At 73.0% G+C, this 56,629-nt stretch carries 48 protein-coding genes (2 of these 48 running past the window's edge); 25 read left to right on the top strand and 23 right to left on the bottom strand.

Going from position 1 to position 56,629, the window contains the following annotated elements; translation table 11 throughout:
* Both BMW85_RS41770 and thpR read left to right on the top strand, forming a co-directional pair.
* Positions 1-1,193, top strand: partial view of an MFS transporter gene (locus BMW85_RS41770; protein WP_091092819.1) — the 3' portion only. It extends 31 nt beyond the left edge of the window; only the last 1,193 of its 1,224 coding nucleotides appear in the window; the start codon falls outside the window, past its left edge; it ends in the stop codon at positions 1,191-1,193.
* Positions 1,194-1,232: 39 nt separating this feature from the next.
* Positions 1,233-1,790 carry an RNA 2',3'-cyclic phosphodiesterase gene (gene thpR / locus BMW85_RS41765; RefSeq protein WP_091092817.1) on the top strand — a complete coding sequence of 186 codons (558 nt, stop codon included), beginning with the start codon at positions 1,233-1,235 and terminating at the stop codon, positions 1,788-1,790.
* Between the two features lie 97 nt (positions 1,791-1,887).
* Here thpR and BMW85_RS41760 read toward each other — a convergent pair whose 3' ends face one another.
* A complete protein-coding gene (locus tag BMW85_RS41760; RefSeq protein ID WP_091092816.1) occupies positions 1,888-2,856 on the bottom strand; it encodes an aldo/keto reductase in 969 nt (322 codons plus the stop codon).
* Positions 2,857-2,931: 75 nt separating this feature from the next.
* On the opposite strand from BMW85_RS41760, the gene BMW85_RS41755 reads away from it, so the two are divergent.
* Entirely contained in the window at positions 2,932-3,960 is a 1,029-nt protein-coding gene (locus BMW85_RS41755) for a hypothetical protein (protein WP_091092814.1), read from the top strand.
* A 7-nt stretch (positions 3,961-3,967) separates the two neighbouring features.
* On the opposite strand, the gene BMW85_RS41750 is transcribed toward BMW85_RS41755, so the two are convergent.
* Positions 3,968-4,342, bottom strand: a complete 375-nt coding sequence (locus tag BMW85_RS41750) for a hypothetical protein (RefSeq protein ID WP_091092812.1) — start codon at positions 4,340-4,342, stop codon at positions 3,968-3,970.
* A gap of 141 nt (positions 4,343-4,483) precedes the next feature.
* On the opposite strand from BMW85_RS41750, the gene BMW85_RS41745 reads away from it, so the two are divergent.
* The 7 genes from BMW85_RS41745 to BMW85_RS41715 all read left to right on the top strand — a co-directional run bounded on the left by BMW85_RS41745 (position 4,484) and on the right by BMW85_RS41715 (position 12,836).
* The gene (locus tag BMW85_RS41745) at positions 4,484-4,852 is read left to right on the top strand and encodes a hypothetical protein (protein ID WP_143082586.1); all 369 of its coding nucleotides are present in this window, start codon (positions 4,484-4,486) and stop codon (positions 4,850-4,852) included.
* Positions 4,853-5,055: 203 nt separating this feature from the next.
* Complete coding sequence (lhgO, locus tag BMW85_RS41740) at positions 5,056-6,246, top strand: L-2-hydroxyglutarate oxidase (protein ID WP_091092809.1); 1,191 nt, start codon at positions 5,056-5,058, stop codon at positions 6,244-6,246.
* Between the two features lie 13 nt (positions 6,247-6,259).
* Entirely contained in the window at positions 6,260-6,955 is a 696-nt protein-coding gene (locus BMW85_RS41735; protein WP_091092807.1) for a response regulator transcription factor, read from the top strand.
* A 29-nt stretch (positions 6,956-6,984) separates the two neighbouring features.
* Positions 6,985-8,367, top strand: a complete 1,383-nt coding sequence (locus tag BMW85_RS41730) for a sensor histidine kinase (protein ID WP_245775375.1) — start codon at positions 6,985-6,987, stop codon at positions 8,365-8,367.
* A gap of 65 nt (positions 8,368-8,432) precedes the next feature.
* Positions 8,433-9,092 (top strand): response regulator transcription factor, encoded by a 660-nt coding sequence (locus BMW85_RS41725; RefSeq protein WP_091092869.1) that lies wholly within the window; start codon positions 8,433-8,435, stop codon positions 9,090-9,092.
* A 214-nt stretch (positions 9,093-9,306) separates the two neighbouring features.
* Positions 9,307-11,196: an ABC transporter gene (locus BMW85_RS41720; protein WP_091092804.1), complete on the top strand. Its 1,890-nt coding sequence runs from the start codon at positions 9,307-9,309 to the stop codon at positions 11,194-11,196.
* Positions 11,193-12,836 carry a YfjP family GTPase gene (locus tag BMW85_RS41715; protein WP_091092802.1) on the top strand — a complete coding sequence of 548 codons (1,644 nt, stop codon included), beginning with the start codon at positions 11,193-11,195 and terminating at the stop codon, positions 12,834-12,836. The genes BMW85_RS41720 and BMW85_RS41715 overlap by 4 nt, the downstream gene beginning before the upstream one ends.
* A gap of 9 nt (positions 12,837-12,845) precedes the next feature.
* On the opposite strand, the gene BMW85_RS41710 is transcribed toward BMW85_RS41715, so the two are convergent.
* From BMW85_RS41710 to tdh, 4 genes are all read right to left on the bottom strand, one after another.
* Complete coding sequence (locus BMW85_RS41710; RefSeq protein WP_218156164.1) at positions 12,846-13,247, bottom strand: hypothetical protein; 402 nt, start codon at positions 13,245-13,247, stop codon at positions 12,846-12,848.
* Positions 13,248-13,316: 69 nt separating this feature from the next.
* Entirely contained in the window at positions 13,317-14,237 is a 921-nt protein-coding gene (locus BMW85_RS41705) for a LysR family transcriptional regulator (RefSeq protein ID WP_091092799.1), read from the bottom strand.
* A 56-nt stretch (positions 14,238-14,293) separates the two neighbouring features.
* Entirely contained in the window at positions 14,294-15,463 is a 1,170-nt protein-coding gene (locus BMW85_RS41700; RefSeq protein WP_091092797.1) for a glycine C-acetyltransferase, read from the bottom strand.
* A complete protein-coding gene (tdh, locus tag BMW85_RS41695) occupies positions 15,463-16,563 on the bottom strand; it encodes an L-threonine 3-dehydrogenase (RefSeq protein ID WP_218156163.1) in 1,101 nt (366 codons plus the stop codon). Before tdh ends, BMW85_RS41700 begins: the two co-directional genes overlap by 1 nt.
* 162 nt (positions 16,564-16,725) lie before the next feature.
* Between tdh and BMW85_RS41690 the strand changes: the two genes are divergently transcribed.
* Positions 16,726-17,859, top strand: coding sequence for an ROK family transcriptional regulator (locus tag BMW85_RS41690; RefSeq protein ID WP_091092795.1), 1,134 nt, complete (start codon positions 16,726-16,728; stop codon positions 17,857-17,859).
* 138 nt (positions 17,860-17,997) lie between these two features.
* A complete protein-coding gene (locus BMW85_RS41685) occupies positions 17,998-19,176 on the top strand; it encodes a Gfo/Idh/MocA family protein (RefSeq protein ID WP_091092793.1) in 1,179 nt (392 codons plus the stop codon).
* Between the two features lie 49 nt (positions 19,177-19,225).
* Here BMW85_RS41685 and BMW85_RS41680 read toward each other — a convergent pair whose 3' ends face one another.
* The 7 genes from BMW85_RS41680 to BMW85_RS41650 form a co-directional block, all read right to left on the bottom strand.
* Positions 19,226-20,302: an SPFH domain-containing protein gene (locus BMW85_RS41680; protein WP_091092791.1), complete on the bottom strand. Its 1,077-nt coding sequence runs from the start codon at positions 20,300-20,302 to the stop codon at positions 19,226-19,228.
* Positions 20,303-20,304: 2 nt separating this feature from the next.
* Positions 20,305-20,736 (bottom strand): NfeD family protein, encoded by a 432-nt coding sequence (locus BMW85_RS41675; RefSeq protein ID WP_091092790.1) that lies wholly within the window; start codon positions 20,734-20,736, stop codon positions 20,305-20,307.
* 74 nt (positions 20,737-20,810) lie between these two features.
* A complete protein-coding gene (locus BMW85_RS41670; RefSeq protein WP_091092788.1) occupies positions 20,811-22,007 on the bottom strand; it encodes a L,D-transpeptidase in 1,197 nt (398 codons plus the stop codon).
* Between the two features lie 60 nt (positions 22,008-22,067).
* Positions 22,068-23,198 carry a fumarylacetoacetase gene (gene fahA, locus BMW85_RS41665; RefSeq protein WP_091092787.1) on the bottom strand — a complete coding sequence of 377 codons (1,131 nt, stop codon included), beginning with the start codon at positions 23,196-23,198 and terminating at the stop codon, positions 22,068-22,070.
* Positions 23,195-23,971, bottom strand: a complete 777-nt coding sequence (locus BMW85_RS41660; protein ID WP_245775374.1) for a hypothetical protein — start codon at positions 23,969-23,971, stop codon at positions 23,195-23,197. The genes fahA and BMW85_RS41660 overlap by 4 nt, the downstream gene beginning before the upstream one ends.
* Positions 23,968-25,137, bottom strand: coding sequence for a homogentisate 1,2-dioxygenase (locus BMW85_RS41655; protein WP_091092784.1), 1,170 nt, complete (start codon positions 25,135-25,137; stop codon positions 23,968-23,970). The genes BMW85_RS41660 and BMW85_RS41655 overlap by 4 nt, the downstream gene beginning before the upstream one ends.
* Before the next feature lie 81 nt (positions 25,138-25,218).
* The gene (locus tag BMW85_RS41650) at positions 25,219-25,848 is read right to left on the bottom strand and encodes an IclR family transcriptional regulator (RefSeq protein ID WP_091092782.1); all 630 of its coding nucleotides are present in this window, start codon (positions 25,846-25,848) and stop codon (positions 25,219-25,221) included.
* A gap of 72 nt (positions 25,849-25,920) precedes the next feature.
* On the opposite strand from BMW85_RS41650, the gene BMW85_RS41645 reads away from it, so the two are divergent.
* Complete coding sequence (locus tag BMW85_RS41645; protein ID WP_091092781.1) at positions 25,921-26,556, top strand: hypothetical protein; 636 nt, start codon at positions 25,921-25,923, stop codon at positions 26,554-26,556.
* On the opposite strand, the gene BMW85_RS41640 is transcribed toward BMW85_RS41645, so the two are convergent.
* Positions 26,546-27,787 carry an MFS transporter gene (locus tag BMW85_RS41640; RefSeq protein WP_245775373.1) on the bottom strand — a complete coding sequence of 414 codons (1,242 nt, stop codon included), beginning with the start codon at positions 27,785-27,787 and terminating at the stop codon, positions 26,546-26,548. The two genes, BMW85_RS41645 and BMW85_RS41640, sit on opposite strands and share 11 nt — an antisense overlap.
* A 163-nt stretch (positions 27,788-27,950) precedes the next feature.
* Between BMW85_RS41640 and BMW85_RS41635 the strand changes: the two genes are divergently transcribed.
* The 6 genes from BMW85_RS41635 (at position 27,951) to BMW85_RS41610 (ending at position 36,269) form a co-directional block, all read left to right on the top strand.
* On the top strand, positions 27,951-29,603 hold the full coding sequence (locus BMW85_RS41635; protein WP_091092778.1) for a fatty acyl-AMP ligase: 1,653 nt from the start codon (positions 27,951-27,953) through the stop codon (positions 29,601-29,603).
* Positions 29,596-31,962, top strand: coding sequence for an MMPL family transporter (locus BMW85_RS41630; protein WP_091092776.1), 2,367 nt, complete (start codon positions 29,596-29,598; stop codon positions 31,960-31,962). The genes BMW85_RS41635 and BMW85_RS41630 overlap by 8 nt, the downstream gene beginning before the upstream one ends.
* On the top strand, positions 31,959-33,305 hold the full coding sequence (locus tag BMW85_RS41625) for an MFS transporter (RefSeq protein ID WP_091092774.1): 1,347 nt from the start codon (positions 31,959-31,961) through the stop codon (positions 33,303-33,305). The genes BMW85_RS41630 and BMW85_RS41625 overlap by 4 nt, the downstream gene beginning before the upstream one ends.
* Positions 33,302-34,504, top strand: coding sequence for a glycosyltransferase (locus BMW85_RS41620; protein WP_245775372.1), 1,203 nt, complete (start codon positions 33,302-33,304; stop codon positions 34,502-34,504). The genes BMW85_RS41625 and BMW85_RS41620 overlap by 4 nt, the downstream gene beginning before the upstream one ends.
* Before the next feature lie 52 nt (positions 34,505-34,556).
* Complete coding sequence (locus BMW85_RS41615; protein ID WP_091092771.1) at positions 34,557-35,840, top strand: hypothetical protein; 1,284 nt, start codon at positions 34,557-34,559, stop codon at positions 35,838-35,840.
* A gap of 96 nt (positions 35,841-35,936) precedes the next feature.
* Entirely contained in the window at positions 35,937-36,269 is a 333-nt protein-coding gene (locus BMW85_RS41610) for a hypothetical protein (RefSeq protein WP_091092770.1), read from the top strand.
* A gap of 42 nt (positions 36,270-36,311) precedes the next feature.
* On the opposite strand, the gene BMW85_RS41605 is transcribed toward BMW85_RS41610, so the two are convergent.
* Complete coding sequence (locus BMW85_RS41605; protein WP_091092769.1) at positions 36,312-37,361, bottom strand: alpha/beta hydrolase; 1,050 nt, start codon at positions 37,359-37,361, stop codon at positions 36,312-36,314.
* 236 nt (positions 37,362-37,597) lie between these two features.
* Here BMW85_RS41605 and BMW85_RS41600 point away from each other — a divergent pair, with 236 nt between their 5' ends.
* Positions 37,598-43,177, top strand: a complete 5,580-nt coding sequence (locus BMW85_RS41600; protein ID WP_091092767.1) for a type I polyketide synthase — start codon at positions 37,598-37,600, stop codon at positions 43,175-43,177.
* Complete coding sequence (ccrA, locus tag BMW85_RS41595) at positions 43,174-44,487, top strand: crotonyl-CoA carboxylase/reductase (protein ID WP_091092766.1); 1,314 nt, start codon at positions 43,174-43,176, stop codon at positions 44,485-44,487. The genes BMW85_RS41600 and ccrA overlap by 4 nt, the downstream gene beginning before the upstream one ends.
* On the opposite strand, the gene BMW85_RS41590 is transcribed toward ccrA, so the two are convergent.
* The 3 genes from BMW85_RS41590 to BMW85_RS41580 all read right to left on the bottom strand — a co-directional run bounded on the left by BMW85_RS41590 (position 44,462) and on the right by BMW85_RS41580 (position 47,220).
* A complete protein-coding gene (locus BMW85_RS41590) occupies positions 44,462-45,715 on the bottom strand; it encodes a PucR family transcriptional regulator (RefSeq protein ID WP_245775371.1) in 1,254 nt (417 codons plus the stop codon). The two genes, ccrA and BMW85_RS41590, sit on opposite strands and share 26 nt — an antisense overlap.
* A gap of 92 nt (positions 45,716-45,807) precedes the next feature.
* Complete coding sequence (locus BMW85_RS41585; RefSeq protein ID WP_091092764.1) at positions 45,808-46,008, bottom strand: EF-hand domain-containing protein; 201 nt, start codon at positions 46,006-46,008, stop codon at positions 45,808-45,810.
* Between the two features lie 93 nt (positions 46,009-46,101).
* Positions 46,102-47,220: an FAD-dependent oxidoreductase gene (locus BMW85_RS41580; protein WP_091092762.1), complete on the bottom strand. Its 1,119-nt coding sequence runs from the start codon at positions 47,218-47,220 to the stop codon at positions 46,102-46,104.
* 53 nt (positions 47,221-47,273) lie between these two features.
* Between BMW85_RS41580 and BMW85_RS41575 the strand changes: the two genes are divergently transcribed.
* A complete protein-coding gene (locus BMW85_RS41575) occupies positions 47,274-47,969 on the top strand; it encodes a TetR/AcrR family transcriptional regulator (RefSeq protein WP_091092761.1) in 696 nt (231 codons plus the stop codon).
* A 29-nt stretch (positions 47,970-47,998) separates the two neighbouring features.
* Positions 47,999-49,660, top strand: coding sequence for an alpha-amylase family protein (locus BMW85_RS41570; RefSeq protein WP_091092759.1), 1,662 nt, complete (start codon positions 47,999-48,001; stop codon positions 49,658-49,660).
* Here BMW85_RS41570 and BMW85_RS41565 read toward each other — a convergent pair.
* The gene (locus tag BMW85_RS41565) at positions 49,647-50,243 is read right to left on the bottom strand and encodes a TetR/AcrR family transcriptional regulator (protein ID WP_091092758.1); all 597 of its coding nucleotides are present in this window, start codon (positions 50,241-50,243) and stop codon (positions 49,647-49,649) included. The two genes, BMW85_RS41570 and BMW85_RS41565, sit on opposite strands and share 14 nt — an antisense overlap.
* Before the next feature lie 73 nt (positions 50,244-50,316).
* Between BMW85_RS41565 and BMW85_RS41560 the strand changes: the two genes are divergently transcribed.
* Together BMW85_RS41560 and BMW85_RS41555 are read left to right on the top strand one after the other, a co-directional pair.
* Positions 50,317-51,087, top strand: a complete 771-nt coding sequence (locus BMW85_RS41560) for an alpha/beta fold hydrolase (protein ID WP_091092756.1) — start codon at positions 50,317-50,319, stop codon at positions 51,085-51,087.
* Between the two features lie 36 nt (positions 51,088-51,123).
* A complete protein-coding gene (locus BMW85_RS41555; protein ID WP_091092754.1) occupies positions 51,124-52,890 on the top strand; it encodes a bifunctional metallophosphatase/5'-nucleotidase in 1,767 nt (588 codons plus the stop codon).
* Here BMW85_RS41555 and BMW85_RS41550 read toward each other — a convergent pair.
* The 4 genes from BMW85_RS41550 to BMW85_RS41535 form a co-directional block, all read right to left on the bottom strand.
* Positions 52,887-53,627: a cytochrome d ubiquinol oxidase subunit II gene (locus BMW85_RS41550; protein ID WP_091092753.1), complete on the bottom strand. Its 741-nt coding sequence runs from the start codon at positions 53,625-53,627 to the stop codon at positions 52,887-52,889. The two genes, BMW85_RS41555 and BMW85_RS41550, sit on opposite strands and share 4 nt — an antisense overlap.
* A 10-nt stretch (positions 53,628-53,637) precedes the next feature.
* On the bottom strand, positions 53,638-54,891 hold the full coding sequence (locus tag BMW85_RS41545) for a cytochrome ubiquinol oxidase subunit I (protein ID WP_091092751.1): 1,254 nt from the start codon (positions 54,889-54,891) through the stop codon (positions 53,638-53,640).
* Positions 54,892-54,989: 98 nt separating this feature from the next.
* Positions 54,990-55,658, bottom strand: coding sequence for a response regulator transcription factor (locus tag BMW85_RS41540; protein WP_091092750.1), 669 nt, complete (start codon positions 55,656-55,658; stop codon positions 54,990-54,992).
* Positions 55,655-56,629, bottom strand: partial view of a sensor histidine kinase gene (locus BMW85_RS41535; protein WP_245775370.1) — the 3' portion only. The gene runs 150 nt beyond the window's last position; only the last 975 of its 1,125 coding nucleotides appear in the window; its start codon lies beyond the right edge, outside the window; the stop codon is at positions 55,655-55,657. The genes BMW85_RS41540 and BMW85_RS41535 overlap by 4 nt, the downstream gene beginning before the upstream one ends.

Genomic DNA, 56,629 nt, shown 5'->3' with positions numbered 1-56,629 from the left:
GCATGTTCGCGGCCGGTGGCGCCGTCTCCAACGTCGGCACCTGGCTGCAGCGCACCGCCCAGGACTGGCTGGTGCTCGACCTGACCAACGGCAGCGCGGCGGCGCTCGGCACGGCGACCGCGCTGCAGTTCCTGCCGATGCTGCTGTTCGGCATGTTCGGCGGCGTGCTCGCCGACCGCTACCCGAAGCGCCCGATCCTCGTCGCGGCCCAGAGCCTCATGGCCATGCTGGCCCTCACCATCGGTGTGCTGACGATGACCGGCAGCGCCCAGGTGTGGCACGTGTACGTGATGGCGTTCCTGCTCGGCATGATCTCCTGTGTGGAGGTGCCGACCCGGCAGGCGTTCGTGGTCGAGATGGTCGGCCGCCGCGACCTGCCCAACGCGATCGCGCTCAACAGCTCCATCTTCAACCTGGCCCGCGTGGTCGGCCCGGCGCTGGCCGGCGTGCTGATCTACGTGCTCGGCGGCACCGGCCCCATCTTCCTGGTCAACGCGCTGACGTTCGGCGCGGTGATCTCCTCGCTGGTGTTCATGCGCGCCTCCGAGCTCAACCCGGCCGAGCCGGTGCCGAGGGCGAAGGGGCAGCTCCGCGAGGGCCTGCGCTACGTCGTGCGGCGCGAGGAGCTGCTGCTGCCGGTGCTGCTCATCGGGTTCGTGTCGATGTTCTCGCAGTCGTTCTCGATGTCGATAGCGCTGATGGCGCGCGAGGTGTTCAAGGCGGGCGCGTCGTCGTTCGGCCTCGCCTCCAGCATGTTCGCGGTGGGCGCGCTGGGCGGCGCGCTGCTCGCGGCGCGGCGGGCCAAGCTGACGAACAAGGTGCTGTTCGCCGGGGCGATCGGGTTCGGGGCGTTCCAGATCCTCACCGGGCTGGCCCCGTTCTACCCGGTCTACCTGCTGCTGCTGGTGCCCACCGGGGTCGCGCTGATCACCGTCAACACGGCCGCCAACGCCAGCGTGCAGCTCGCCACGTCGGCCGCGATGCGCGGCCGGGTGATGGGCATCTACATGCTGGTCTTCACCGGAGGGGCCCCGCTCGGCGCGCCGCTGGTCGGCTGGCTGTCGGAGCTCGGCGGGCCGCGCCTCGGCGTGATGCTGTCCGGCGTGCTGGTGCTGGTCGGCACCGGGCTCGCGGTCGTGGTGACGCGGCTGATCAGCCGCCGGGTCTCCGGTCCCGCCCTCGCGATGGCCTGACCCGCCCCCGCCCGCCCCGAGCGGGCACAATGTGTTGGCATGAGGCTCTTCGCGGCCCTGGTGCCGCCCGACGAGGTGCTGGACGAGATCGAACGCGCGATCGCGCCGCACGTCGGGCAGGTGCCGGGGCTGCGCTGGCCCGACCGGGCCACCTGGCACATCACGCTGGGCTTCTTCGGTGAGGTGCCCGAGCGGGCGCTGCCCGAGCTGGAGACCCGCCTGGCCCGCGCCGTGCACCGGCACCGGGTGCTCGACCTGGCCTTCGCCGGCTTCGGCGCCTTCTCCTCGGCCCGCCGCGCCCGCGTCTTCTGGATCGGCGTCACCGGCGACTCCATGACCAGGCTCGCCGACTCCGTACGCGCCGGCGCCCGCCGCGCCGGAGCCACCGGGACCGACGCCAAACCCCTCCACCCGCACCTCACGCTGGCACGCGCCAAGACCGAGACGGACCTCCGCCCGCTGGTCGAGTCGCTGTCCGGGTTCAGCGGCTCGCCGTGGCGGGCGGAGGTGGTGCGGCTGGTGCGCAGCCACACGGGACCGCAGGTGAGGTACGAGTCACTCGCCGAATGGGCGCTCGCACCGGCCGAGCCGGGCTAGGCTCCAGGGCGTGGACCGTCCTCGTTCTTGGCTGCTGCCCCTGGTGCTCGGCCTGCTCCTGCTGATCGTGGTGGTCGGCGCGCTGCTCACCTGAGCCCTACCAGGCGTAGTCCTCCGGCGCGGTCCGGTGACCGGGGAAGATCTCGTCCAGGCGGGTCAGCACGGCGTCGTCCAGCTCGATCTCCAGCGTGCGCATGCTGCCTTCGAGCTGCTCCAGGGTGCGCGGGCCGATGATCGGCGCGGTGACCGCCCGCTGCTTGAGCAGCCAGGCCAGGCCCACGTGCGCCGGGTCCTCGCCCAGCTCGTCGCAGAGCTTCTCGTACGCCTCGATCTTGTCGCGGTGCTTCTCCAGCTGCTTGACGATCTGCTCGCTCGCCGAGCGGCCCTTGTCGATCTTGCGGAGCACGCCGCCCAGCAGGCCGCCGGCCAGCGGGCTCCACGGGATCACGCCGAGCCCGTAGTCCTCGCAGGCGGGCAGCACCTCCAGCTCGACCGCGCGGGTGAGCAGGTTGTAGTGGGACTGCTCGCTGACCAGGCCGAGGAAGTTGCGCCGGGCGGCGGTTTCCTGGGCCTTGGCGATGTGCCAGCCGGCGAAGTTCGAGGAGCCGACGTACAGGATCTTGCCCTGCTGGCGCAGGACCTCCATCGCCTCCCAGAACTCCTCGAACGGGGTGTTCCGGTCGACGTGGTGCGCCTGGTAGATGTCGATGTAGTCGGTCTGCATGCGCTTCAGCGAGGCGTCGCAGGCCCGGCGGATGTTGAGCGCCGACAGCTTGCTGTCGTTCGGCCACTCGCTCATGCCGCCGTAGAGCTTGGTCGCGATGACGGTCTTCTCGCGCCGCCCGCCGCCCTGGGCGAACCACCTGCCGATGATGTTCTCGGTGATGCCCTCGCCCAGCTTCCAGCCGTAGACGTTGGCGGTGTCGAAGAAGTTGATGCCCAGCTCCAGGGCCCGATCCATGATCGCGAAGGAGTCTTCCTCCGAAGTCTGCGGGCCGAAGTTCATGGTGCCGAGGCAGAGGGGGCTGACCTGAAGGCCACTGCGTCCGAGGTTGACATAGTCCATAGTTCCAACCCTAAAGACCTGGAGCGCACTCCAGGCCAGACGCTTCCCGGCGCGCCGGTGGGGCATGATGGCGGCGTGGGGGATGTCATGATCCGGATGCTCGCGGCCGTGCTCGCGGCCTGCTTTTTGATCGTTGTGCCCGCTCCTGCGGCGGCGGCCGACGACGAGCGGATGGAGAAGCTCTTCACGTTCAAGGACCCGAGGATCACCGAGTCCAGCGGCCTGGCCGTCTCGCCCACCCACCCCGGCATCTACTACACGCACAACGACAGCGCCGCCGCCCCGACGTTCTACGCCGTGGACGGCGAGGGGCGCACACGGGCGACCTACCAGGTACGCGGCGCGGAGGCGCGCGACTGGGAGGCGATGGCCGCGAGCAAGGACCCGCGCACCGGGCGCGGCGTGCTCTGGTTCGCCGACATCGGCGACAACCTCGACGGCGCCTGGCCCGACGTGTCGATCTACAAGGTGATGGAGCCGCAGCGGATCGGCGACGCCACGCTGCCCGCCGTGCGCTACCGGTTCCGCTACGCCGACGGCGCGCGCAACGCCGAGGGCATCATGGTCAACCCGAGGACCGGGCGGCTCTACGTGGTGTCCAAGGAGTTCGCGGGCTCGGTCTACGCCGCGCCGAAGACGCTGCGCACCGACCGGACGAACGTGCTGCGCAAGGTGGCCGCCGCGCCCATCATGGCGACCGACGCCGCGTACGCGCCGGACGGCTCCTCGTACGTCGTGCGCACCTACTTCTCCGCCACCCTCTACAAGCCCTCCGGCGAGACGATCGCCAGGGTGGCGATGCCGCAGCTGGAGCAGGCGGAGTCGATCGCGTTCACGGCGGACGGCAAGGCCCTGCTCACCGGCAGCGAGGGGGTGCGCAGCCCGGTCTACCGGGTGCCGCTGCCCGCCCGCGCGCGGGCCGCCGCCTCGCCGAGCGCCACCCCCACGCCCACGCCCAGCCCCGCGAAGGCCGAGAGCAGCCTGGACGCCCGGGCGGACGGCCAGGCGGACGGCGGGCTGTCGCTGAAGGACGTGCTGATCTGGCTCGCGGCGGCGGCGACGGCCATCGGCGTGATCACCTTCATCGCCCGCAGGACCGCCTGACCGGGCGTCACCGGCCGCCGCGCATGGTCGCGGTGAACATGTCGCCGCGCAGCGCCCGCTCCACCACCTCGATCGAGCGTGACAGCCGGACCAGGCGCGGACCCTCCTGCCGGTAGGCGTCCAGCACCGCCTCGATCGCGTGCGGCGGCAGATGGCCCTTGAGATCGACGGCGGCGGCGCGGTAGCCGGCGCGGGCGGCCTCGACCGCCGAGCTCACGTGGTGCCTGGCCATGCTGGCCAGGGCCACCGGGTGGCGGCGGAGCACCTCGTAGGCGCGGTAATCGGGCGGGACCGCGTCGAGCAGCCAGGCCACGGCCGAGGTCTCCCAGTCGGGGACGCTGGGCGGACGGACCTCGGCGGGCCACTCGGGCGGGACGTACATACGCCAATCGTACTTAAGTTCGATTGGTGACCGGAGGCAGGCCGCACTCCGTGATGCCTTTCCGTTTACGATCATCAGAAGCCCCACCCGCGACGATCACCTGGAGGCGCGGTGTCGGACGGCGTTTCTCGCCGGGGAGCGTTGACGTTCTTCGGCGTCCTCGCCCTCGCGGGCGTCGTGACGGTGGCGTTCGTGGTCTTCCGCTGCAGTGACGACCAGTGGTTCCTCCGCGCATCCGCGGAGATCGAGGCGTCCGCCCGCACCATGCGGGACGGCGAGCGGCTCGGCCCCCGCACCGTCGGCGGGATGGCGTTCGAGGAGGTCCGCCGTGAGCATGGGGTGGTCGTCTTCCAGCAGGGCGACCATTTGCACAGCCTCTACGGCTACGCCTGGAGTCCGCAGGGCGAACCAGCGCGGCTTCTCGAGGACGTGGAGTGGTCGGAGGATCACGTCGATCACTCCTTCAAGCACCTGCGGGGCGCCTTCTACTCCTGGGTCGGGGGGCGCTGACGCCCGCGTCCGGTACGAGCCGCCGGGCGCCGCGGGTTTACGGTGGTGGTGGCCGGCGAGCCGGCGGTGGAACTGTCCGTCGCTCGGAGCGTGCCCCAAGAGTGGCTGAACGCCGTTGCCCGGTTCCTCCGCTGAGGTCCGCGCGTCGTACCAATGCGCCCCGATATGGCGGAGACGGGCGGTAAGCCGGGAAAATCGGTCATGTGACGGAGAGAATCGGGATCGTGGGCGCCGGGATCGTCGGGCTGGCGGTGGCGCGTGAGCTCGCCGCCACCCGGGGCGCCGAGGTGACGGTGCTGGAGAAGGAGGACGGCGTCGCCGCCCACCAGACCGGGCACAACAGCGGCGTCGTCCACGCGGGCATCTACTACCCGCCCGGCTCGCTCAAGGCCAGGCTGTGCCGGGAGGGCGTGGCGCTGCTCAAGGACTACTGCGCGGCGCACGGGCTGCCGTACGAGGAGGTGGGCAAGCTCGTCGTGGCGAGCACCCACGCCGAGCGGGCCGGCCTCGCCGCGCTGGCCGAGCGGGCCCGTGCGAACGGCGTCCCCGGCATCGCCGAGCTGGACGCGCTGGGGCTGCGCGAGGTCGAGCCGCACGCGGTCGGCGTCGGCGCGGTGCACTCCCCGCACACCGCGATCTGCGACTTCCCCGCCGTCGCCCGCCGGCTCGCCAGGGACGTCGAGGAGCTGGGCGGGTCCGTACGCCTCGCGCACGCCGTACGCGGCGTCCGCGAGCGCGCGGGCGGCGTGCAGGTGCTGGCCGCCGGCCGGATCTTCACCTTCGACCGCCTGGTGGTCTGCGGCGGGCTCGGCACGGACGCCTTGGCCGCGATGGCCGGGCGGCCGGGGGAGGTGCGGATCGTCCCGTTCCGTGGTGAGTACTACGCGCTTCAGGGCGCGGCGAAGGAGCTCGTACGCGGGCTGATCTATCCGGTGCCCGATCCGCGCTACCCGTTCCTGGGGGTGCATCTGACCCGTACGGTCGGCGGCGAGGTGCTGGTGGGGCCGAACGCGGTGCTGGCGCTCGCGTACGAGGGCTACAACTGGCGTAAGTTCGGAAATATCCGGCAAATTCTCGGGTGGCCCGGCACGCTGCGCCTGGCCCGGCAGCACTGGCGCACCGGGATCAAGGAGGTGCGCGGCAGCCTCGCCAAGGGGGCTTTCGTCCGGGCCGCCCGCCGCTACGTGCCCGAGCTGAACGCCGCCGACCTGGTGCGCGCGCCCGGTGGAGTCCGCGCCCAAGCCGTGGCCAGGGACGGCCGGCTGGTGGACGACTTCGTCGTGGACGTGCACGGCAACGTGGTGCTGGTGCGCAACGCCCCGTCGCCCGCGGCCACGTCGAGCCTGGCGATCGCCAAGCATGTTGCCGGAATTGTCCCAGCACTCGTCCGATAAGGGCATCCTTGTCATGATGGAATCACGCCTGTTGATCGTCGAGGATGACCCCAACATCCTCGAACTCCTCGCCGCGAGCCTCAGGTTCGCGGGTTTCGACGTGACCACGGCGAAGAGCGGCGTCGACGCCGTCGCCGCCGTGCAACGACACCGCCCCGACCTCGTCGTGCTCGACGTCATGCTGCCCGACCTGGACGGTTTCGAGATCGTCAGGCGGCTGCGCGGCGGCGGGCTGCACACGCCGGTGGTGTTCCTGACCGCCCGTGACGAGACCGAGGACAAGATCCGCGGCCTCACGATCGGCGGCGACGACTACGTGACCAAGCCGTTCAGCCTGGAGGAGGTGATCGCGCGCATCCACGCGGTGCTCCGCCGTACCAGCGGCGACCAGCCGGCCGCGCCGCCGCGGCTGACGTTCGCCGACATCGAGCTGGACGAGGAGAGCCACGAGGTGTGGCGCGGAGGCGCCGCCGTGCCGCTGTCGCCGACCGAGTTCAAGCTGCTGCGCTACTTCATGACGAACGCCGGCCGCGTCCTGTCCAAGCCGCAGATCCTCGACCACGTCTGGGACTACGACTTCCGCGGCGAGGTGGGCATCGTCGAGTCGTACGTGTCCGTGCTCCGCCGCAAGATCGACAACCGGAGCCCCCGCCTCATCCACACCCTGCGGGGCGTCGGATACGTGCTGCGCCTGCCCCCGAGCTCCTGATGACCCGGCTACCGCTGAGGATCAAGCTGATGGCGTCCATGCTGGCGCTGCTCGGCTTCGGCATGGTCTTCATCGGCCTGGTCAGCGTGTCGGTGCTGCACGGCTACCTCATCGACCGCGTGGACGGGCAGCTCACGCTGCTCAGCGAGCGCATGCACAAGAAGATCCTCAACGACCGGCGCAACGACAGGGAGACCCCCGAGCGGCCCATCCTCATCGAGTCGGACGCGATCGTCCTGGTCAAGGAGCCCGGCGGCGACTTCGTGCCGATGCTGACCGACCGCGACGTGGACGCCAAGCCCAAGCCCCTCCTCGCCGGCGCGCCCCGCCAGGACGCCTACACCGCACAAGCCGGCAGCGGCGACGGCGAATGGCGGGTGCTGGAGCGGGAGGTGCGGCGCACCACGCTCGTCGTCGCCGTGGACCTGGAGGAGGTCGACGCGATCACCAAGCGGCTCGTGCTCATCGAGCTGCTGGGCGGCGGCGGCAGCCTGCTCATCCTCGCCGTCGTGGGCGTCACCATCGTCCGGCGCAGCATGCGCCCGCTCGCCCAGATCGAGCGCACCGCCGAGGCCATCGCCGGCGGCGAGCTGGGCCGCCGGGTCCCCGACGCCGACCCCCGTACGGAGGTGGGCAGCCTGGCGAGGTCGCTCAACGGCATGCTCGCCCAGATCGAGGCCGCGTTCGCCGCCCGTTCGGCCTCCGAGGAGGCGGCCCGGCGCTCCGAGGACCGCATGCGCCAGTTCGTCGGCGACGCCTCCCACGAGCTGCGCACCCCCCTCACCTCCATCCGCGGCTTCGCCGAGTACGCCCGCCAGAACCCCTCCGCCGACCCCGTCGAGCTCATGCAGCGCGTGGAGAAGGCGGCCGGCCGGATGAGCCTGCTGGTGGACGACCTGCTCCTGCTGGCCAGGGTGGACCAGCAGCGTCCGCTGCGGATGCGCCCGGTGGACATGCTGGCGCTGGCCGCCGACGCCGTGCAGGACGCCCGGATCATCGCGCCCGACCGTACGATCAAGCTCGACGTCGTCGGCGGCGCGGCCCTGATCGTCTCCGGCGACGAGGTACGCCTGCGCCAGGTCGTCAGCAACCTCGTCACCAACGCCATCGTCCACACCGAGCCCGCCTCGCCGATCATCGTCAGGGTCGGCGCCGGCGGCGAGCAGGTCTTCCTGGAGGTCGCCGACCAGGGCCCCGGGCTCACCCCGGAGCAGGTCGAGCACGTCTTCGAGCGCTTCTACCGGGCCGACTCCGCCCGCGCCCGCCGCCGCTCGACCGAGGAACGGGGCAGCGGGCTCGGCCTCGCCATCGTCCAGGCGCTCGTACGGGCCCACGGCGGCGAGGTCACCGTGACCAGCACCGTCGAGGACGGCTCCACGTTCCGGGTCGAACTCCCACTAGCTTTGGAGTGACCGTTCAGCTAACCCTCAGGTCGTTTTGTCACTGTAAGTAGGTGACGAAACCCGAGGCGCTGATCATGGTGGTGGACGACGAACCCAGCATCAGGGACCTGCTCTCCGCCAGCCTGCGCTTCTCCGGGTTCGAGGTCCTGACCGCCGCCGACGGGCAGGAGGCCGTCGAGGTGGCCGAACGCGCCTCGCCCGACCTCGTGGTGCTCGACGTGATGCTCCCCGACCTCGACGGCCTGGAGGTCGCCAAGCGGATCGACGCGCCCGTGCTCTTCCTCACCGCCCGCGACGCCACCGAGGACAAGATCGCCGGCCTGCGGGTGGGCGACGACTACGTGACCAAGCCGTTCAGCCTGGAGGAGGTGCAGGCCCGCATCCGGGCGGTGCTCCGCCGCACCCGCGTCGAGGGCGCGCCCGCCACCCGGCTCAAGGTCGCCGACCTGGAGCTGGACGAGGACTCCCGCGAGGTCTGGCGCGGCGGCCGGCAGGTGCGGCTGTCGCCGACCGAGTTCAAGCTGCTGCACTACTTCATGGTCAACGCCGGGCGGGTGCTGTCGAAGGCGCAGATCCTCGACCACGTCTGGAACTACGACTTCGGCGGCGACGCAGGCGTGGTGGAGTCGTACGTGTCCTACCTGCGGCGCAAGGTGGACGACGTCGAGCCGCGGCTCATCCACACCCTGCGCAGCGTCGGCTACGTGCTTCGCGAGCCGCCGCCGGCCGGCTGACTCCGCCCTGACATGATCTCGGCTCGCAGCTCCGCCGCGATCTGCTGATGACGAGGACGTGGATCGGGCCGCCTTGCCGAGCTGTCAGGTCTCCTTGCCGATGGTCGTCTGTCACGGTACCGCTCCGCACAGCGACGCTCGCTCAGCGGCACGGAGGTGTGCCGGCCTCGGCTTCCCCCGCTGAACCGGCCCGCGCGTGGGTAGCGTGAGGCGTATGGATCTGCTGGGCGCGTTGGAGGCGTTGCGCCGGCCGCTGGAGCGCGAGCTGTTCCCGCTGGCGATCGGCGAGGCGGCGGCGGACCGGCGCGCGCTGCGCGAGCTGACCGGGCAGCTCGACGACTACCTGCTGCCGAGGTTGCGGGCGATCGACGCGCCGCTGCTGGCCGTCGTCGGCGGCTCCACCGGGGCGGGCAAGTCCACGCTGGTCAACTCGCTGGTCGGCGCGGACGTGGCCGAGCCGGGCGTGTTGCGGCCCACCACGCTGACGCCCACGCTCGTGGTCAACCCCGCCGACCGGTCCTGGTTCATGGGGCAGAACGTGCTTCCCGGGCTGTCCCGCGCCACCGGTGAGGGCCCCGGCGCGCTGCGCGTGGTGACCTCCGACGCGGTCGGGGCCGGGCTGGCGCTGCTCGACGCGCCCGACATCGACTCCGTCGTCACCGCCAACCGGGAGCTGGCCGCGCAGCTTCTCGCCGCCGCCGATCTGTGGTTGTTCGTCACGACCGCCGCCCGGTACGCCGACGAGGTGCCGTGGAGCTTCCTGCGTTCGGCCCGCGAACGGAGCACGGCGCTCGCCGTGGTGCTCGACCGGGTGTCGCGGGAGGCCGTCGAGCCGGTGGCCCGCGACCTCAACCGGCTGCTCGCCGAGAACGGGCTCGACGGCACCCGCCTGTTCACCGTCCCCGAGGCGCCCTTGCCGGACGAGCGGGCGCGCCTGCCCGAGGAGTACGTACGCCCCATCGCCGACTGGCTCAACGGCCTGGCCGAGGACGCCGCCGAGCGCGCCCGCGTCGTACGCCAGACGCTCTCCGGCGCGCTGGACAGCCTGGAGACCCGGGTGCCGGCCCTGGCCACGGCGGTCGCCCGGCAGCAGGCGGGGTTCGACGGGCTGCGCGCGATCGTCTCGAACGCGTACGCGGGCGGCCTCGCCGACTTCGACGGCGGCATGCGCGACGGCTCGCTGCTGCGCGGCGAGGTGCTGGCCCGCTGGCAGGACTTCATCGGCACCGGAGACCTCATGCGTACGCTGGAGAGCCGCGTCGGCCGGCTGCGCGACCGCGTCGTGGGCTTCTTCACCGGGCGAGTGCCGGAGACGCAGCTCAAGGAGGCGCTGGAGAGCGGAGTCGAGTCGCTGATCAGGGCCTCCGCCGACGGGTCCGCCGAGCGGGCGCTGGAAGGCTGGTCCGCCGCGCCCGGCGGCGCGGGGCTGCTCGAGCGGCTCGGGCCCGTCGAGTCGGCCCGGCTCGGGCGGGCCTCGCCCGACCTCGGCAGGCGGACGGAGGCGGCGGTGCGTGGCTGGCAGGAGTTCGTGCTCGACCTGGTGCGCGGCGAGGGCGCCGAGCGGCGTACGGCGGCCCGGGTGGCCTCGTTCGGGGTGAACGGGGCGGGGCTGCTGCTCATGCTGGGGGTGTTCGCGTCGACGGGCGGGCTGACCGGGATCGAGGTGGGGATCGCGGGCGGCACGAGCCTGCTGTCGCAGAAGGTGCTGGAGGCCGTCTTCGGCGACCAGGCGGTCCGTACGCTGACCGTCACGGCCCGCGAGGACCTGCGCGAACGGGTCCGCGCGCTGCTGGCGGAGGAGGCGGCCCGCTTCGACGTCCTCCTGGAGACCGCCGAGCCGCCGAAGGGCACGGCCGAGCAGCTCGACGAGGCTCTTGCCGAGATCCGTGCCCAGCGGGCGCGACGGGCGGACCTCCCGGCGCCGGCCGCACGACCGGCCGTGGAGAGCGCTACGCCACCGGCTGTGGAGGACGCCGAGCGGCCATCCGTGGAGAGCGTCGCGCGACCGGCCGTGGAGGCCGCGCCGCCGCCTCCGGGGGCGCGGCCGTCCGCCGCCACCGTGGAGCTGCCGGTCCAGCCCGGCGCCGAGGAGGAGGGCCGGTGAAGCTGCTGCGACGCAAGGAGGGGCCGTCCCTCGACACACGGGTGAGCGCGCTGCTGGAGGCGGCCACGCTCGGCGAGGGCCGGCTGCCCGAGGAGGCGGTGACCGCCGCGCGGGCCGTCGCCGAGCGGGCGGGAGCGCGCGCCGGGCTGTCCCTCGACCACACCGTGGCCGCGCTGGCCGGGGCCACCGGCAGCGGCAAGTCGTCCCTCTACAACGCGCTGGCGGGGCAGGAGCTGGCGGCGGTCGGCGTCACCCGGCCCACGACCTCGACCGCGCAGGCGGCGCTCTGGGACGGCGAGGGCGCGGGCCCGCTGCTCGACTGGCTGGACGTCCCGCACCGCCACTCCGCCGCGGACGCGGACGGGTCCGGGCTCGTCCTGCTGGACCTGCCCGACCACGACTCGATCCGGCTCTCCCACCGGCTGGAGGTGGACCGCCTGGTCGAGCTGGTCGATCTGCTGGTGTGGGTGGTGGACCCGCAGAAGTACGCCGACGCGGCCCTGCACGAACGCTACCTGCGCCCGCTGGCCGGGCACCGGGACGTGATGCTGGTGGTGCTCAACCAGGTCGACCGGCTGCCGCCGCAGGCCGTCGAACGCTGCGTCGGCGACCTGCGGCGGCTGCTGGAGGGTGATGGGCTGCCGAACGTACCGGTGCTGGCCGTCTCCGCCCGTACGGGTGAGGGGATGGCCGGGCTGCGGGAGGTGCTGGGCGAGCGGGTGGCGGCCCGCAGGTCGTGGGCGGCCCGCCTGGGCGCCGACGTCGCCGCTGCCGCCGCCCACCTGAGCGCTGCCGGGGGTGACGTACCGGCACCCGGGGAGCCGGAGAGAGGGCTCGACAAGGGGCTCAGGGCGGCGCTCGCGCGGGCCGCAGGGGTGCCGCTGGTGGTGGAGGCCGTGGCCAAGGGGCACCGGCATCGGGCGGTGGTGGCGACCGGGTGGCCGGTCACCCGCTGGCTGCGGCGTTTCCGCCCCGACCCGCTGCGCCGGCTCCGGCTGGGCATGACGGCGGTCCAGAACGCGCGCCCCGAGCTCCCTTCATCAGAGGAGGCGGAGATCGTCGGGCGGACGTCCGTGCCGGGCGCGTCCGCCGTTCAGCGGGCGCAGGTCGAGACCGCGCTCAGGGACGTCGGCGAGTCCGCCGCCGCCGGCCTGCCCGCCCCCTGGGCTTCGACGGTGCGCCACGCGGCCCGCTCCCGCTCCGCCGAGCTGATCGACGCGGTGGACCGGGCGATCGCCACGACCTCGCTCGACGCGACCCGCCGCCCCCGCTGGTGGGGTGCGGTGAACGCGCTGCAGTGGCTGGTGTTCGCGGCCATGCTGGCGGGCGCGCTCTGGCTGGGGGCGCTGTTCGGGATGGACTACCTGCGCCTGCCGCAGCCGCCGCTCCCCACCGCGGGGCCCATTCCGTGGCCGACGGTGCTGCTGGCGGGCGGGGCGCTGGCGGGCGTGCTGGTCGCGCTGCTGTCCCGGCTGCTGGCCTGGCTGGGTGGCCGCCGCCGCGCCCGCCGTACGGGGCGGGCGTTGCGGGCGGCCATCGCCGAGGTGAGCGACAAGCTCGTGCTGGAGCCCGTACGGGAGGAGCTGGACCGGCACGCCCGCTTCACCGAGGCGCTCCGCCTGGCCCGTGCCGAGGTGTGAGGGCCGGGGTCAGCCGCAGTGCTCCCAGCCGCTCTCCCACCACGAGCCGCCGTACGAGCCGCCCCACTTGACGCACTTGCCGGGGGCGTTGACCTTGACCGGTCCGGCGTAGTAGCGGTAGTAGTCCGCGTCCACCTTGCCCTCCCCGCCGTACGGCCAGATCACGGCGCGCACCCACGTGGTGTTGCCCGCCGCGCCCGTCTTCCACGTCACCACGCAGTTGGTGGTGCCGTTGTAGAGCAGGTAGGTGACGGCGCTGGAGCCGAAGGCGTGGCTGTCGATGACGTGGTAGCTGCCGCCGCCGCACGCGCCGATGGGCGTGGACGCGGCGGCGGCCGGGCCGCTCAGGGTCACTGACGCGGCGAGGGCGGCCGCGAGGCCGAGGGAGAGGGTGGCGCTCCGCTTGATCATGCGCACTCGGGATTCCTTCGATGTGATCCGATGTGAAGATCAACCATAGGGCACCAATGCACCTATAAATCAGGATGTTTCGGGCGCGGGGCCGCCGATCGAGGACGCCACCTCGCGCAACGCCCCCAGCACCGGCCGCACGACCGGATGCGAGTCGGCCCCCCGGCGCACGGCGGCGAAGACGCGCCGCTCGGCCGCCCCCTGCGTACGGCGTACGACCACGCCGTCCTTGGCCATGTCCCGCAGCGCCAGCCGGGGCACGAGCGCCACCCCGGCCCCCGCCCCGACCAGCGCCACCACGGCGCGGAAGTCGTCGGAGCAGTGGGCGACGTTGGGCGTGAAGCCCGCCTGCTGGCAGGCGAACGTGATCACGTCGTGCACCGGATTGCCCGGATAGGGGCCGATCCACCGCTCGGCGGACAGCGACACCAGCGTGGCCGAGTCCGCCAGCGGATGGTCGCGGGGCAGCACCAGGTCGAACGGCTCGGCGTACAGCGGCAGCCGGGACAGCCGCCCGTCGGCGGCGTCAGGAGCCCCGCGGTACTCGACCGCGACGGCGAGGTCGGCCGCCGAGTCGAGCAGCATGGCGAGCCCCTGGTCGCCCTCGGCGTCGAGCACCCGCACCTGGATGCCGGGCGTGCTCGCGCGCAGCGCCGCGATGGCGGGGGAGAGCACGGCGCTGATCGCCGTGGCGAAGCAGGCGACGGTGACCTCGCCGGCCTCGCCCGCGGCGTAGGCGGCCACGTCGGCGCGGGCCCGTTCGAGCTGGGCCAGCACCTCGTTGGCGTGCCCGAGCATGATCCGGCCGACCGCCGTGAGCCGCACGCCGCGCCCGTCGCGGGTGAACAGCCGGTGCCCCACCTCGTGCTCCAGCGCGACGAGCTGCTGCGACACGGCCGACGGCGTGAGGTGCAGCGCGGCCGCCGCGGCGGTGACCGTGCCGTGGTCGGCCACGGCACGGAGCGTGCGCAGCCGCCGCGTGTCTATCACGCAGGTGAGGATACTCAGCTGCGTGCGCGTACGAATCAGCTGCGTGCCCGCACGAATCAGCCGCGCGCCCGCACGAAGGCGTCCACCGCCCGGTCGACGTCCTCCTCGCGGTGCGCGGCCGAGAGCTGCACCCGGATCCGCGCCCGCCCGTGCGGCACCACCGGGTAGGAGAACCCGACGACGTAGATCCCGAGGTCGAGCAGGCGCTCGGCCATCGCGCCCGCCTCGGCCGCGTCGCCGATCATGACCGGCACGATCGGGTGGTCGCCGGGCAGGATGTCGAAGCCGGCCTCGGTCATCTTCGCGCGGAAGCGCGCGGTGTTGGCGCGCAGCCGCTCGCGGGCCTCGCTGGTGGTCTCCAGCAGGTCGAGGATGCGCAGCGAGGCGGCGGCGATGACCGGCGCGAGGGAGTTGGAGAACAGGTAGGGGCGCGAGCGCTGGCGCAGCAGCGCGCAGATCTCCGCGCGGGCCGCGACGTAGCCGCCGCTGGCCCCGCCGAGCGCCTTGCCGAGCGTGCCGGTGATGATGTCCACGCGGTCGGTGACGCCGTGCAGCTCCGGCGTGCCGCGGCCGGTGGGGCCGACGAAGCCGACGGCGTGCGAGTCGTCCACCATGACCATGGCGTCGTAGCGGTCGGCGAGGTCACAGATCTCGCGCAGCGGGGCGACGTAGCCGTCCATGGAGAAGACGCCGTCGGTGACGATGAGCCGCCGCCGCGCCTCCGACGACTCCTTCAGCCGGGCCTCCAGCTCGGCCATGTCGCGGTTGGCGTAGCGCAGGCGCTGGGCCTTCGACAGGCGGATGCCGTCGATGATGCTGGCGTGGTTGAGCGCGTCGGAGATGACCGCGTCCTGGGCGTCGAGCAGCGTCTCGAAGACGCCGCCGTTGGCGTCGAAGCACGAGCTGTAGAGGACGGTGTCCTCCATGCCGAGGAAGTCCGACAGCCGGGACTCCAGCTCCTTGTGCACCTCTTGGGTGCCGCAGATGAAGCGTACGGAGGCCATGCCGAACCCCCACCGGTCCAGCGCCTCCTTGGCCGCCGCGACCACCTCGGGGTGGTCGGCGAGGCCCAGGTAGTTGTTGGCGCAGAAGTTGAGCACCTCGCGCCCGGCCACGCCGACCTCGGCGCTCTGCGGGGTGGTGATCACCCGCTCGGGCTTGAGCAGCCCGGCCTCGGCGATCTCGTCGAGGGTCGCCCGCAGCTGCCCGCGCACGTTGCTGAACATCAAGCGCTCCTGTTCATGGTCGCGGCCGCTTCGGCCTCCGTTGGCTCGTGCCTCGCTCTCTCCGGCCGAGCTCCTCCGCTCCAGTCCAGAATGACCTTGCCGGTGCGGCCGCCCGCCGCCGTGTCGAAGGCCGCGTCGAAGTCGCGGTAGTCGAACCTGTGGGTGATGACGGGGGAGAGGTCGAGCCCCTTCTCCAGCAGGACGGACATGTTGTACCAGGTCTCGAACATCTCCCTGCCGTAGATCCCCTTGATGGTGATCATGGAGGTGACGACCGTGGCCCAGTCGATCGCGAACTCCTCGGCGGGCAGCCCGAGCATGGCGATCCTGCCGCCGTGCGTCATGTGCGCGATCATGTCGCGCACCGCCGCCGGGTTGCCGGACATCTCCAGCCCGACGTCGAAGCCCTCGCGCATCTGGAGCCGGCGCATGCCCTCCTCGATGGAGGAGCGGGAGACGTTGAGCGCGAGCGAGACCCCGAGCTTGGCGGCCAGGTCGAGCCGCTCGTCGCTGACGTCGGTGATCATCACGTTGCGCGCGCCGACGTGGGTGGCGACGGCCGCCGCCATCAGGCCGATCGGGCCGGCGCCGGTGATCAGGACGTCCTCGCCGACCAGGGGGAAGGACAGCGCGGTGTGCACGGCGTTGCCGAACGGGTCGAAGATGGCCGCGATGTCGGGGTGGACCGGGGTGCGGTGCACCCACACGTTGGTGGCGGGGAGGGTGACGTACTCGGCGAACGCGCCGTCCCTGTTGACCCCGAGGCCGATCGTGTTGCGGCACAGGTGGCGGCGGCCGGCCATGCAGTTGCGGCACTTGCCGCAGACCAGGTGGCCCTCGCCGCTGACGAGGTCGCCGAGGGCGACGTCCTCGACGCCGGGCGCCACCTCGACCACGTGACCGCTGAACTCGTGCCCGGCGACGAGGGGCAGCTTCAGTGTGTTCCTGGCCCAGTCGTCGTACTTGCGGATGTGCAGGTCGGTGCCGCAGATGCCGGTGCGCAGCACCCGGATCTTCACCTCGCCGGGCCCCACCTCCGGCTCCGGGACGTCCAGCAGCCACAGACCGGGCTCGGCCTTCTCCTTGACCAGCGCTTTCATGGCCCTCTCTCCCCCTAGGTCGAACCTAACGCACTGTGCCCGGTCCACTCGTGAGGTGTCCATCGAGGACTTCTTAAGTGCCCCCACAGCTCAGCTTCACGCGGGCCCACGAGCAGGCACAATTACGCAATAGGCTTGAAGATGACTCGATGTGGAGGTCACGTGCGACAGCAGAGCGGCGACGCCTCCCTCCTGCGCAGGCTCAACTCGGCGGCGATCCTGCGCGTGCTGCGCGAGGTGGACGTCGCCACGCTGTCGGAGCTGGCCAGGGCCGTCCGGGTGTCGCGGCCGACGGCCGAGGCCATCGTGGACGACCTGATCGCCGAGGGCTGGGCCGAGGAGTGGACGGAGGACGACGGCGACCGGCAGCGCGGGCGGCCGGCCCGGCGGTTCAGGTTCCGGTCGGGGGCCGGGCACGTGCTCGGCGTCTCCATCGGCGGCTCCAGCGTGCGGGCCATGGTGGCCGACCTCGCGGGCACGGTGACGGCCTCCGGCTGCGTGCCCACCCACCGGCACCTGAGCGCGGCCGAGCGGCTGGACGCGGCGACCGCGCTGGCCGCCGAGACGGCCGGCCGGGCGGGCCTGGCGCTGGAGGGCCTGGCCGCCGCCGGCGTCGGCACCACCGGCACCGTGGACGCGGCGGGCCGGGTGGTCAAGAGCGTCGCGCTGGACGACTGGACGGGGCTCGACCTGCGCGGCGAGCTGGCCCGCAGGCTGCCCGTCCCCGTGCTGGTGGACAACGACATGCGCCTCGCGGTGCTGGCCGAGCACTGGCGCGGCGCGGCGCGGGGCCGCTCCGACGTGGTCTACCTGTTCACCGGCGACCGCATCGGCATGGGCCTGCTGGTCGGCGGCCGGCCGCACCGGGGCGCGCACGCGGCCGGGGGCGAGATCGGCTCCCAGCCCAACGACAACTGGACGGCGTTCCGGCACGTCATGGACTACGCGATGGCGGCCGAGCCGGGTGAGCTGCGCTCGATGCGGCAGAGCGCCGACTTCGCGATCGCCCGGGCCCGCGCGGGCGAGGAGAAGGCCGCGACGGCCGTGCGCGAGCTGGCCCGCGGGCTGGCGGCGGGCCTGGTCACCGTGGTCAACCCGCTCGACCCCGAGATGGTGGTCATCGGCGGCGCGCTGGCCTCGGCCGGCGACCTGCTGGTGGAGCCGGTACGCGAGGTCTTCGAACGACACTGCCTGTATCCGCCCGAGGTCGTGGCCTCGGAGCTGGGCGACGACTGCATCGTGGTGGGCGCGGTCCGCCTGGCCCTCGACCACGCCGACCAGCACCTTTTTAAGTAGACCACTTACGATTAGCGGCGTAACGATCCGGACTCAAAGCCCTAACGGGACAAAACGCCATCCTATTAAAGCTAGTTGCTTTCATAATTCACCGCTAGCCTCCAAGTCCACGTCATGCTCGAACGAGGAAGGACTCTTGTGAAAGACCTGCGCATCGGAGTCATCGGTCTCGGCCTGCGGACGAGCCTCGCGCTGCACGCGCACCGCCCCGGCGGCGGATCGGTCGTGGCCGCGCTCTGCGACTCCGACCCCGCGGTGCTCAAGAGCCAGTCGGCCCGCTTCGAGGCGGACCTCCTCGCCGAGGACTACCGCGCACTCCTCGACCGGCCCGACCTCGACGCCGTCATCGTCAACACCCCCGACGACACCCACGAGCGCATCGCCATCGACTGCCTGGAGGCCGGCAAGGCCGTCTACCTGGAGAAGCCGATGGCGATCACCGTGGAGGGCTGCGACGCCGTCCTGCGCGCCGCCCGCCGCACCGGCACCCGCCTGTACGTCGGCCACAACATGCGCCACATGGGCGTGGTCCGGCTGATGCGCGACATCATCCGCAAGGGCGTCATCGGCGAGCCCAAGACCGTGTGGGTGCGGCACTTCGTCGGCTACGGCGGCGACTACTACTTCAAGGACTGGCACGCCGACCGCACCCGCACCACCGGCCTGCTGCTGCAGAAGGCGGCGCACGACCTCGACGTCGTCCACTGGCTGGCCGGCGGCTACACCACCCGGGTCAACGCGCTCGGCGACCTCATGGTCTACGGCGACCTGCCGCGCCGCGCCCCCGGCACCCCGCGCCCGGACGACTGGCTGCGCACGTACGAGTGGCCGCCCACCGCCCGCCGCGACCTGCACCACGTCGTGGACGTCGAGGACGTCTCCGTCATGAACATGCGCCTGGACAACGGCGTCATCGCCGCCTACCAGCAGTGCCACTTCTCGCCCGACTACGTACGCAACTACACCGTCATCGGCACCGAGGGGCGGCTGGAGAACTTCGGCGACGGTCCTGGCGACACGGTCAAGGTCTGGAACACCGGGCCGACCGGCTACCGGGACGACTGCGACATCGCCTACAAGGTCCCGCTGGCCGAGGGGTCGCACGGCGGCGCGGACGCCGAGATCATCGGCGAGTTCCGCAGGTTCGTCCGGGAAGGCGGGGCCACCGACACCTCGCCGGTGGCGGCGCGGATGAGCGTGGCGGCCGGCTACATGGCGACGATGTCGCTGCGCGACGGCGGCATGCCGTACGACGTGCCGCCGCTCGATCCCGGCCTGGCCGCGTACTTCGCGAACGGGCAGCGCGAGCCCGCATGAACGGCGACGGCCCGGCCCCCCGAGGGGACCGGGCCGGTCGGCCACGGGCTCAGCGTTCGGCCTCCTTGGGCTGCGGGTCGAGGTCCGGGAAGGGGGACGGCTCCTGGAGGGCCTGCGTGAGCTGGCGCGGACCCTTGGGCTCGGCCTCCTGGGCGTCGGCGACGGCCTCGGCCGCGGCCTCCGCCGCGCGGGCGGCGTCCTCGTCGGCCGCCGAGTGATCCGGAGCCTCCTCCTCGCGGGTCGCCGCCGAGCGCGGCAGCGCCTCGGTGAACGCCTTGGACACGCCCGTCAGCGCCGAGGTGACCTCGCTCGGGATCACCCAGAAGGTGTTGCCCTGCCCCTGGGCGAGCTGCGGCAGCACCTGGAGGTATTGGTAGGCGAGCAGCTTGGGGTCGGGGTCGTTGCGGTGCACGGCCTGGAAGACCTGGTCGATGGCCCGCGACTGGCCCTCGGCCTCCAGGATCGCCGCGGCCCGGGAGCCCTCGGCGCGCAGGATGCGGCTCTGCTTGTCGCCCTCGGCCGTGAGGATCTGCGACTGGCGCTGGCCCTCGGCGGTCAGGATCGCGGCCCGCTTGTCCCGCTCGGCCCGCATCTGCTTCTCCATCGCGTCCTTGATGGTCTTGGGCGGGTCGATCGCCTTGATCTCGACGCGGTTGACGCGGATGCCCCACTTGCCGGTGGCCTCGTCGAGCACGCCGCGCAACTGGCTGTTGATGGTGTCGCGCGAGGTCAGCGTCTTCTCCAGGTCCATCGAGCCGACGACGTTGCGCAGCGTGGTGACGGTGAGCTGCTCGACGGCCTGGATGTAGTTGGCGATCTCGTACGCCGCCGCCCGCGGGTCGGTGACCTGGAAGTAGAGCACCGTGTCGATCTCGACGACCAGGTTGTCCTCGGTGATGACCGGCTGCGGGCGGAACGAGACGACCTGCTCACGCAGATCGATCATGGGGTAGACGCGGTCGACGTACGGGATGACGAAGTTGAGCCCGGGTTTGAGCGTGCGGTGGTAACGACCGAGCCGCTCGACGTTGCGGGCCCGGGCCTGCGGCACGATCCGTACGGCCTTGAGCACGGTGAACACGACGAACAGGATGACGAAGATGCCGACCAGCAAGAGCGGATCCATGCCTACTCCCGGGGATATACGAGGGCGGTCGCGCCCTCGATCTCGATGATGTCTACGGTCGCCCCTTCGGGGATCACGAGTGTCTCGTCGTAGGCACGCGCCGACCATTCCTCGCCCCCGACGCGGATCCGCCCCTCACGCCCCGTCACCTCGGAGACCGTGTAGGCGGGCTTGCCGACCAGGGCCTCCACACCGAACCGCTGGAGCTGTGGCTGCTTGATGTGCCGCAGGGCGAACGGCCTGACGACCAGGAGACCGGCCGCGGAAGCGGCGGCGAAGAAGATTAACTGCAGCGGAACGGGCAGGCCGAGAGCGGCGGTCGCGGCGGTGATGAGGGCTGCCGCGCCGAGCAGCCCGAGAGCCGCCGTGAAGGTGAAAAGCTCCGCCACGCCGAGGACGACTGCGAGGATTACCCAGATGACCCATTCATCCATGTCCGGCCCTCCTCTTAGAACAACGGGCCCGTGCCGCGAGTGGTTCCCCCTCCCCTTCTAACGTAGTCCTGGAGTCAACCCGGCGACACCATCTCACCTGCGGCGTCGGCTGTCCGCAGGGCGCTACCCTCGATCCACCTCTCCCAGGTGAGCTGCCAGAAACCCCACCCGTTGTCCCACGCGAGCTCGCGGACGGTGCCGGTGATCGTGACCGGATCGCCGCGCAGTGAGTTCGCGTAGAACCAGGCGGCCTGGTCGGGGCGGGCGTTGACGCAGCCGTGACTGACGTTGCGGCGGCCCTGGGCCCACACGTTGTCCATGGCGTGGATGTACTCGCCGCTGCCCGAGATGCGTACGGCGTGCTCGATGAGCAGGTCGTAGAAGCCGGGGTCGCCCTTCTCGCGGCCGGGGGAGATCATGCGGACCGGGTCGCCCTTGTCCATGGTGAGGTGCACGCCGCTGGTCGTGGTGTATTCGCGGGTGGTGGCCATGCCGGCGCTGATCGCCATGCGCTGGGCGGTGCGGCCGTCGCGCTCGACGGTCATGCGGTGGGTGCGGGTGTCGACCACGCTGGTCTGGGCGCGGCCGACGGTGAAGGCGAAGGTGGAGTCGACGGCTCCGTGGACGCCGTCGGCCGCGTGCACCCCGGCCAGGTGCGCGGTGACGGTGACCCGCTGCCTGGGCGTCCAGAAGCGGCGGGTGCGGTAGATGACGCGGGTGTCGCCGGCCCAGCGCCAGGCGCCTTCGGCGGGACTCCCGGACCTGACCTCCAGGGCCCGCTCGACGGCCGCCTTGTCCTCGATCGGGCGGTCGAAGTCGAGGATGACCGGCATGCCGACGCCGACCGTCTCGCCGGGCAGCGGCGCGGTGGCGGCGAGGCCGAAGGTCTCCCCGGCGGGACGGGTGCGGAAGCGGCCGGCCAGCACGGTGGCGGGGCCGCCCGGTGAGGTGGCGGTGGCGGTGACGTCGTACTCGGCGCCGGGCTTCAGCGTCCAGTCGGAGCGCCAGACGCGGCGCTCGGCGTCGAGCCTGCCGGGCACCGGCTCGCCGCCGGTGTGCGCCGCCACCTCGCTCAGCGTGCCGCCCGTCGCCCTGATCACCAGGCCGCGGCCGGGCCGGGCGCGGACGCTGTCGAGGGCCGGCGCGATCCGCACGACCGGCGGGGCGGCGGGCGTCTCCGCGGTGACCGGGCCGCAGCCGCACGTCACGGACACCGCCGCCATGGCGCAAACCAGGAGGAAGGCGACACGAAGCATCGCGGCACGCCGCATGAGAGGTGACTCCTGCTGTCCGGGAGAAGGGGTCCTCCCAGATTAGCGGGGAGTCACCGGTCAAGCACCTTGAGTGACATCCAGGGCCTGTGCGACAGTTCCGGAAACCTCCCCCAAGGTCACGTCGCCGGCCGTCGCCCGGATCGTCACCGTGTCGCCGTCCTCCAGGAACGTACGGGTCTCGCCGCTGCCGAGCTTGATCGGGTCGGTGCCGTTCCAGGTCAGCTCGATGAACGAGCCGCGCTGGCCGCGCTCGGGCCCCGAGATCGTGCCGCTCGCGAACAGGTCGCCGGTGCGCAGCGCGGCCCCGTTCACGGTCAGGTGCGCGAGCATCTGGTCGGGCGTCCAGTACATCTCCGCGTACGGCGGCCGGGCCACGACCTCGCCGTTGAGCAGGATCTCGACCGCGATGTCCAGCCCCCAGTCCGCCTTCCTGCGCAGGTAGGGCAGCGGCTCGGGGTCCTGCGCCCGCCCGGGGATCCGGGGCAGCGCCTCCAGCGGCGTCACCCACGGCGAGACCGACGTGGCGAACGACTTGGCCAGGAACGGCCCGAGCGGGCGGTACTCCCACGACTGGATGTCACGCGCGCTCCAGTCGTTGACCAGCGTCACCCCGAACACGTGGTCCTCGAACTCCCCGGCCGGCGTGCCCATCTCCGTCGGCACCCCGACCACGAACCCCAGCTCGGCCTCGACATCCAGCTTCCGGCACGGCCCGAACACCCCCGCGCCGAGCTGCCCCTGAGGCCGGCGAACCGGCGTGCCGGACACCACGACCGTGCCCGACCTGCCGTGGTAGCCGACCGGCAGGTGCCGCCAGTTGGGCATCAGCGGCTCGGCGTCCGGCCGGAACATGCGCCCGACGTTGCTCGCGTGCTCCAGCGAGCAGTAGAAGTCGACGTAGTCGGCCACCTCGACGGGCATGTGCAGCTCGACCTGCGCGAGAGGGATCAGATGACGCTCGACGACCGAGAGGTCGCTCGTCAGCTTCTCCTGGATCAGCGCCCGGGTGTCCCGCCAGGCCGCGCGGCCCCGCGCCATGAACGGGTTGAGCGACGGCGCCGCGAACACCTCGTCGTGCAGCGCGGCGGTCAGGTCGAGCACCTTGTCGCCGTAGCGCACCCCCACACGGGGCTCCTGCCCCGGCAGGGAGAAGACGCCGTACGGCAGGTTGTCGATCCCCCAGCTCACTGATCCTCCTCGATCAGGCCCAGCGTACGCAGGTCCTCCACAGGGGTGTGGGTGGCGCACGAGCCGTAGCTCACCAGCAGCCGCCGCGCCCGCACCGCGATCTCCTCGGGCACCGCCCGCGCCATCCGCACGAGCTGCCCCACATCGGTCATGCGCAGGGCGTGCGCGGGATCGCGCCCCTGCACGGCCTCGCAGACGGCCAGCAGCAGGTTGAGGAACCCGTACCGGTCGACGCCGAGCGAGGGGTCGAAGTGCCGCACCGCGTGGTGCAGCCCGGCGGTGGCCTTGAACGGCACCTCGTGGTCCACGCACGACCTGATGAACGCCGCCAGCGGCTCCACCGCCGGGAAGGCGTCGGCCGTCAGCCCGCCGCAGCGCACCTTGAGCCCCGTGCCCTCGGGCACGTCGATCGCCAGCTTGCGCGGCTGGATCTCGGCGAACAGCCGCACCCCCTTGGGCAGCTGGAGCCGCGCGGCGAGCGCCTCGACGGTCTCGCCCTCCTGCAGCGGCGTCTCGACCAGGTCGATCGGCAGGTCGCCGAAGTCGGGAACGTCCTCCTCCGGGTCGAGGATCAGCCCGATGCGCGCCGGCCGGAAGTCCTGGTCGCGCAGCCGGTCGAGACGGCCGGCCGGGCACAGGAAGCGGTGGGTGAGCACCGGGTTGCCGCTCTCCAGGTCGCGCCGGTTGCGGGCGAGCGCCTGCTCCATGTGCAGGGACGTCGGCGGGAACAGCCCGGCGTCGTCCACGAGCGCGGCGTACAGGGTGGCGGTCATCGGGCCCACGTCCAGGCGTAGCCGGAGTCCTCGCAGGACAGGGCGGCGGGGCCGAGGTCGAGCGGGCGGAAGGTGTCGACCATGACGGCCATCTCGCTGGTGGTCGTCACGCCGTTCGCCATCGCCTCGATGACCGCCTCGACCGCGCCGGGCTGCGGCCCGTGCGTGAACCCGGCCGGGTGCAGCGACACCGAGCCGACGTCGATGCCCGAGCCCCTGCGGGCGGAGTAGTCGCCGCCCACGTAGAACATGAACTCGTCGGAGTCCACGTTGTGATGGTTGTACGGGATCGGCACGGCCTCGGGGTGGTAGTCCAGCGGCCGGGGGCAGAACGAGCACACCACGAACCCCGGCCCCTCGAACGTCTGGTGCACCGGCGGCGGCGCGTGCGTCTTCTTCACCACCGGCTCGAAGTCGTCGATGTTGAAGGCGTACGGATAGAGGCAGCCGTCCCAGCCCACCACGTCGAACGGGTGGTCGCGGTAGACCAGCCGGGTCAGCCCGCCACGCGTGCGCACCAGCACCGGCACCTCCTCGCCCTCGGCGAGCAGCGGCTCGGAGGGGGCGCGCAGGTCGCGTTCGCAGTAGGGCGCGTGCTCCAGGAACTGGCCGTACTGCGACAGGTAGCGCTTCGGCGGCCTGATGTGCCCGGACGCCTCGATGGCCAGCACGTTGACCCGGCCGTCCGGCACCCAGCGGTGGATGGTGCCGGTCGGGATGACGACGTAGTCGCCCTCGCCGGCCTCGATCACGCCGTAGGTGGACTCGAAGCGCACCCGGCCGCGCTGGACGTAGACGCACTCGTCGCCCATGGAGTTGCGGTAGAGCTCGCTCGGGCGGTCGCTGGTGGCGTACGACAACCGGACGTCGCCGTTGCCCGCCAGCAGCATGCGCCCGCCCACCAGGTCGCCCGCGCTGTCCAGCTCCTGGGTGCGGAAATGGCGCGGCGACAGCGGCAGGTTGGGCTCCAGTCGCGTCCCGACGACCGGCTCGACGGCCTCGGCCTTCACGATCGCGGTCGGCAGGTGGCGGTGGTAGAGCAGCGAGGAGTCGGACGAGAAGCCCTCCTCGCCCATCAGCTCCTCGGCGTAGAGCCCGCCGTCCGGCCGTCTGAACTGCACGTGCCGTTTGCGCGGCACCTCTCCCACGACCCGGTAGTACGGCATACCGGCCCCTCCATGGCTGTCCTGTTATCGGACGTAAGTGTCCTCTATGTGTACTAACCGTCGGTCATGCGCCGGAGGATGTCAACCCAGCGCGGCCGACAGCTCGGCCGCCGCGGCCACCACGCGCGCCCCCGCGCGCTCATCCAGAGGCCCGAACGTCACCACCCCCACCGACGCCTCCAGCCACGGCAGCCCGGTCACCGGCGCGGCGACGCCCCGGGCTCCCTCCTGCAACTGCCCCTCAGAGACGAAGTAGTCGCCGCGCCCCTCGCGCAGCGCCAGGATCGCCTGCCCCGCCGCCCCCCTGGTCAGCGGATGCCGCGAGCCCTCGCGGTAGGCCACGTGCATGTCGGTCCAGGACGGCTCCACCACCGCCACGGCGAGCCCGTCGTCCCCCTCGGCGACCGTCAGGTGCGCGGTCGCGCCCACCTCCTCGGCCAGCCGCCGCAACGTCGGCACCGCCGCCGCCCTCAGCAGCGGCTGCACCGCCTGCGCCAGCACCAGCACACCGAACCCCAGATGCACCCGCCCCTCGGCGTCACGGCGGACGAACCCCTCGGCCATCAGGGCCGTCAGCAGCCGGTAGACCACTGGACGGCTCAGCCCCAGCTCGCCCGCCAGCTCCGTCGGTGTGCGCCCGGCCTTGCCGTCGGCGAGCAGGCGCAGCAGGCGAAGCCCGCGTTCCAAGGTCTGTACGGATTCAGCGGCCATACTGCTGATTATCTAGTGACGCAGAGCCGCGAAAGGGGTACGTACGGGAAGCAGCAGAACCGGGGGGTGCACATGCGGCAAAGGTGGGTCTTCCTGCTCGCCGGGCTGGCCGTGTGCGGCCTGTCCGCCGCTGTGCCGTCGTTGACCGGGCCGATCGCGCCGGTCGAGCTGATGGCCAGGGAGACTCCTTTTCACCACTCCGAGGGCGAGCTGGTCGAGGACACCTTCTACCTCACCGAGGGCATCGAGGTCGCCGAGCGGCTCCTGCCCACCGCCAAGGGCGTCGCCGTCCGCGCGGCCTACCTCGCGGTCGGCGTCAGCGTGGACGCGAGCGGCCGCCTCTACGGCAAGCCTGATCGCGCCGGCACCTATGTCGCCCCCGTCCAGATCTGCTCAGGCTCGTCCTGCAGCGAGACGCGGGTGACCCTGGTGGTGCTCGGCAACGTCCCCTGGGTGCCGCGCGACCTGATCTTCCCCGGCAAGGCCGGAGTGCCGCTGGAGGGCGAGATCGGGATCAACGGCGGTCCGCCCGGCGTGCTCCCCACCTTCACCGTCACCGACCACGGCAGGCTGCCCGAGGGCGTGTCCATCGGCCCCGACGGGCACGTGGGCGGTGTCCCCGCGAAGGCCGGCATCTCGGAGGTGCCGGTGCGGATCTGCGTGGCGGGCAGCTGCGCGGGCGTGGTGGTCCGGCTCATCATCGAGTGACCGGCGCTACCGGCGCGCGCAGGTTACGCACGCCGGGGGCCAGCAGCGCGGCCAGCGTGCACACCACGATGATCACGGCGCAGGCCAGCAGCGACGTCTCGGCCCCGAACACGTCCGCCGCCCCGCCGGCCAGCAGCAGCCCGAGCGGGCCGAACATGAGCGAGCCGAGCATGTCGTACGAGCTGACCCGCGACAGCGCCTCGGGCGGCACCTCCCGCTGCATCGTGGTCTGCCAGAGCACGCCGAAGACGTCGAAGCACACCCCGAGCACGAACGCCGCGGCCACCGCCGCCCAGAGCGGCGCGTCGCTGCCGAGCAGCACGTACGGCAGCGCCGTCGGCAGGCACAGCAGCACCCCCACCAGGATCGGCCGCCTGGGCCGCAGCCGGATCGACACGAGCACGCCGGCGATCATCCCGATGGCCTCGCCCGCGAGGAACGCCGACCAGGCCGCCGGCCCGCCGAGGCGGTCCTTGAACAGCAGTGGCCCGAGCACGCCGTGCCCGGCCTCGAACGCCATGACCAGCAGCGAGAACTGCGCCACGACCACCCAGAGCCACTGCCGGGTGCGGAACTCCCGCCAGCCGTCCCGCAGGTCCTTCAGCACCGAGTGCCGCTCGCCCGGCGGGCGCTCGATCCGGTCCAGCCGCATGAGCGCGACGAGCACGCCCGCCCCGCCGAACATGGCCCCGCTGGCCATCAGCGCCCAGCCGCCGCCGAACAGCGTCACCGTGCCGCCGCCGAGCACCGCCCCGCCCACGCGGGAGGCGTTCGCGCCGAGGCCGAGCAGCGCGTTGCCGGACTGCAGCCGGTCGGGCGGCACGACGTCGGGGATGATCCCGGTGAGGGCGGGCAGCGCGAGCGCCGTGGCGATGCCGGTGAGCGCCGCCGCCGTGAGCAGCGCGGGCATCGGCGTCCACCCGGTGAGCATCATGGCGCCGATCGCGAAGTAGCCGGCGGAGGCCAGGAACTCGCCGGTCATCATCACCCGCTGGCGCGGCAGCCGGTCCGCGACGACCCCGCCCACCAGCATGAACGCGATCATGGGTACGGAGGCCGCGGCGAGGACCATCGACAGCGTGCCCGCGCTCGCCCCGGGCAGTTCGAGCACGCCGAACGCCAGTGCCACGGGGGCGAAGGCGCTGCCGAGGACGGAGATGGTCCGCCCGGACAACAGCAGCGCGAAGCGGCGATCCCGGAGCAGGCCGAGATCGCGTGCGTAGTCGTGCACCAAGAACCCCCTACAAAACGGTCAAAGCCTGCCATCCGGCCCCGTGTCTTGTCACTCGATAAACAAGACGGGCCGCGGAATGTGCAGGGGTTTGGCAAGAACCGCGGCCCGGTCCTCCCGTAATTTGCTAGGTCCCTCCAGCTCCAGCCAAGGGGACGCGGGCATGCCGGACGAGATGCTGATCACACGGGTGGCGCGGTGGGCGCGCGAGGTCCCGGACGGGCCGGCGTACACGTTCGTGGACCATCTCGGGGACGGCTCCCGGCGGACCTATACGTGGGCGCAGGCCGACCTCAAGGCCAGGGCGCTCGCCGTACGGCTGCGCGAGCTGGCCCGCCCCGGCGACCGGGTCGCCGTCCTCGCGCCGTCCGGGCTGGACTACGTGGTCGCCGTGCTCGGCACGATGTACGCCCGGCTGGTCGCGGTCCCGCTGTTCGCCCCCGGGCTGCCCGGGCACGGCGAGCGACTGGAGCGGGCCTTCGCCGACGCCGCGCCCGCCGTCGTGCTCACCACGACGCCCGCGCGGCCCGCCGTGACCGCCTTCCTGGGGGAGACCGGACCGCCGGTGGTCGCCGTGGACGCCGTCTCCGACCTGCTCGCCGACGAGTGGGAGCGCGAGCCGATCGCCGCGGACGATCTCGCCTACCTGCAGTACACCTCCGGCTCCACCCGCGCCCCCGCCGGGGTCGAGATCACGCACGGCAACCTCACCGCCAACGCCGCCCAGCTCTGGGAGGTCTTCCGCGCCCGGCCCCGCGTCTCGGCGGCGGTGCTCTGGCTGCCGCTCTTCCACGACATGGGGCTGGTCGCCACCGTCGCCATGCCGATCATGGGGGCGAACCGGGCGGTGTTCATGGACCCGGTGGCGTTCGTCATGAGCCCGGTACGGTGGCTGCGGCTGCTGTCGGAGGAGGCCGACGCCTACACCGGCGCCCCCAACTTCGCCTACGAGTTCACCGCCGCCCGCGTCCGCCCCGAGGACAAGGAAGGGCTCGACCTGTCCGGGGTACGGGTCATGCTCAACGGGGCCGAACCGGTCCGGCCGGGCGCGTTCGCCGCCTTCGACGCCGCCTTCGCCGGGTGCGGGCTGCGGCCCGAGGCGCACACGCCCGCGTACGGGCTGGCCGAGGCCACCGTGTTCGTCGCCGCCACCGGCCGCGACGAGCGGCCCGTCGTGACCGTCTTCTCCCGCGACGCCCTGCGCGAGGGCCGCGCCGTCCCCTGGACCGAAGGGCCGGCCAGCCGGCTCGTCGCCTGCGGCCGGCCGCACGGGCAGCGGGTCAGGATCGTCGGTGACGCCGGCGACCAGCCGGACGGCCACGTCGGCGAGATCTGGGTGCGCGGGCCGAACGTGGCCCGCGCCTACTGGCGTGACCCGGCCCGCACCGCCGAGGTCTTCGGCGCCGACGGCTGGCTGCGCACCGGCGACCTCGGCGTGTGGCACGACGGCCGGCTCTACGTCACCGGCCGCATCAAGGACCTCGTCATCGTGGACGGCCGCAACCACTATCCGCAGGACATCGAGGCCACGGTCCAGGAGGCGCACGAGGCGGTGCGGCGCGACCGGGTGGCGGCCTTCGCGGTGCCGGGCGCGGACACCGAGCGGCTGGTCGTGGTGGCCGAGCGGTCCCGGCGCGGGCAGGGCGCCGACGCGGCCGAGGTCGCGCGGGCGGTGCGGGCCGCCGTACGGGCCGGGCACGACCTCGCGGTGCACGACTTCGTGCTGACCGAGGCCGGGGCCGTGCCGCGCACCTCCAGCGGCAAGCTCGCCCGGCGCGCCTGCCTGCGGGCGTACCTGGAGGGCGCCCTTGTTTGAGCGCGCGGGCCGCCTGGTCTACCGCGGCAGGTGGACGCTGCTGGTGCTGAGCCTGGCGGCGGCGCTCCTCGTCGCGCCGCTCGGCATGGAGCTGTTCGGGCGGATGGCCGACGGCGGCTTCGAGGACCCGCGCGCCGACTCGACCACCGCGGCCCGCTGGAGCGACGACTGGTACGGCGAACACGCCCCCGACGTCGTCGTCCTCTACCACCACCCGTCGGTCAAGGCCCGCGACCCCCGCTACAGGAAGGCGGTGCACGACGCGCTGCGGGCGCTGCCGGCCGAGCATGTGGGGGCGCTCGCGACGTACTGGACGACCGGGTCGAAGCTGATGGTGTCGAAGGACGGGCGGTCCACGTACGCGCTGGTCACGCTCAAGGGCGACAAGCAGGCCGGCTACGCCGCCGTCGAGGAGCGGCTGCGGCGGGCCACGAACCTCCAGGTCTCGGTCGGCGGGCCGGTGCCGCTGCTGAAGGAGCTCAACGACCAGACCGCCGCCGACCTCGCCCGCGCCGAGGCCATCTCCATGCCGGTGCTGCTGGTGCTGCTGGTCGTGGTGTTCGGCAGCCTGGTGGCGGCCGGGCTGCCGCTGCTCGTGGGGGCGTTCGCGGTGCTCGGCGCGCTGGTGCTGCTGCGGCTGCTCACCGAGGTCACCGAGGTGTCGGTCTTCTCGCTCAACGTCGTCACCATGCTGGGGCTCGGGCTCGCCGTGGACTACTCGCTGTTCGTGCTCAAGGCGTTCCGCGAGGAGATCGCGGCAGGAGCGACGAGCGAGGAGGCCGTGGTGCGGACCATGGCCACCGCCGGGCGCACCGTCGCCTTCTCCGGGCTGACCGTGGCGACGGCGCTGCTCGGGCTGCTGGTGTTCCCGCAGATGTTCCTGCGCTCGATCGGGCTCGGCGCGGCGGCGGTGGTGCTGGTCGCGATGGGCGCGGCGCTCGTCGTGCTGCCGGCCGCGCTCGGCGTGCTCGGGCGGCGGGTGAACGCGCTCAGGCTCACCCCCGACCTCGGGAACGGCGGGCACGGCGGCGGGCAGGGCGGCGGCATGTGGCACGCCGTCGCCTCCAGCGTCATGCGCCGGCCTCTGCTCTATCTCGTCGCCGTGGCCGCCGTGCTGGTGGCGCTGGCCGCGCCGTTCCTGCACGTCACGTTCGGCAACGTGGACCACCGCGTGCTGCCCGCGGGCTCCGAGAGCCGCCGGGTGGCCGAGATCGTGGACCGGGACTTCGGGCGCAACTCGATGGCGGCGGTGGACGTACACGTGCTGGTCGAACGCTCCTTCACCGAGGCGCCCGCCCGCCCGGGGCCGCTCGGCCAGGGGCACGCGGCGATCAGCGCCGTCACCCCCGTCACGCCGGACGACGCCGGACCGCTCGCCGCGCGGCTGCGCCGGCTGCCGCACGTCACCGGCGTGGACGTCGCCGGGCTGTCCCAGGAGAACGGGGCGGTCCGGCTCGCCGTCCGCTACGACGTGGACCCCATGTCGGCGGAGGCGCAGCGCCTCGTCACCGCCATCAGGACGTTGTCGCCGGCCGAGCCGAACGTGTCGCGCGTCGTCGTCGGCGGGCCCACGGCCGCGCAGATGGACCTCATGGACAGCCTCACCGCCCGGCTGCCGTGGATGGCCCTCGTGGTGGGGTCGGTGACGGCGGTGCTGCTGTTCGCCGCGTTCGGGTCCGTGGTGCTGCCGGTCAAGGCGCTGCTCATGAACGTGCTGTCCATCGGGGCCTCGCTCGGGGTGATCGTGTGGGCGTTCCAGGACGGGCACCTCGCGTCCGTGCTGAACTTCACCTCCACCGGGACGGTCGAGGCGACCGTGACCGTGCTGATCCTCGCCGTGGTGTTCGGGCTGTCGATGGACTACGAGCTGTTCCTGCTGTCGCGGGTGCGGGCCGAGTGGCTGCGCACCGGGGACAACACCGCCGCCGTGGCCGCCGGGCTGCGGCAGACCGGCGGCGTGATCACCAGCGCGGCGCTGCTGCTGCTGGTGGTGATCGGGGCGTTCTCGACCGCCGGGATCACCATCGTGAAGCTGCTAGGGGTGGGGTTGTTCGTGGCCATCGTGGTGGACGCGACCCTGGTGCGGGCGCTGCTGGTGCCCGCGACGATGCGGCTCATGGGCGGGGCCAACTGGTGGCTGCCCCGGCCGCTGCGCGGGCTGCACCGGCGGGTGGAGCTCCACGAGCCGGCCGCGGCTCCGGGAACCCCGGCCCTGCGCGAGCAGCCCCGAACCGGTGGCCGTGACCGGCCCAGGGCCGAGGGCGGGCCCCGGTGGGAGCGGATCGGCCGCGAACGGGACCGCGTGGTGCGGGCCACCCCCGACGGGACCGGCTGGACCTGGGTGGAGGTGGACCGGTGACCGGCCTCACCGTGACCCGCCCGGCGACCGGCCGGTGGCTGCTGACCGCCGTCGCTCTCGCCGGGTTCCTCACCACCCTGGACAACACCGTCGTAACCGTCGCGCTCCCCAGCATCCAGCGCGACCTCGGCGCGAGCCTCGCCGCGCTGGAATGGGTGGCCACCGGCTACCTGCTGACGTTCGCCGGCCTCATGCCCGCCGGCGGGCGGCTGGCCGACGCCTGGGGGCATCGCGCGACGCTGCTGACCGGGCTGATGCTGTTCACCGCGGCCTCGCTCGCGGCCGGGCTGGCCGGGACGGCCGGCCCGCTGGTGGCCGCCCGCCTCGTCCAGGGCGCGGGCGCGGCGCTGGTGCTGCCCGCGACGCTCGCCGTGCTCGCGGTGCTCGACGAGCGGCGGCGCTCGGCGGGCGTGGCCGTCTGGATGGCGTCCGGGGCGGCCGCGCTCGCGCTCGGGCCGGTGGTCGGCGGCTACCTGAGCCAGCACGCCCACTGGAGCTGGGTGTTCCTCGTCAACGTGCCGCTGGGGGCGGCGGTGGTCGCGCTGGCCGCCGTGACGGTGCCCGCGTCGCGGCCCGTACGGCGGACGCTGGACCTGCCCGGCGTGCTGGCCTCGGCGGTGTTCCTGGCGTCGGGGACCTTCGCCCTGATCCACGGCGGGGAGCACGGCTACGGCTCCCCGGCGGTCGTCGCCGCGCTGGCGCTCTGCGCGGGCGGCGGGGCGGCCTTCGCCGTGGCCGAGCGGCGGGCCGCCGATCCGATGGTGGACCTGCGGCTGTTCGCGGTGCGGGCGTTCGCGGGCGGGGTGGCGGCGCAGGTGCTCTGGGGGCTCGGCGTGAACGGCGTGTTCTTCTACACGGCGCTCTTCCTGCAAGGGGTGCTCGGGTTCACGCCGACCGGGTCGGGGCTCGCGTTCGTGCCGCTGGCGCTGCTCGTGGTGCTGGTCACGCCGCTCGCTCCGCTCCTGGAGCGGCGGGTGGGCGCGGGGCGTACCGTGGCGGCCGGGCTGACGCTGGTCGCGGGCGGGATGGCGGTCGCGGCGACGCTGGAGGCGGGCGACGGGTGGGGACGGCTGCTGCCGGCCGTGTGCGCGATCGGGATCGGCTCGGCGCTCACGATGCCGCTGGGCTCGGCCGTGCTGGGCGCGGTGCCGCAGGAGCGGGCCGGGGTGGCGGGCGGGGTCTTCTCGGTCGGCAGGGAGGTGTCCGGGCTGTTCGGGATCGCCGCCGTCGGGGCGGTCGTGCAGGCCGCCCCGAGCTTCGCCACCGGCTACGCCACCGGGCTGCTCGTGGCGGCCGGGCTGGTGCTGGCGGGCGCGCTGATCGCCCTGAGGACGCTCAAGTGACGAGGATCGCAATGCCGGCGCTGGGGTCGCGCGGAGACACGCAGCCGTGCGCCGCGCTGGCGCTGGAGCTGGCCGGGCGCGGGCACGAGGTCGTGCTCGCCGCGCCCGCCCGCTACGCCGCCCTGGCCGCTCCCGGCGTGCGGTTCGTCCCCCTGAGCGTCGATCCCGCGACCGTCCTGGACGGCGAGGAGGGGCGGGCGTGGCTGGACAGCGGGCCCCTGGGCTTCGTCCGCGGGCTGAGGACGGTCGTCGAGCCGCTGGCCGCCAGGCTGGTCGCCGAGGTGGACGCCGCCTGCGCGGGCGCTGACCTGGTGCTCGCCCCCGCACTCGGCGCGTTCGGCCGGCACCTGAGCGAGCGGCACGGGATGCCGTACCGGATCCTGCAGTTCCAGCCGAGCGAGCCGACCGGCGAGTTCCCCAACCCGCTGGTGCCGCTCGCCGGCCTGGGGCGGCTCGGCAACCGGGCCTCGTACGCGCTCGTCGAGCGCGCCGGCCTGCTGGTGCTGGCCCGACTGGTGAACCGGCTGCGCGCCGAGGTGCTGGGGCTGGGGCCGCTGCGGGGGAGCCCGTTCGCCGCCGACCGGCGGGAGCGGGTGCCGGTGCTGTGCGGGGTCAGCCCGCTGGTGGTGCCGCGCCCCCGCGACTGGCCCGGGTACGTGCACCTGACCGGCTACTGGCGGCTCCCCGGCACGGGCGGCACGGCGGACCTGGAGGACTTCCTCGCGGCCGGCCCGCCGCCCGTCTTCGTGGGGTTCGGCAGCATGCCGTGCCCGGAGCGGGTGGCCGGGGAGGTCGTCGCCGGGCTGCGGCTGGCCGGGCTGCGCGGCGTCGTCCAGGGGCTGCCGGTGGCGGCGGGCGACGACCTGCTGCCGGTGGGGGAGGTGGCGCACGACCTGGTGTTCCCGCGCATGGCGGCGGTCGTGCACCACGGCGGGGCAGGGACCACCGGGACGGCGCTCACGGCCGGGGTGCCGAGCGTCGTCTGCCCGTTCTTCTCCGACCAGCCCTTCTGGGGGCGCCGGGTCGCGGCGCTCGGCGCCGGCCCGCCGCCGCTGCCGATCCGCCGGCTCGACCGGCGGGAGCTGGCCGAGCGGCTGCTGGCCGTGCCCCGGCACCGCGAGCGGGCCGCCCGACTCGGCAGGCGACTGGCGGTCGAGAACGGAGTACGGACGGCGGCCGATCTCATTGAACGTCATTGATCATCCGGATATGGTGCATATGGCCACGATCACCCCCAGGAAGTCAGGTGCCATGCGAAAGCGGCTGCGGCAGCTCCTCGTCCTCGGAATCACCTTGTCGTTCCTCGGGATCGGCCTCCCGGCCTGGTCGGCCGACGATCCGCGCAGCTGCAACGACCTGCTGGCAGCCGACACCCCCGCGTACGTCGTCTGCACCTGGATGGCCACCCCCGAGGAGGCCGCCGACATCGCCAGGTTCTGGCTGGGCAACGACGGCCAGAACATGATCGACTCCGGCCCGCAGGGCACCATCCGCGTCGACTGCAACGACCCCGCCAACGTGTGCTCCGTGGACCCCGACAGCGGCGACGGCGAGGCCCACGACGCGGGCGACCCGGACGTCGAGGGCGCCGAGGACGGCGGCACGCCCGAGTGCCAGAACGGCGAGCAGTGCTACACCGACGGCAGCCAGCTCAGCGCCGCCGAGAAGGCCGCCGCCAAGCAGACCGCCGCCGGTCAGGCCGCGACCGCGGCCACCCCGACCGGCCTGCGCCTCTGGATCGAGACCGAGCTGGCCGACGACTACAAGGCCGGCAAGCTGGACGAGGCCGTCAAGAAGGTCGCCGCGCTGGCCGCCACGCAGCCCGGCGTCGTCGGCATCCGCTTCACCTCGCAGCTCGGCTTCAACCAGACGTTCGACAGCGCCGACGAGATCGACAAGTTCGTCGCCACGGCCGCCACCGCGCTGCGCGCCGCCGTGCCGGGCCGCAAGCTGTCGGTGCACACCGTGGCGCCGGTGCTCGGCTGCGGCGCGAACGACGCCTGCAAGGCCGAGATGAGCAAGAAGTACCCGCTGCTCGACCCCGACCGCATCGGCGCCTGGCTGACGAAGGGCTACGCCGACCAGCTCGCCCTCGACAACGTGCTCCTCGCGAGCGGGTACGCCACCTGGAAGATCGACGCCGCCGAGGCCCAGCGCAACCAGTCCATCCAGATCCGCGGCCGGGCCTGGGACGCCTACGGCCAGATCGCCGTCGAGGACGCCACGATCACCTCGACGCTCACCGCCGAGCAGGTCACCAAGGCCCTCACCGAGCGCGTCGCCGCGCCGCTCCAGGAGGACGCCGCCGAGACCGTCACCCTGTGGACCCGCTGGGTGAACCCCGAGCAGCAGACCGTCCGCGTCTACGGCGACAAGTGGGCCGCGACCCCCGCCTGGGAGCAGCTCGGGAAGCTCGGCTCGCTCCGCGCCCGCCTGGCCACCTTCTACGACCCGGCCCACCCCGAGATCGACCTCGCCACCGACCTGAAGCGGCTGTCCGAGGTGTTCGGCCAGGTCTACCTGCACGTCGCCTGAGCCGCCTCGCCCACGGCAGTCGTTGCCCGGACGGGGCCGGCGTGAGAGTTTCGGTAACCAACGGGGGTTGACCATCTCACGCAAGGGGGCTCCGCCATGACGGAGGACTTCGCCGAACTGCCCGCGCCGCAGTCCGTGCGGCTGATCGACTTCGAAGAGGCGCGGGTGGTGCCGGGGATCGTGCCGGACACGTTCATCCTGGTCGTCAACGGCACCAAGCCGTACCTGACCATGCACGTCGAGCTGTCGCCGCTCGTGTACGTCCGGCAGCCCGACTACTGGGGGATCGAGGTCGTCGGCCGGCTGCGTGGCATCGGGCTGCCCGCGACCGCGCCCTACTCGGTGTCGCTGCCGCTCGACGGCATCCTCGGCGCCAAGGGGATCGAGGTGATCGGGGCGGGCAACCGCAAGACGTTCGACGTCCCGTAGGCGGAGGACACGGCGGGCCGGGGAACACGGTGGCCCGCCGCGTCATCCCCGCCGCAGCCCCAGAGCGCGCACGATCATCGGGTACGACCTCTTGAACTCGCGCGTCCAGTACGGCCAGGTGTGCGTGCCGTCCCCGTACAGGTGCAGGGTGTGCCGGATGCCGAGCCTCTTCAGCCGCTCGCTCAGCGCCCGCGCCGTGTAGGCGGAGATCGGTTCGCCCAGGTGGGCCGGGTTCCAGGCGGCGCCGGGCAGATCCAGCGGGCCGTTCAGCGACGTGCTGCCGCTGGAGATGTAGAGGGACGTGCCGCGCAGGCCGGCGGCGAGCGCCAAGGGGTCGTTGGCGGCCCACACCTTCGCGTCGCGCTTCGGGTCGCCCCACAGCGCGAGCGGTTCCTGTTTCTCGCTCGCCTGCGCGTTCATGATGACCGCCGGGATGCCCGGCAGCCGGGTGGCCATGATCCCGCTGTACGCGCCCGCGAAGCGGAACATGCCGGGGTTGGCGGCGGCGTACTTGATCGCGCCGTACGCGCCCATCGACAGCCCGGCGACGGCCCGCCGCGTGCCGGCGCGGTAGCCGGACTCCAGCAGCCGCCGCACCTCCGAGGTGTGGAACGTCGCCCACTTCGGCGGCCCGCCCCGGCCCGCGTTGTGCCAGTCGGAGTAGTTGCCCGCCCGGCCCGCCTCCGGCATGACGACGATGGCGTCCAGGTTCGCGGTGTAGGTGGCCACGTCCGTCATCCGGGTCCACGAGGTGTAGTCGTCGGCGCCGCCATGCAGGAGGTAGAGCACCGGCCAGGTCCGCCCGGCCGTCCGCGACCAGCCCCGGGGCAGGAGCAGGCGGACCGGCGTGAGCTTCCCGACGGCCGGTGAGGAGACGAGCAGGTCCAGGGTGCGCGCGTCGAGCCGGCGCTCGGCGACCACACGGGCCGGGCCGGGCAGCGCCCGCTGGCCGGGGGCGTAGCCGCCGGTGGTGGGCTCGGCGCGCGGCGGCTCGCTCTCCTGGGCGAACGACCAGTCGGGGTCGGCGGAGGCGGGGGCCGCGCAGGAGAGCAGCAGCGCCGTCGCCGCCGCCAGTGCCGCCAGGGCACGCATGGGAGCCCTCCTTCGCTCCGGGTGCAGGCGAGGGTAGGCGTCGGCGCCGACACGGGGCTATGAGGCGGCGCAACGAAATCGGCCGCCCCTTGTGGCCTGTCGGACAAATCCGCCCGAGCTTGTCACCGGCGTGACAAAACACGACCGAGGAATGTTCCGTACGGTCGTGCCGCGCGTCCCGCGCTCCTCAGTAGGGTGGCCGATCACCCCGGCCCCGGCGCACTCGGGAGTGTTGCGTGGACGTACCCGATGAGAGCGAGATCCGGCGCTTCCTCGTCGAGCGGCTCGGCGGGCAGGTGGATCCCTCCCGGCCGCTGGAGGAGCACGGGCTGTCCTCGCGCGAGGCCGTCGCGGTGGCGGGCGAGCTGGGCGAGCTGCTGGGCCGCGAGCTGAGCCCGACGATCGTGTGGGAACACCCGACGATCGACCGGCTCGCCCGCGCGCTGTCCGCGCCGGAGGACACGCCCGAGGTCGGCGGGACGGCGGGGGAGCCGGTCGCGGTGATCGGCGTCGGCTGCCGCTTCCCCGGCGCGCACGGCCCCGAGGCGTACTGGAAGCTGCTCATCGACGGCCGGGACGCGGTCGGCGAGGTGCCGGAGGGGCGCTGGGAGGCGTTCGACGACGGCTCAGCGCGCACCCGCGAGGCGTTGGCCGGCGTCACCCGGCACGGCGGGTTCCTCGCCGACGTGGCGGGGTTCGACGCCGCGTTCTTCGGCATCTCGCCCGGCGAGGCCGCCGCCATGGACCCGCAGCAGCGGCTGCTCCTGGAGACCGCCTGGGAGGCGCTGGAGCACGCCGGGCACGCCCCGCGCACGCTCGCAGGCAGCCGCACCGGCGTGTACGCCGGACTCTCCGGCACCGAGTACGCCCACCTGACCGCCGCCGACCTCGCCGCCGTGGACGCCTGGACCGCCACCGGGGCCGCGCTCAGCATCGCCGCCAACCGGGTGTCGTACCTGCTGGACCTGCGCGGCCCCTCCCTGGCCGTGGACACCGCCTGCTCCTCCTCCCTCGTCGCCACCCACCTGGCCGTCACCGGCCTGCGCGCCGGCGAGTGCGACCTGGCGCTCGCCGCCGGGGTGAACCTCCTCCTGTCGCCGCTGGTCACCGTGGCCTTCGACCGGGGCGGCGGCACCGCGCCCGACGGGCGTTGCAAGGCGTTCGACGCCGCGGCGGACGGCATGGTGCGGGCCGAGGGCTGCGGCGTCGTGGTGCTCAAGCGGCTCGCGGACGCCGTACGTGACGGCGACCGGGTGCTCGCCGTGATCAGGGAGAGCGCCGTCGGCCAGGACGGCCGCTCCAACGGCCTGGTCGCACCCAACCCGGAGGCGCAGGAGTCGCTGCTGCGGCAGGTGTACGCCCGGCTCGGCCGCGGGCCGGACTACGTCGAGGCGCACGGCACCGGGACCCTGCTCGGCGACCCGATCGAGGCCAGGGCCATCGCCGCGGCCGTGCCGGGGCCGGTCCTGCTGGGCTCGGTCAAGACCAACCTCGGGCACCTGGAGGCGGCGGCGGGCGTCGCGGGGCTCATCAAGGCCGTACTCGCCCTGCACCACGGGGTGATCCCGCCCAGCCTGCACTTCCGCGCGCCGAACCCGCACATCCCGTGGGAACGGCTGCGCGTCGTCACCGCGCCGACGCCGTGGCCGCGCGGCGAGGGCGGCGATCCGGCGCGGGCGGGGGTGTCGGCGTTCGGCTTCGGCGGCACGAACGCCCACGTCGCCCTGGACGCCTTCCCCGCTCCTCACCTCGGAACCCCGGCCGACTGCGCCAAGCACGTCTTCCTGCTCACGGACGCGACCCCCCGGCGGGTCGAGCGCCACGCCCGCGTCCTCGCCTCCTGGCAGCCCACCGCCGACCTGGCGGACGTGGCCCACACCCTCGCCAGGCGGGCCGGACGCGGGCGGGTGGCGGCGGCCGTCGTGGCGGGCGACGCCGGGGAGCTGGCCGCCAGGCTGCGCGAGGTCCGGCCGGTCGGCCCCGTCGCCGCCGCCGAGGGGCCCGTCTGGGTGTTCAGCGGCTACAGCCCGCACCGGCCGTCCCTGGAGCTCTACGCCGCCGAACCCGCCTACCGCCGCACCCTCGACCTGCTGGCCCCCATGCTGCGGGACGAGGCCGGCATCGACGTCCACGACCCCGGCGCGGCCGGCGTGGCCACGCTCCAGCCGATCATCTTCGCCGCGCAGCTCGCGCTGGCCGAGACGTGGCGGGCCTACGGCTTCGAGCCCGCCGCCGTGATCGGCCACTCCATGGGCGAGGTGGCCGCCGCGGTGGTGGCGGGCGGGCTCGGCGTCGAGGACGGCGTACGGGTGATCTGCGCGCGGGCCCGGCTGCTCGGCGGGCTGGGCGGCGGCGGGGCCATGGCGGTCGTCGAGGCCGGAGCCGGGGAGGTGCCCGACGACCTGCACGTCGCCGTGTACGCCTCGCCGTGCCAGACCGTGGTGACGGGGGAGCCGGAGCGGGTGGCGGAGTTCGCGGCCTCGGTGGCGGCGCGGGGGCTGTTCGCGCGGACGCTGACGGCCGAGGGGGCGGGGCACTCGCCGCAGGTGCGGTCGCTGGTGCCGCTGCTGCGCGAGGAACTGCGCGGGATCGCGGGCGGCAAGCCTGACATCCCGTACTATTCGCCGGTCTTCGAGGATCCGCGCGAGGCGCCGACGTTCGAGGGCGCGTACTGGGCGGCCGGGCTGCGCCGTCCCGTACGGCTCATGCAGGCCGTACGGGCGGCGGCCGAGGACGGGCACACCCTCTTCACCGAGCTGGGGCCGCGCCCGCTGCTGTCCGGGGCGCTCCGCGACACCCTGCCCGCGACCGCCCGCGTCACCGAGGGGCCCTTCCACGACCAGCTCGCCGCCGTCGCCGTGGCCGTGCCGCCCCGGACGCGCGGGCGGCTCGCCGACGTGCCGCACTCGCCTTGGGAGCACGTACGGCACTGGGCCGAGCCGAAACGGCCGCCGGCCGGGCATCCGCTGCTCGGCGCGCACGTCGAGACGCCGTCCTGCCACTCGTGGACCACCACGCTCGACGACCTCGCCGAGGCTCCCTGGCGGCTGCCGCCGGAGGAATGGCACCGCGACGGCCACCCGGTGCTCACGCCCGCCGTACTGGCCCGCCTCGCCCGCGCTGCGGTCGCGGAGACTTCCGATGAGATGGGGCTCCGGCAGGTGACGGTGCACGCTCACCTCCCGCTTCCCGCCCGGGTGACGCTCACCCTCGCGGACGGGCGGGTCGAGCTCTCGGCGAAGAACGCCGCGGGCCGGTGGACCGTCCACGGCACCGCCGTCCTCGGCCCGGCCACCGGGCGGACCGAGACCGCCGATCTGCCCCCAGGGCCCGTCCCCGTCACGCTGGACGCCAAGCTCCTCACGCGGGCCTGGGTGAGCGTGCCGCCGCCGGAGGCAGACTCGCCGCGCGCCTGGCTCATCCTGGCCGATGAGGGGGATGCGCGGGCCGCCCGCCTCCGCGCCCTCCTGCCGGAGGGGCCGCCGGAGAGGGTCGTGGTACTGGTGCCGCCGGGGCTCGGGGTGGCGGGGGTGCGGCGGGTCATGCTCCGCGTGGCCGGGCTGGCTCGGCGCGGGGCGCGGATCGTGATCGCGACCGAGCGGGCCCAGTCCGTACGCGACGGCGACCTCGCCGACCCCGGCCCCGCCGCCCTCCGCGCCCTGGTACGGGTCCTCGCCCTGGAACACCCCGAGACCCGCGCCCGCCTCGTCGACCACGACGACCTCGACGCGCTGGCACGGGAGCTGTCCGGCGACGCCGAGGACGACGAGGTGGCCTGGCGCGCCGGCGTCCGCTACGCCGCCCGGCTCCGCCGCGTCACCCTCCCGTCCCTCCGCCGTCCCGGCCCCGTGGCCCGACCCGGCGCGTACGTCATCACCGGCGGTCACGGCCACCTCGGCCGCCTCACCGCCCGCCTGCTGCTCGACCGCGGCGCCACCCGCGTCGTCCTGAACAGCCGCACCCCCCACCCGGACGAAGGACCGGCCGTCAGGACGGTCACCGGCGACCTCGCCGCGCCGGGGACGGCCGAGCGGCTGGTGGCCGCCGCCACCGAGGGCGGGCTACGGCTGCGCGGCGTCGTGCACGCCGCCGGGGTGCTCGACGACCGCCTGATCGCCGACCTCGAACCGGACGGCCTCGCCCGCGTGTGGGCCGCCAAGGTCATCGGCGCCCAGCGGCTGCACGAGGCCACCAAGGACCTTGATCTCGACTGGTGGGTGGCGTTCTCGTCGGCGGCGTCCCTGCTCGGCTCGCCGGGCCAGGCGGCCTACGCCGCCGCGAACGCCTGGCTGGACGCCCTGTGCGAGCGCCGCCGCGCCGAGGGCCTGCCCGCTCTCGCCGTCAACTGGGGCCCCTGGGCGGGGACCGCCGCGCCCGCCACCCCGGCCGTCGAGCCCCTGACGGAGGACGAAGGGCTGGAGGCGCTGGAGGCCCTGCTGCAACACGACCTCCCGGCGGGGGTGGTCAAGCTCGACGCCGCGCGGGCGGTCGCGCTCTTCCCGTCCCTGGTCCGCGTCCCGTACTTCTCGGAGGTCGCCGAGGCTCCGGCCCCGGCGATCGAGGGTCCTGCGGACGTCTCCCGCAGGCTGCGGGAGCGGGCCGCCGCCGTGCTCGGGGTGGAGCCGTCCCTGCTGGGGGACGACGCCGTCCTCACGGACCTCGGTCTCGACTCGCTGGCCGCGACCCGGTTGCGGGGCATGATCGAGCACGACTTCGGCGTACGGGTGGCGGCGGCCCCGCTGCTCAACGGCGGCACGCTGGGCGCGCTGGCGCGGGCGGTCACCGAGAACCTGGGGCTCGCGCCCTCCCCCGTCGAGCCGAGGGACGCGGCCGAACGCCAGGTCACCCGCGTGCTCGCTGGCCTGCTCGGCCGCGAGCCCTCCGTCACCGAGCCGCTGCCCCCCGGCATCCTGCCCGAAGCCCTCGCCCTCCTCGGCCAGGAGTCCGCGCGGGAGGTCGTCACCCCAGCTGACCTGGCCGCGGCCATCAGGCGGGTGGACGAGGCCGAGGCGCGTCGTGGGGTCGTCCGGCCGCTGACCCGAGCCGGTTCCGGCCGCGCCCCGATCTTCCTCGCCCACCCGGCGGGCGGCACCACCGGCGTGTACGCCCTGCTCGCCGCCCGCCTCCCCGTCCCCGTCCTCGGGCTGGAACGCCTGGATCAACTGGACATTCAGGACCGCGCCGCCCGCTACGCCGAAGCCGTCCGCCGGGCCGCGGAGCCCCCGTACCGGCTGGGCGGGTGGTCGTTCGGCGGGATCCTGGCGTTCGAGATCGCGAGGCTGCTCGGCGAGGACGACGTCGAGCTGCTGGCCATGATCGACGCTGGTCTCCCCGACGAGGTCCAGGAGCCGGACCGCCGCCGCCTCGCCGCCCGCCGCTACGCGGCCTTCGCCGCCTACCTGACCAGGACGTACGGCACCCCGATCCCCCTGGACCGCGCGGAGCTGGAGGCGCTGGACGAGCCGGCCCAGCTCGCGCTCACCGAGGCCAGGATCGCCGAGTCAGGTGTGCTCGCCACGCTGCCGCCCGCGATCCTCCGCCACCAGCTCACCTCGCACGACGACACCCGGGCCATCGAGCGCTACCGCCCCGCCGGGCCTTACCACGGCCGCGCGGTCCTCTACCGCGCCACCGAGCCCGCCCCCTGGACCGTCGAGGACCCCCGGTACGCCCACGACAGCGACCCGGCGAGGGGTTTCGCCCCGTACGCGCCCCGGCTGGAGGTCGTCGAGATCCCCGGCTCGCACCACCTCAACCTGCTCGACCCGCCCCACGTCGAGGTCATCGCCGAGCACCTGAAGGGACTACTCCTGTGAAGACGACAGCACTCGCCGAGGCGGTGGTGGCCGGCGCCGAGCCGGCCGAGCTGGCGCGCCTGGACGTGCCCTCCGCCTACCGCGCCGCCCACCTGCGCAAGGACGAGGTCGGCAGTTTCGACCAGGACGACCAGGACAAGGACGTCCGCCGTACGCTGCACGTCGGCGAGGTGCCGATGCCGGAGCTGGCCGAGGACGAGGTGCTGGTCGCGGTCATGGCGAGCGCGATCAACTACAACACGGTGTGGTCGGCGATGTTCGAGCCGGTGCCGACGTTCGCGTTCCTGGAGCGGTTCGGGCGCAGCGACGCGCGGCACGACCTGCCGGTGCACGTGCTCGGCTCGGACGCGGCCGGCGTGATCGTGAGGACGGGCCGCGCGGTCCGCCGCTGGCGGGTGGGGGACCGGGTGGTGACCAGCCCGGCGTACGTGGACGGCGAGGACCCGGTCGTCCAGCACGACGGCATGCTGGCGGGTGACCTGCGGGCCTGGGGCTTCGAGACGAACTTCGGCGGCCTCGCCGACTTCGCCGTGGTCAAGTCCACCCAGCTGCTCGCCAAGCCCCGGCACCTGAGCTGGGAGGAGGCGGCCTGCAACATGTTGTGCGCCTCGACCGCGTACCGGATGCTGGTCGGGGAGCGCGGCGCGCGCATGAAGCAGGGCGACGTGGTGCTGCTGTGGGGGGCGACGGGCGGCCTCGGCGGCTACGGCGTGCAGCTCGTCAGGAACGGCGGCGGCATCCCGGTCGGCGTCGTCGGCACCCAGGAGAAGGCCGAGCTGCTGCGCCGCATGGGCTGCCCGTACGTCGTGGACCGTTCGCAGTTCGACGGCGGCCTGGCGGACGAGAAGGGCTGGCGGCGGCTCGGCGCGGAGATCAGGCGGCAGGTGGGGGAGGACCCGGCCATCGTCTTCGAGCACACGGGCAGGGAGACGTTCGGGGCGTCGGTGTACGTCGCCAAGCGCGGTGGCGCGGTCGTGACCTGCGGTTCCTCCAGCGGCTACGCCCACGAGTACGACAACAGGCACCTGTGGATGAAGCTCAAGCGCATCATCGGCTCCCACGGCGCGAACTACCAGGAGTGTCACGAGGTGAACCGGCTGATCGCGCTCGGCATGGTCCATCCCACGCTGTCGGCCGTCTACCCGCTGGAGGAGGCGGCGCAGGCGGCCCGCGCTGTCCAGCTCAACCAGCACGTCGGCAAGGTCGGCGTGCTCGCCCTCGCCCCGTCGGAGGACCTGGGGATCGAGGACCACGCGCTGCGCGCGCGGATCGGCGAGGACCGGCTCAGGCTCTTCCGCCGGCCCCTCTGAAGGTCCTGTTCACGGCCTGGCGGGCGCGGAGCGCGATCTCCAGCTCGAACCGGACGTCCGGGTCGGCGAGCTGGTCGCCGTACAGCTCTTCGAGCTGGCGTAACCGGTAACGCACGGTCTGGGGGTGTACGTGCAGGCGGGCCGCGACCTCGCCGGCGCCGCGGCCGTACCGCAGCCAGGCCAGCAGTGTCTCGGCCAGCCGGTCCTGCTGGGTGGGGCGCAGGTGCGCGAGGGGCGCGAGCCGCGTCTCCGCCAGGGCGTTGACCAGCTCCTCGTCCTTGAACACCACCAGCGTGGCCATGTGCTCCTCGCAGCGCGGCAGCCCGCGCGGCAGCACCCCGCGCCGCGACAGCTCCAGCGCCTCCCGCGCCCAGCGCAGGGACGTCGCCGCCGCGGCGAGCGGCACCGCGGGACCGATCGCGCCCCAGTAGCCGCGCAGCCCGTGCTCCAGCATCTGCGCCTGCCCCGGCCCGCTCGGGTCGGGCACCAGCAGGCACGGCGTGGTCCGCTCCAGCCCGGCGAGCACGTCGGGCGGCAACGCCGGCATCCGGTACGCCGCCCCGCGCCGCCCCTGCGCGGGCCCATGTGTGGGCCCGGGTGTGGGGACGCCGGGCGGGTCGTCGAGCGCCACGCAGGCGACCGTGCGCGGCAGCCGCCACCCGGCCGCCTTGGCCAGGTCGGCGATGGCGTCGGGGCTCGCGGCCGGCTGGCTGAGCAGCAGGTCCAGCAGCCGGCCGCGGCGCCGTTCGATCTCGCCGGCGGCCCGCGCCCTGGCCTCCTCGAACCCCTCGGCCGCGGCGTCGGCGAGCTGGTCGAGGTAGACGAAGATGGTCTCGCCCAGGTCGTACAGGCATTGGGGGGAGAGCCCGAGCGGGTCGGCGATCTCCGTGAGCCGCCGCCAGCCCACCCGCGCGCCGAGCCGGAGCGCGGTCTGGAGCGGCTCCAGGTTGCGCCCTTCCGCTGCCTCGCCCTTGCCGACCATGCGGAACGGCTCGGGGTCCCAGGCGGCGTCGGGGCTCTCGACGCGGTCGAGGAAACCCTCGATGGCCTGCTCGACCGCGGTGCGCAGGACCTTGATGTAGAGCTCATCCTCCCGCCTGGCGTACTCGGGGATGCGGTTCTGGATCTCCTCGATCACCTCTTCGGAGACCCGGCCGATGCCCGACCTGAGCGTCTTCACGAGGCCCGCGGGCGCCCGGCTTTCGCGTACGTCACTCTTGATGGCCATCGTCCCTCCTGTCGCCATTGTGACCCAGGCGACAGGAGTTTTGTAGCAAGTGCTTGGTTTTATCACATTCGGCTATACCGATGACGGACCGCTCAACGGCTGACGAAAGCGCCGAACTCCTCCACGTCGATGAGCCCGTCGCCGTCCTTGTCGAGCCTGCGCACGCCTTCTTGCGCCGCCTCCAGCGTCACCGGCTGGCCCATGATCTCCATGAGCCGGACGAGCTCCTCGGCCGAGATCCGGCCGTCCTTGTCGACGTCGATGAGATCGAAGGTGATCGCGTAGTCGCTCATATGGGGGGCCTTTCTGAGTTGTTGTCGCGTTCGCACCTTAGTGGCGCGGATCGCGGCCCGTCGATGGAACGCCATTCCCCCATGAACGCCGGCCTAACGGACCTGCTCGGGGCTCTGGAGCTCGTCGAAGAAGGCGACCGCGTCGGCCGGGTCGGGGCTGACGATGCGGTCGAGCCCGGCCGCGGTGAACGCCGCCCACCTGGCCGCCCGCGCCCCCATCCGCTCCTCGAAGGCGGCGACGGCCTCGTCCAGGCGGCCGGGTTCCGCGGCGAGGACGGTCTCGGCCAGCTCGGCCCCCTCCAGCAGCGCGAGGTTCGCGCCGGCCCCGAGCGGCGGCATCAGGTGGGCGGCGTCACCGAGCAGCGTCACCCCCGGGACGTGGGCCCAGGTGTGCGGCACGGGCAGGACGTGCAGTGCGCGGTGCGTGAAGACGTCGCCGTGCCTGAGCAGGTCGAGCAGCGGATCGGCCCAGCCGTCGAACAGGGCGAGCAACTCCTCCCGCGCGTCCTCCGGCTCCATCCGCCGCTCCAGCGGGGCGCGGAACTGGGCGTACACCTTGACGTGGCCGCCGCTGTTGCGCTGCGCCACGAGGGCCTTGTTCACCCCGTACACGGCCATGGAGCCGTCGCCGATCAGGCGCGCGAGGTCGGGATGGCGGGCATCGACGTCGTCCAGTGAGGTCTCGGCGTAGCGCACGCCGGTGTAGCGCGGGGTCGCGGGCGAGAGCGCCGGGCGCACCCGTGACCAGCCGCCGTCCGCGCCGACCACCAGGTCGTACGTCTCCTCGCCGCCGTCCGCCGTCCGCACCCGCACCGGGGAGCCGGCGGACGGCACGACCTCGGTCACGGTCCGGCCCCACTGGACGTCGAGCGGCCCGAGCAGCAGGTCGCGCAGGTCGCCGCGGTCGATCTCCGGATGCTGGGGGTCGCCGGGCCTGGGCGGCCAGTCGCGCAGCACGGTCCCGTCCTCGGCCAGGATGCGCATGGCCTGGCCCTCGGAGCGGGAGCGGGCCTGGAACCCGGCGAGCACCCCGGCTCTGTCGAGCGCCCACTGGCCCATGTCCTCGTGCAGGTCGAGGGTGCCGCCCGGGGGACGGGCGTGGGGGCCGGGGTCACGTTCGTAGACGGTGACGGGGTGGCCGTGGCGGTGCAGGACGCGGGCGAAGGCGAGGCCGCCGGGCCCCGCGCCGACGACGGCGATACGTTGTCTCATGTCGATACACTGTATTGATTAAATACGCTGTATCGCAATCGTACGATGTATTCATGACTGTGTGGGACCGGCCAGAGCCGCAGCCCCGGCCCGCGCCCGTGCCGCTCGACCGCGAGCGCATCGTCGCCGCCGCCGTCGAACTGGCCGACGAGGGCGGGCTGGAGGCGGTGTCGCTGCGCAAGGTCGCGGCCAGGCTCGACGCCGGCCCGATGCGGCTCTACGGCTACCTCGCCACCAAGGAAGAGCTGTTCGACCTCATGCTGGACGCGGTGTACGCCGAGATCCTGCCCCGGGAGGCCGAGGGGCAGGCCCGTGGCTGGCGCGAGACCCTGCGCGCCCACGCCCGCCGCACCCGGCAGGCCGCACTCCGGCACGAATGGCTGGCCGACCTGCTCGGCGGCCGGCCGAGCCTCGGCCCCAACGCCCTCGCCGCCGCCGAGGTCACGCTGGCGGCGTTCGACGGGCTCGCCGACGTGGACACCGTGGCGCGCGCCGTGGCGACCGTCAACGCCTACGTCACCGGCGCGATCAGGCGCGAGATCGCGAGCCTGCGGGCCGAGCGCGCCACCGGGCTGTCCGAGCACGACTGGCAGCGCGCCCACGGCCCCCACCTCACGAGGATGCTGGACACGGGCCGCTATCCGGCGCTGGCCAGGTTCGTGCACGAGGGCACGGAGACGGACGCGGGGACGTCCTTCGACCTGGAGCTCGACTGGGTGCTCGACGCCGTCGCCGCGAGAATCGCCTGAATCGGCAAAGCAGGGGTAGTCGGGGGGTCATGCGACTGACGTACACCTCTGACGTCTGGTGGAAGAACGCCGTCGTCTATTGCCTGGACGTGGAGACCTTCAAGGACGGCAATGGTGACGGCGTCGGCGATTTCCGCGGGCTCACGCAGCAGATCGACTATCTCGCCGGGCTCGGCGTGACGTGTCTGTGGCTGATGCCGTTCTTCCCGACCCCCAACCGGGACGACGGGTACGACATCACCGACTTCTACAGCATCGACCCCCGCCTCGGCACGCTGGGCGATTTCGTGGAGTTCATGCGCACCGCCCACGACCGTGGCATGCGCGTCATCGCCGACCTCGTCGTCAACCACACCTCCGACCAGCACCCCTGGTTCAAGGAGTCGCGGAAGAGCAAGAGCTCGCCGCTGCGCGACTGGTATGTCTGGTCCGACAAGCCGGAGCCGGACGACCCGAGCAAGGTGGTCTTCCCCGACAAGGAGGACTCCCTCTGGGAGTGGGACAACCGTTCCAAGCAGTACTACCTGCACAGCTTCTACAAGCACCAGCCCGACCTCAACGTGGCCAACCCCGAGGTCAGGGACGAGATCACCCGCATTCTCGGGTTCTGGATGGAGCTCGGCCTGTCGGGCTTCCGGGTGGACGCCGTCCCGTTCCTCATCGAGAACGTCGACCCGAAGCTGCCCGATCCGCACGAGTTCCTTCAGGACATGCGGGCGTTCATGACCCGCAGGAAGGGTGGCTCGATCCTGCTCGGCGAGGTCAACGTGCCCTACGAGGACTTAGTCGCGTACTTCGGCGACGGGCTCGGCGACCAGGTCACCATGTGCTTCGACTTCATCAGCATGCAGAGGGCGTGGCTGTCGCTGGCCCGCCAGAACGCCGGCCCCCTCGCCGACGCCCTCCGCGAGCGCCCGGAGCCGCCGAAGGACTGCCAGTGGGCCATGTTCCTCCGCAACCACGACGAGCTCACCCTCGACAAGCTGACCGACGAGGAGCGGCAGGAGGTCTTCGACGCGTTCGGTCCGGAGAAGGACATGCAGATCTTCGGCCGGGGCCTGCGCCGCCGGTTGCCGACGATGCTCGGCGGTGACCTGCGCCGCGTCAAGATGGCCTACAGCCTGCTGTTCTCCCTGCCCGGCACCCCCGTCATCTTCTACGGCGAGGAGATCGGCATGGGCGAGAACCTCGACGAGGAGGGCCGGCTCGCGGTCCGCGTCCCGATGCAGTGGACGCGGGACGGCGGCTTCAGCCCGGCCGAGCCGGTGCGCGAGGTGCCGGAGGGCTCCTTCGCTCCCGAGCGGGTCAACGTCGCCGACCAGAAGCGGGACACGGCCTCGTTGCTGCGCTGGTTCCAGCTGCTCATCGAGCGTTACCGGGAGTGCCCGGAGCTGGCGTGGGGGACGTACACCGTGCTGGACGCCGGGCACCACGCGGTCTTCGCGCACCGCTGCGACGCCGACGGCGCCACGGTCGTGGTGGCGCACAACCTGTGCGACACGGCGGTGGACGCCGAGCTGGAGCTGGCGGGGCTGGAGGGTCAGCAGCTCACGGACCTGCTGGTGGACGGCACGCTCGACGTGTCGGCCGACGCCAAGGTGAAGCTGCCGCTGGAGCCGCACGGCTGCCGCTGGCTGCGGGCCTCGCCGCCGGAGATCGCGCCCGAGGACGCCGGCGTCATGTCGCAGTAGTAGGGGGATAGGCCGCCATGGCGAGGGCGGCGATCCGCCGGAGCTCGGCGGGTCCCGCCCCGTCGCGCGACTGCGTCGACATGCCCTGGATGACGCAGGCGTAGAAGGCGGCCAGCCCGGCCGTGTCGGTGCCGGCCGGGATGCGGCCCGCCGCGAGGTCGTCGTCGATGCGCCGTTTCAGCGCGGCCGTGGCCTCGTTCCTGTGGTCGCGCAGCAGCTCCTCCACCTCGGCGGACTCCGGCCCGCAGTTGACCGCCGAGGAGACGATCATGCAGCCGGGCGGATGCGCGGCGTCGGCGTACTCGGCCGCGGCCTCTCGCAGCACGCGCTCGATCGCCTGCCGCCCGGTCGGCTCCTCGGCCAGCGCGCGGGTGGTGAAGGCGCCGTAGGTGCGCTGGTAGCGGGCGATGACCTCCTCGAACAGGCGGCGTTTGTCGCCGAAGGCGGCGTACAGGCTGGGCGGTCTGATGCCCATCGCGGCGGTGAGCTGGGCGATCGAGGTCGCCTCGTAGCCGTGCCGCCAGAACGCCCGCAGCGCCTGCTCCAGCGCGAGGTCCCGGTCGAATGTCCGCTGCCTGGCCATGCCGTCATTCTATAGCGATCGCTATGTTATGGTGCTTTCTGTAGCGATCACTAAAGAAACTTCGAGGAGAACGATGCCCCTCGCGCAGCACCCCGCGGGCCCCGTCCACTACGGCCGCGCCGGCGAGGGCCCCGGGCTGGTCCTGGTGCACGGCACCGGCGGCGACGCCGCGACCAACTGGGGCCACCTCGTGCCCGGCCTGAGCGACGTGCGCACCGTCATCACCCCCGACTACGCGGGCAGCGGGGCCACCGCCGACCCCGGCGGCGAGCTCACGCTGGACCTGCTCGCCGGGCAGGTCGCCGCCGCCTTCGAGGGCCCGTCCGACCTCGTGGGGTTCTCCCTGGGGGCGGTCGTGGCCGCCGCGGTCGCCGCCGAGCGGCCCGAGCTGGTCCGGCGGCTGGTGCTCATCGCGGGCTGGACGCACCTCGCCGACGACCGGCTCGCACTCGGCCTGCGCACCTGGGCCAGGCTCGCGCGCACCGACCCCGAGAGCTTCGCCGCGTACGGGCCGCTGGTGGGCTTCAGCCCCGAGTTCGTCCGAAAGGCCGGCGTCGCGGCGCTCATGGGCGAGCCGCCGCGCGGCACGCTCCGCCAGATCGAGCTGGACCTCAGGGTGGACGTCCGCGACCTGCTCCCCAAGATCACCGCCCCCACCCTGGTCATCGGCAACACCCGCGACCACCTCGTCCCGGTCGAGCACGCCCGCGCGCTGCACGCCGCCATCCCCGGCAGCGAGTACGCCGAGCTCGACAGCGGCCACGTCGTCCTGCACGAGCGCCCGGCCGAGATCACCGCGCTGATCCGCGAGTTCGTGACACGGGAGCCGTTGGGCGAGTCGTAACCGCCGAGTAATTTGTGGTGGTTACCCTCCAGGCACATGCAGACCAAGAAGCTCGCCCTCGCCGGGACCGCCGCGCTGACCGCGCTGGCCCTGGCGGCGCTCCCGGCTCAGGCCGGGGCCGCTCAGGCCGGGCCCACGAAGACGGTCACCGTCACCGTCATGGGCACGTCCGACCTGCACAGCAACGTCCTCAACTGGGACTACTTCAAGGACGCCGCCTACGCCGACAGCGCCGGCAACAGCGTCGGCCTGGCCAAGGTCTCCACGCTGGTCAACACGATCAGGGCCGAGCGCGGGCCGGGCCACACGCTGCTGTTCGACTCCGGTGACACGATCCAGGGCACCCCGCTCGCCTACTACTACGCCAAGATCGAGCCGATCACCGAGACCGGCGCCACCCACCCGATGGCCAAGGCCATGAACGCCATCGGCTACGACGCCGTGACCCTGGGCAACCACGAGTTCAACTACGGTCTGCCGCTGCTGGCCACCTGGATCAAGCAGATGAAGGCCCCGGTGCTCGGCGCGAACGCCGTGCACGCGAAGTCGGGGCTGCCCGCGTACGAGCCGTTCGTGATCAAGACCATGAAGGTCAAGGGCGAGAAGCCGATCAAGGTCGGGGTGCTCGGCCTCACCAACCCCGGCGTGGCCATCTGGGACAAGGCCAACGTCGAGGGCAAGCTGCGCTTCACCGACCTGGTCGACTCGGCGAAGAAGTGGGTGCCGGTCATCCGCGGCCTCGGCGCGGACGTGGTCGTCGTGACCGCGCACGCGGGCGACAACGGCATGTCCTCCTACGGCGGCGACCTGCCCGTCGAGAACGCCTCCGCCCTGGTCGCCGAGCAGGTGCCGGGCATCGACGCGGTGCTGTTCGGGCACGCGCACAACGACGTGCCGCAGAAGTTCGTCACCAACAAGGTCACCGGGCAGCAGGTGCTGCTCACCGAGCCGGGCCGGTGGGGGCAGCGGCTGTCCCGGCTGGACTTCCAGCTCGCCAAGCAGCGCGGCAAGTGGGTCGTGACCGGCAAGTCCTCGGCCACGATCAACACCAACACGGTCGCCGAGGACCCGAAGATCGTCTCGCTGCTGAAGCCGCAGCACGACACCACCGTCGGCTACGTCAACAAGGTCGTGGCCAAGTCGGCTCAGGAGCTGTCGGCGGCCGAGTCGCCGTACAAGGACACGCCGATCCTCGACTACATCCAGCAGGTGCAGACCGAGACGGTGAAGCAGGCGCTGCCGGACAACACGCTGCCGGTGCTGTCGATCGCGGCCCCGTTCAGCCGCTCGGCGGTCTTCCCCGCCGGTGACGTCCGGGTCAGGGACGTCGCGGGCCTCTACGTCTACGACAACACGCTGCTGGCGATCAAGCTGACGGGCGCGCAGATCAAGGACTACCTGGAGTACTCGGCGAAGTACTTCAACCAGCTCGCCCCCGGGGCTCCGGTGGACGTGGCCACGCTGACCAACGCCTCCGGCACCCCCGACTACAACTACGACCAGCTCTCCGGCGTCTCGTACGACATCGACGTCAGCAAGCCGGTCGGCCAGCGCATCGCGAACCTGACCTACGACGGGCAGCCGCTCCCGGCCGGCAAGGAGTTCGTGGTCGCGATCAACAACTACCGGCAGTCGGGCGGCGGCGGCTTCCCGCACGTCACCACCGCCCCCGTCCTCTACAACGCGCAGGTGGAGATCCGCCAGGCGCTCATCGAGTACGCCACCGCCAAGGGCACCATCGACCCGGCCGACTTCGCCGCCCCGAACTGGAAGCTCACCAGGGAGGGCGTCCCCGTTTTCTAAAGGTACGAAGGCCCGGTGACCCGGTGCCGGAAGGTCCACCACACCCAGCCCTGGGACGCCACCAGGAACGGGATGAGCGCCAGGACCACCGGCACCAGCACCGGGCCCGACGTGCCCGGATGCAGCGGGAGGCGCAGCCCCGCCAGCACCCCGACGGCCAGCAGCGCCGCCGCCGTCAGCGCGTACGCCCGCGCCTCCCCGCCCCCGCCCGTGAGCACGCCCGCCCGCTCGCGCAACGCGCCGCGCAGCCGCAGCGCCGCGAACGTCAGCCCGTGCGTGCCGAACAGCGCGGCCACCACCAGCGCGGGCACCATCGCGACCGGCCCCTCCAGCCCGAGCAGCACGCGGCTGAGCAGCAGCCCCCAGGTCAGGGCGAGCCCCCAGCTCCCGGCCACGGTCGCGCCGTCACAGAACGCCTGCCAGCCGGGCCGAGGCAGCCGCCCGCGCAGCCACAGCCCCATGTCGCGGATCACCCACGCCAGCACGAGCCCGACCACCAGCGTGTAGTTGCCGCTCAGCAGCTCGCCCTCCAGCTCGGGGAAGAGCCCGGCGAGCACCCCGGCGGTGGCGACCAGCCACACCTCGTTGCCGAGGAAGAACGGCGCGATGGCGGCGATCACCTCGCGCCGCTCGTCGCCGGAGCGCCCCAGGTAGGGCAGCGCCATGCCGACCCCGATGTCGGCACCGGCCAGCACGAGGTAGCCGAGGGCGAAGAAGGCCAGAATGAAGATCTCCATGACGGCTCCTCTAGAACGTGGGGACGGGGGCGGGGGCGGGCTCGGCCGGCCGGTCGCCCAGCACGACCGCGCCGGGACCGCGCCGGGCGTGCCGGGCCAGCAGCCAGTAGTTGATCGCGATGAGCACCGCGAACACCGTCGTGAACGCGGCCAGCGACACCCGCACCTGCACCGCGGTCAGCGGCGACATGGCATCGGCCGTGGTGAGCAGGCCGTAGACGGCCCACGGCTGGCGTCCCACCTCCCGGAACACCCATCCGGCCAGCATCGTGACGAACGGCACCGGGATCATCAGCGTCAGCAGCCAGTGCCAGGGCCGGAAGGACCGTACGGCCGGCCGGAACGCCATGAGCAGCACGCTCAGCCCCGCCACCACGATCATGACCACCCAGAGCACCATCATCAGCACGCCCGCCACCCGCACCGGGCCGACCGGCGGCAGGTAGTCGCCGGGCCCGTGCAGGGCCGCCATCGTGGCCTGCGTCTCGGCCATCAGCTGCGTCCGGTTCGCCCACACGGAGCTCTTCGACGGCTGCAGGTAGGAGAACTGCAGCCCGCCGAACGTCACCGTGAACATCGCCGCCGGCAGCGCCAGCCCGAGCCCGAGCCGCAGCGACTTGCGGAAGAAGTCCTGCTCGGCGGTGCGCTTGCGCAGGTGGTAGGCGCTCACGCCGGCCATGAAGAACCCGCCGGTGAGCAGCGCCCCGCCCAGGACGTGCCAGAACGCGAGCTGCGCGGCCGGGTTGCCGACCATCGCCCCGAAGTCGGCCAGCCGCAGCGCCCCGCCCTCCAGCACGTGGCCGACCGGGCGCTGCAGGAAGCCGTTCGCCACCATGATCCAGAACGCCGACGCGTACGCGGTCAGCGTCACCACCCAGATCAGCGCCAGGTGCGCCCACCGGTTCAGCCGGTTCCAGCCGAAGATCCACAGCCCGAGGAACGTCGACTCGACGAAGAACGCCACCAGCGTCTCGATGGCCAGCGCCGAGCCGAAGACGTTGCCCGCGTACTCGGTGAGCCCGCTCCACGCCAGCCCGAGCTGGAACTCCATGACCAGGCCGGTGACGATGCCCATCGCGTAGTTGATGAGGTAGAGCTGGCCCCAGAACCGGGTCATCCGCTGATGGATCGGGCTGCCGGTCACCGTCGCCCGGGTCTGGAGCACGGCCACCAGGGTCGCGAGGCCCAGGGTGAGCGCGACGAAGAGAAAGTGCGCGCCCGCCGTGAGCGCGAACTGCAGGCGAGCGAGATCCACCGTTTCCATGCCGGCAAGCCTCCGGTCACGGCACCGGTCGCCGCGTCATGCCGGGGCGGGCATCCGGCGTACGCCCGGGGATGCAGGCGGGTCCCCGGGCGTACCGCTCAGGTGGTAAGCCAGCCGGGCGTGATCATCCCGGCCTCGTAGGCGAGCACCACGAGCTGGGCCCGGTCGCGCGCCGCCAGCTTGGTCATGATGCGGCTGACGTGCGTCTTCGCCGTGGCCGGGCTCAGCACCAGCCGGGTGGCGATCTCGTCGTTGGACAGCCCGGCGGCGACCAGCGTCATCACCTCCCGCTCGCGCTCGGTCAGCGCGTTGAGCCGCGGGCCGGGCTCGGGCCGCTTCACCCGGCCGGCGAACTCGGCGATCAGCCGCCGGGTGACCGACGGCGAGATCAGCGCGTCGCCCCTCGCCACCACCCGGACCGCGTGGATGAGCTCGGCCGGCTCGGTGTCCTTGACGAGGAAGCCGCTCGCGCCCGCCCGCAGCGCCCCGTAGACGTAGTCGTCCAGGTCGAACGTGGTCAGGATGATCACCTTGACGCCGTCGAGCCGCGGGTCGCCGGCGATCCTGCGGGTGGCCTCCAGACCGTCCAGCTCGGGCATGCGGATGTCCATGAGCACGACGTCGGGCCGGTGCTCGCGGGCCCCGGCCACGGCGACCTCGCCGTTGGGGGCCTCGGCGACGACCTCGATGTCGTCCTCGTCGCTGAGTATGGACCGGAAACCCGCCCGTACCAGGGTCTGGTCGTCGGCGAGCATGACGCGGATCATCGAACTCCCTCGATCGGCAGGCGGGCGACCACGCGGAAGCCGCCTTCGGGGCGCGGACCGGCCTCCAGCGTGCCGCCGAGCGCGGTCGCGCGCTCGCGCATGCCCTGCAGGCCGAAGCCGCTGCCTCCGTCGTACGTGACACCGGGGCCGTCGTCCTCCACGCGGACGACGAGCTCCCCGTCCCGGCAGGCGGCCGAGAGCCGGGCCTCGGCCGCGCCGGAGTGGCGGGAGACGTTGGTCAGCGCCTCCCTGATGATGCGGGCGGCGGCGAGGTCCACCTCGGTGGGCAGGGCGTCGAGCGGCCCGTCCAGCTCCGTGCGCACCGTCAGGCCCGAGGCGGCGACCAGCGCGTCCATCCTGGCCAGGCTGTCGGCGGGCGCGGTCGGCACGCCCTCGTCCACCTGCCGCAGCACCCCCAGCGTGGTACGCAGCTCCCGCAGCGTCTCCTTGCTGGTGTCCTTGATCGTGCGCAGCGCCTGCTCGGCCTCCTCCGGCCGCTTCTTCAGCCCGTGCAGCGCCGCCGCGGCCTGCACGTTGATCATGGAGATGTTGTGCCCGAGCACGTCGTGCAGCTCCCTCGCGATGCGCAGCCGCTCCTCGCTCGCCCGCCGCAGGGCCTCCTCCTCCTTGCTGTGCTCGGCGTCGGCCGCCCGCCGCTCCGCCTCCAGCAGATAGGCCCGCCGCGTCCTGGTCACCCCGCCGAACGCCACCGCCGCCACCACCCAGCCGCCGATCGCGATGAACATCGTGTCGTCCACGTGCCGGGTGCCGCCGGACTCGCCGACCCCCATGGCCAGCAGCAGCGTGCCCCCGGTGGCGACCGCCGCGGTGAGGTGCCCGAGGTCGGCCGCCGTGTAGAGCGCCACGAACGCCAGCACCAGCAGGGGCCCGTCGAGCCGCCCCCACGGGTAGTAGAGCGCCACGCAGAGCGCGACCACGATCAGCGCCGCGACCGGGAACCTGCGCCGGGC

Origin of the sequence: Nonomuraea wenchangensis, from assembly GCF_900111685.1 — a bacterium.
GTDB classification, from domain to species: Bacteria; Actinomycetota; Actinomycetes; order Streptosporangiales; family Streptosporangiaceae; genus Nonomuraea; species Nonomuraea wenchangensis.
This window is presented reverse-complemented; position numbering and strand designations above follow the sequence as displayed.

What these genes read in the sequence shown, in the direction of transcription:
- thpR (WP_091092817.1), top strand. Translation starts at nt 1,233, where the DNA reads ATGAGGCTCTTCGCGGCCCTGGTGCCGCCCGACGAGGTGCTGGACGAG.
- BMW85_RS41760 (WP_091092816.1), bottom strand. Translation starts at nt 2,856, where the DNA reads ATGGACTATGTCAACCTCGGACGCAGTGGCCTTCAGGTCAGCCCCCTC.
- BMW85_RS41750 (WP_091092812.1), bottom strand. Translation starts at nt 4,342, where the DNA reads ATGTACGTCCCGCCCGAGTGGCCCGCCGAGGTCCGTCCGCCCAGCGTC.
- BMW85_RS41735 (WP_091092807.1), top strand. Translation starts at nt 6,260, where the DNA reads ATGATGGAATCACGCCTGTTGATCGTCGAGGATGACCCCAACATCCTC.
- BMW85_RS41730 (WP_245775375.1), top strand. Translation starts at nt 6,985, where the DNA reads ATGGCGTCCATGCTGGCGCTGCTCGGCTTCGGCATGGTCTTCATCGGC.
- BMW85_RS41725 (WP_091092869.1), top strand. Translation starts at nt 8,433, where the DNA reads ATGGTGGTGGACGACGAACCCAGCATCAGGGACCTGCTCTCCGCCAGC.
- BMW85_RS41720 (WP_091092804.1), top strand. Translation starts at nt 9,307, where the DNA reads ATGGATCTGCTGGGCGCGTTGGAGGCGTTGCGCCGGCCGCTGGAGCGC.
- BMW85_RS41710 (WP_218156164.1), bottom strand. Translation starts at nt 13,247, where the DNA reads ATGATCAAGCGGAGCGCCACCCTCTCCCTCGGCCTCGCGGCCGCCCTC.
- BMW85_RS41700 (WP_091092797.1), bottom strand. Translation starts at nt 15,463, where the DNA reads ATGTTCAGCAACGTGCGCGGGCAGCTGCGGGCGACCCTCGACGAGATC.
- tdh (WP_218156163.1), bottom strand. Translation starts at nt 16,563, where the DNA reads ATGAAAGCGCTGGTCAAGGAGAAGGCCGAGCCCGGTCTGTGGCTGCTG.
- BMW85_RS41680 (WP_091092791.1), bottom strand. Translation starts at nt 20,302, where the DNA reads ATGGATCCGCTCTTGCTGGTCGGCATCTTCGTCATCCTGTTCGTCGTG.
- BMW85_RS41675 (WP_091092790.1), bottom strand. Translation starts at nt 20,736, where the DNA reads ATGGATGAATGGGTCATCTGGGTAATCCTCGCAGTCGTCCTCGGCGTG.
- BMW85_RS41670 (WP_091092788.1), bottom strand. Translation starts at nt 22,007, where the DNA reads ATGCGGCGTGCCGCGATGCTTCGTGTCGCCTTCCTCCTGGTTTGCGCC.
- BMW85_RS41660 (WP_245775374.1), bottom strand. Translation starts at nt 23,971, where the DNA reads ATGACCGCCACCCTGTACGCCGCGCTCGTGGACGACGCCGGGCTGTTC.
- BMW85_RS41655 (WP_091092784.1), bottom strand. Translation starts at nt 25,137, where the DNA reads ATGCCGTACTACCGGGTCGTGGGAGAGGTGCCGCGCAAACGGCACGTG.
- BMW85_RS41650 (WP_091092782.1), bottom strand. Translation starts at nt 25,848, where the DNA reads ATGGCCGCTGAATCCGTACAGACCTTGGAACGCGGGCTTCGCCTGCTG.
- BMW85_RS41645 (WP_091092781.1), top strand. Translation starts at nt 25,921, where the DNA reads ATGCGGCAAAGGTGGGTCTTCCTGCTCGCCGGGCTGGCCGTGTGCGGC.
- BMW85_RS41635 (WP_091092778.1), top strand. Translation starts at nt 27,951, where the DNA reads ATGCCGGACGAGATGCTGATCACACGGGTGGCGCGGTGGGCGCGCGAG.
- BMW85_RS41615 (WP_091092771.1), top strand. Translation starts at nt 34,557, where the DNA reads ATGCGAAAGCGGCTGCGGCAGCTCCTCGTCCTCGGAATCACCTTGTCG.
- BMW85_RS41610 (WP_091092770.1), top strand. Translation starts at nt 35,937, where the DNA reads ATGACGGAGGACTTCGCCGAACTGCCCGCGCCGCAGTCCGTGCGGCTG.
- BMW85_RS41605 (WP_091092769.1), bottom strand. Translation starts at nt 37,361, where the DNA reads ATGCGTGCCCTGGCGGCACTGGCGGCGGCGACGGCGCTGCTGCTCTCC.
- BMW85_RS41590 (WP_245775371.1), bottom strand. Translation starts at nt 45,715, where the DNA reads ATGGCCATCAAGAGTGACGTACGCGAAAGCCGGGCGCCCGCGGGCCTC.
- BMW85_RS41585 (WP_091092764.1), bottom strand. Translation starts at nt 46,008, where the DNA reads ATGAGCGACTACGCGATCACCTTCGATCTCATCGACGTCGACAAGGAC.
- BMW85_RS41580 (WP_091092762.1), bottom strand. Translation starts at nt 47,220, where the DNA reads ATGAGACAACGTATCGCCGTCGTCGGCGCGGGGCCCGGCGGCCTCGCC.
- BMW85_RS41575 (WP_091092761.1), top strand. Translation starts at nt 47,274, where the DNA reads ATGACTGTGTGGGACCGGCCAGAGCCGCAGCCCCGGCCCGCGCCCGTG.
- BMW85_RS41570 (WP_091092759.1), top strand. Translation starts at nt 47,999, where the DNA reads ATGCGACTGACGTACACCTCTGACGTCTGGTGGAAGAACGCCGTCGTC.
- BMW85_RS41565 (WP_091092758.1), bottom strand. Translation starts at nt 50,243, where the DNA reads ATGGCCAGGCAGCGGACATTCGACCGGGACCTCGCGCTGGAGCAGGCG.
- BMW85_RS41560 (WP_091092756.1), top strand. Translation starts at nt 50,317, where the DNA reads ATGCCCCTCGCGCAGCACCCCGCGGGCCCCGTCCACTACGGCCGCGCC.
- BMW85_RS41555 (WP_091092754.1), top strand. Translation starts at nt 51,124, where the DNA reads ATGCAGACCAAGAAGCTCGCCCTCGCCGGGACCGCCGCGCTGACCGCG.
- BMW85_RS41550 (WP_091092753.1), bottom strand. Translation starts at nt 53,627, where the DNA reads ATGGAGATCTTCATTCTGGCCTTCTTCGCCCTCGGCTACCTCGTGCTG.
- BMW85_RS41545 (WP_091092751.1), bottom strand. Translation starts at nt 54,891, where the DNA reads ATGGAAACGGTGGATCTCGCTCGCCTGCAGTTCGCGCTCACGGCGGGC.
- BMW85_RS41540 (WP_091092750.1), bottom strand. Translation starts at nt 55,658, where the DNA reads ATGATCCGCGTCATGCTCGCCGACGACCAGACCCTGGTACGGGCGGGT.